This is a genomic window from Leptospira ellinghausenii, assembly GCF_003114815.1.
GTDB classification, from domain to species: Bacteria; Spirochaetota; Leptospiria; order Leptospirales; family Leptospiraceae; genus Leptospira_A; species Leptospira_A ellinghausenii.
Map to the genome: position 1 here is coordinate 173,015 of NZ_BFAZ01000002.1, position 57,671 is coordinate 230,685.

The window sequence follows — 57,671 nt, forward strand, 5'->3', positions numbered from 1 at the left end:
GCCTGAAAAAACGAACAGTAGCAAGGACTCCTACGATTGCATAGAGCGGAAACCATAAATACGGATCTGGATCGTTCAACTGCAAATAAGCAAATAAAAAGAAAATGGGAATACAAATGAGGGAAAATAGTTTCATCACAGTTTCCAAAGTTTTTTGATTGCGGATACAAATCCAAGCGAATTATCCTAAAAGGAGAAAACCTCGTATGAAAATCCAAATCTTATTATCCTTGTCCTTTTTTACAGTATCTCTATCTTCTCTTGCTTGTGATGATGTTGGCAGAAAGATATTAAAAACATTCAATAAAAAATATGAAACAGATGGAAAGGTATTAGGCTCCAAACCAATTTTCATTGGCCCGGATGCTCTTCGCAAACAAGTATCGATTTCACTTACGGAAGTGGTAAAGGTCAAAGAACCTACCGACATTCAGTTCCCTCCATTTGAGAGTCCGTTTATGTTTATTTTGGAAAAAGCAGGGGACCTTATTCTTTTTGACAGAGAAAAGAAAACCAAGCGAGTGTTACATAAATTCCCTGTCATCACGGATAGTGAGGAAGGTCTCCTTGGTTTTACCTTCCATCCCAATTATCCGAATGAACCAAAGGTGTATTCACATACCGTTATCTCTTCTGCAGGGAAGGATATGACTGTGATTGCCGAATGGGTAGTGGAAAATCCAAACTCATATGAATCCATGGTTCTAAAAAACGAACGTGTGTTATTGCAAGTAGAACAACCTTATCCAAACCATAATGGTGGACAAATCGGCTTTGGTCCTGATGGGTATTTGTACATTGGTCTTGGTGATGGAGGATGGAGGGCCGATCCTAAAAACAACGGTCAAAATCCAAACACGTTACTTGGTTCTATCTTACGCATTTCTCCCACGCCCGAATCCGATGGGAAAAAACCGTATTCCATTCCTAAAGATAATCCTTTCGTTGGAAAACAAGGATTCTTGCCTGAAATTTTTGCCTATGGGATTCGCAACCCTTGGAAGATTAGCTTTTCACCTGACGGTCGTTTGATTGCTGCTGATGTAGGACAAGATGCTTTTGAAGAAGTGGATATCATCCTATCTGGAAAAAATTATGGATGGAACCAAACAGAAGGTTTCCATTGTTTTACAGATGGATGTAATCCTTCTTTGTACCAATCTCCATTCTATGAATACGGCCGTGAAGAAGGCCAATCCATTACTGGTGGGTATGTGTATACAGGTTCTTCTATCCCTGAGTTAAAAGGAAAATATGTTTTTGGTGATTTTATCCAAGGAAAAATTTGGGCGATTGATGTACCAAAACCTGGAACCAACCAAAAAATAACAGAAACCATTGCACTTGGAAAGTGGAACCTTCTCATCCCAACCTTTGGCAAAGACAATGATGGTGAAATCTTTGTTGCTGATTACCAATCGGGGACCATTTACAAATTGGGGAAACCGTAACCCTTCGCTAATGGAAGAAAAGATCCATTTGATTGTTTAAATTTTATAAGTTGATCCTTTTATGAAAAAATTGTTAACCCATGTCCCTTTTTATATCCGTTTCCACCTGCTACTTGCTGGACTCGGAATTGTATTTTTAACCATTTACCGCGTCGCTTTTTTTCTGATGTATTCCTATCGGATGAATGATAAATCATTTTGGATCATTCTGAAAGCTTTTGCAAAAGGCGCTCGTTTTGACATTTCTGTATTATGTGTGTTACTAGGATTTAGTTTGGTGTATTCCTCGCTCCATTTTCTAAATCGAAATCGGTGGTATAGGGCAGTTTGGAGAACCATTCCCGTCGTTTTTATTATCTTACTTCTCTTTTTACTCATTGCTGATTTGATTTATTATGAGAATGGGAACAAACATTTGGGGTATGAAGCATTTGCTTATTTAGGTTTCGAAATGTTACCACTTGTGGGATCTGCTTTTTCTCAAAATCCTCTTTTGTTTATACTAGGACTTGTGGTCATTTTTGCAATTGGATTTGGAATTTATAAAATCCAATCCAAATTTCCATACTCGCATGTGAACTTACATTACAAATGGGCTGGTCTACAATTTCTACTTGTGTTGGCTTTACTTGTTCTTGGCATTCGGGGTGGAATCCAAACAAGTCCACTTCGGACAAGTGATGCGATTATCACAAAAGAAACGATTACCAATGATTTGGTTTTAAACCCAGGATTTACTGTGATTACTGATCTCAAAATGACAAAGGTGGACGATCGGCATGCGATGAAATTATCGGATGCAACGACCATTGTGAGAAAGGAAGTTTCGTATCCAGGAGCTGAGTTTGTTTCGGAAGAGTATCCACTCCTTCGCAAAACAAACTTCACTTCTAAAAAACCTTTGCCTCATATTGTTGTCATCGTCCTCGAAGGTTGGACTGGAAAGTTCATTGATATCATTGGATCAGGAAAGGTGGAAGGAAAAGTAGTCACTCCGTATTTTAACCAACTCATCCGCCAAGGGATGTTCTTTAAGCATTTTTTTGCCAGTGGGGGACGAACTACGAATGGACTGATGGCACTTATGGGTGGAATACCCGATAGGCCAGGGCTTACTGCCGTGAGAACACCCCAAATCCTAAACAGGTTTTCAGGTTTAGGGAATATTGCGAAAACCATAGGTTACCAAACACTTTTTGTAACAGGAACTGATTTAAGTTTCAATAATAAGGGTAGTATCATGTACCACTGGGGTTTTGATACACTTGTTGGGAAACAAGAGTTAGAAAAAAATCCAGAATACAAAACAGGGCCATGGAGTTACTTAGATGAATCATCGCTTGATGCTATGCACAAACGTCTGTTAAATGTGAGTCCAGAAAAACCAATTGTTTCTGTGATCCATACAGGTACAACCCATTACCCATACAAAGTCCCAGATGAAAAATACCGTTTGTTTGGAAAAGACACACAAGATAGCGAATACTTAAATGTTCTACATTACGCTGACTTTGCACTTGCTGAATACATGGAGAAGGCAAAAAAAGCTCCTTATTTTAAAGATACTGTTTTCTTTTTTGTATCCGACCATAGCCACCATCGGTTCCTCAATTATTATGAAGATCGAAATGTTCCTCTCCTCATTTATGCTCCTGGGAAAATCAAACCAGAGTTAAGGGAAGATGTCACATCACAACTCGATGTAATCCCAACAATCCTTGGTTTTATGGAAAGAGAGGTTTATTTCAGTGTGATGGGCCGAGATTTGCGGAAGGTAAAAGGATCCTCTGCTTATTTTGCATATGGAAATATCTTTGGTTGGATTGAGGATGATTTATTGTACTACCAATCGGTATCAGGTGGACAAGGGGAAACAAAAACCATCAAAGAACCTTTTGTGGATCTAGGACTTTGTTACAAAGACTTAAGTCTCTGTAACAAACATGCGGAGAAAACAAAAGCCTATTTGAATATGGGAGACGAACTCCTAAAGTCGAATAAATTGTTCCCTTCGGAATCCGTCTTACAAACGATAAAATCTAATACCAAGTATTAGAAATATTACTCAAATCAAAGAATGTCTTTCGTTTGATGATGATCCATAATAAGGATACTAGCGAAAGGCCAATGAGCGGGATCGCAAACATCGCGATATTTGGTATGTTAGAGTAAAGTAGGGTAAGAACAAATGCAAGGATAAAGATTACATTTCGCACCACTTCTGTCCTTCTTGACCAACGTTTCATTTCCATCGTACGATCAATCGAAAACAAACTAAAGATAATGACAGCGGATAAAATACCGAGCATTGTCATATCTTGTTCTAAATTGATTTTTGCTACTTTCCAAATCACAAGTCCCACAGCCATAAGAACTGCTGCTTGTAAAGCCACATATACCATCACACCCATTGGTGGTTTTGGATCATATTTTTCTGTATAGGCTGGTTCTTTAATCTCGTCGTCAGGTGTTTGTAAGTAATTTGGTTTCCATCCAGGAGGTCCAAAGATGGTTTTAAACACATCGCCAATCGACTTACATTTGAAGATTTGAAAGAACATATCTTTAAACACGTGTAAGTTGACAGTTATTGGGTTAAATGAGTTCACTGGTTTTGTTAAACCGTAAATAGGTTCGTCGGTTTCCCATTCAAAGGAACCAAACATACGATCCCAAATGATAAAGATACCACCATGGTTACGATCCAGATATTTCCTTTGTGTTCCGTGGTGGACACGGTGGTTCGATGGGGTTACCATAAACTCTTCTAAAAATCCTAACTTGCCTATGAAACGAGTGTGAACCACAAATTGGTACACTTTTAGGATCCTGTGACTCAGTAAAAACATAGCCCATGGAATACCGAGAAGAGCCATCACAAGGAAATACATGTATTCAAAAATTCGTTGTAATCCATTTCCACGGAAAGCAACTGATAGGTTCATTTCTTGTGTAGAATGGTGGGTGACATGAGTTGCCCAGAAGAGGTTAATTTCATGGCAATGTCTGTGAAACCAATAATAGATAAAATCAGCCAAAACAACTGAAAATGTCCAGGCACCGAGTGCATGCCAATTCACAACAAAACTAGGTGAAAATTGGAATGGACTTGTCAAAGGGAAAAAATGATAACCAAGAGCAGATAAAGAGTAATTCTTTTCAATGATGTCGTAAACATATAAAGCCCCAAGTAGGATGACAACCCCAACAAGTGCAAAGATCACACCTGTGCTAACATCCGCTATAAGAACATTCAATCGGTAAAACTGTTTGCCCTTCATATAAGAAACAAAAATTTCAATCCCGATCAGTGCGACCATGACGATAAAGGCGTATTCCATAAAGGCATCGCTATTCATGCGTGTATTTTCCTCACTAACTACTAGGCTTTTGAATCACGTCCTCTAAGTCAATGTCCATTTCTTTCCAAGAAACTTCCGACTTTGTGACGATTCTGTGAATTTAGACTTGTTCTATAGGGCTTTTTGGAGTAAGACATTTAGAAAGAGTGTAATTTCTTGTCCCGTAAGGTGGCAACGAAAAGATTGGCTAATGGTGAAAGGACCTACACAATGAAAGAGGAAATACCGGTTCTCAAAGGGAAAACCAAAAAAGAACTAGAAGAGATCTGTGTTTCCTTAGGTCTTGAAAAATACCGAGCGGCACAGATTTATACTGGAATTTATAAGAGTCGTTATACGACGATAGACCAATTTACAACCCTCTCTAAAGAAGTAAGGGAAAAGTTAAAACAACATACATCCTATCCCGAAATTGAAATTGGCCGTGATCTGGTTTCCAAAGATGATGGGACACGTAAGTTTACCTTTTACGTGGGCGAAAACAAAGAGATTGAAGCGGTTTGGATCCCTTCCGGGGACGGTGGCCGTAAAACCATTTGTATCTCTTCCCAAATTGGGTGTACCCTCAATTGTAAATTTTGTGCCACTGGTCTTTTGGAATACAAAGGCAATTTACAAACATGGCAAATCCTTGACCAAGTCCTGCAAGTGGAACGACTCGTAGGAGACCGTGCCACAAACATCGTGTTTATGGGGATGGGGGAGCCCATGCACAATTATTTCAGTGTCATGAAGGCCGCCCATATCTTAAGAGATCAAGATGCCTTTGGACTTGGTGCCCTTCGGATCACCATCTCAACTGCTGGTGTGACAACTGGAATCAATCGATTCATTGAGAACAAAGAACCTTTTAATTTTGCAATTTCACTGAACCATCCCAACCCCAATGCACGTTCTTCTATCATGGATGTAAACGACAAACACCCATTGGAAAAACTCGTTGATTCAGCGAAACGTTTCACAAAGGAACTTGATCGTGCCATCACGTTTGAATACGTGATGATCCCAGATGTGAACATGGGTCGTGACAATGCGGAACGACTCGCAAAAATTGCAAGGTCTGTGAACAAATGCAAAATCAATGTAATTCCGTTAAACACAGATTTTACGGGATGGCGAAGGCCAACCGATGATGAAGTCAAAGAATTTGTAATGCATCTCAAAGCTAAAACGACAGCTCCCATCCTCAATCGCCGTAGTCCTGGAAGGGACATCAATGGTGCCTGTGGGATGTTAGCTCTCAAAGGAATTCGAAGTGAAACAACAAAGTAAATGGATATTGGTTTTATGTTTGGTTCTGTTTGGTTCCAATTGCCAAGACATAGTAGAACAAAAATGCCAATTAGCATGTGAAAAATTTGTCACTTGTACAGAAGAGGAACTCAAACTCACTTTGGCACCTGATGTGAAACGCACAGGTAGGATCCAATGTATGGACGGATGTACCACTCATAATAGTGATATCCTCCAATGTTTTGACCAAGAGCCAAATTCTTGTAAAGGTTTCGGACAATGTTTGGTACAAATAGGAACATTTGAATGAAAGAATCACTGTCTCCTTCGGAACGTATCTTTTACCGTATTTTATTGCTGATGGCATCTTTGCCGATTTTGTTTACTTTGCCACTGGATGTCATCGATATCGATAGTGCGCAGTATGCAGGCATCAGTCGTGAACTCGTCCTATCGAATGATTTTTTCACACTCATCGATAATGGAAGGAGGTATTTGGATAAACCCATCCTTACTTTTTGGACCATTGCCACTTCGTTTTTTTTCTTTGGTATTAGTAACATTGCCTTTCGTATCCCAGCGATTTTTCTAAGTTTACTCTCCGTTTATTCGATTTACCGAATCACCATTCTTTCTGGTGGAAAGGAGAGGCAAGGTTACCTTGCATCCATCGCGTATCTGCTAGCACCTGGTGTATATGCGATGGTGGTGGATCCCAAAATCGATGTGTATCTCACTGCATATCTTGTGTTTACTTATCATTCTTATTATTTGGGTAAAAAACAAAACCCAAATTATTTTTACCTGATGTATCTCATGATGTCGATGGGATTTATCACAAAAGGGCCCATCTCCGTTGTCATCCCTGCCATTTCAATTGGAGGGGATATTTTATTCCGAAGGGATTGGAAACTTTTACTCTCTATGAGAATCCCCACGGGGATTTTTGTATTGGCATCACTTCCGGCACTTTGGTGTTTTTTCTTATTCAAAAACTTCAATTCATACGGTCCTGTTTTCTTTTTATGGATCCAATCCTTTGGCCGATTTTATCGCGAAATGTATGATGTGAAGTTTGATCCATTTTATTTTTATAAATCCTTTTCATGGGCTTTCTTCAGTGGCCTTTTGCCGATGGTCATTTACCTCATGTTCCATTCTTACCAGTATACAAAATCGTTAGGTTGGAAAGAGATCCTGCGTAAGATCCGTGCCAATGAATACAAAGAAGTAGATTTTGTGATTCCTTTTTGGGTGTTTCTCTTTTTGTTCCTCATCTCGTTTTCCAGATACCCTCTGCCACAATATACCTATTGGGTATTACCGGGTGCTGCTTTGTACTTTGGGAAAATCATGGAAGAGAGTTTATTTCAGTCCAATGTGGCAAGGTTACGTCCCTCGTTTCTCGTTGCAGGAATTGTGTATTTGGTAGGGTTTTTTCTCTTCCCTGTATTTGTATCCGATGTTGGGATTTTATACTATGTATTCGGTGCGATTGGGATCCTATTCATTTTACTTTCCGCACAACTCATTCCTTTGGAAATCCTACTGACCCTTGTGGGTGCCACTTTGTTTTTTTGTGCGATTAGCTTACAATTTTATCCACTCCTAACCAGTTACCAACCTTCCAGGGAATTTGGAACAAAGATTAAGGAATTAGAACCAAATGAACCAGTTCTCTATACCTTCTGGATGTCCAATTCGAAACGATCCTATGGGTTTTATGCGGAACGAAATTTTAGAAATATCTATGATAAGGAAAAATTGGATAGGTTGTGGGCTGAAAAATCGGAGCGACTCATCGTACTTCCATCTGAAAAGTTACCACAATTGCAAGAGATGGTAGGTTCCGAATACCAAATCATACCTGTTATGGAAAAAGAATCCTTCAAAGTGGCAACACCTACGATCGCATTTCTCAAAAAAGAGACAAGAAACCTGGTCACAAAGAAAATTTCTTTGGTTTGGGTGAAAAAAATGCAGGGGAAATCATTTAAAAACTCGAAAGTATAACTAGGCTAAATTGTGTAAGTCTGGTTTTTAGGGCCCTTCGATGTCAAAATCAGGGCCTTTTTTTTTGTCCCAACCAACCAAAGCTTTCGGTATTTCCCTTTGAATCCTCATTCTGAAAGCATTCAGACTTTCGAATTTAAAGTTTCCTAACATTTGTTCGGTGGCATTTTTCCTATTTATTGAGACTTAGTTTCAACTAAGAAAGTTCAGAAAAAATTTCAGATTATGTCTCTTTTAATGTTTTTTCACAACCAAAACCCTTACATACTTGCTTTTTTTCGGATTTTACCTTTCCTTGTCAGAAGACAGTGTAAACGGATTCAGGAAATCTGCGAATGAATATAAAAATACTCAAGATCTCTGTGCCTATCGTTGCGATAGCTGCGTTAGCATATTTGATTTTTTCACCTAGCCGTTATGTGGGCTATTCACCCGACCAGCCCATCCCCTTCAACCACAAGATACATGCAGGCGATAACAAAATCGATTGTAAGTATTGCCATACAGGCGTTGAAAACTCGGCCCATGCTACAGTTCCACCAAGTTCCACTTGTATGAACTGCCATGGAGCAGGTAACGTAGCGGGCAACCAAGAACATGTTAAGTGGCTCAAAGCACAATACGATAGTAACACTCCAGTTTCCTGGGTGAAGGTCCATGACCAACCAGACTTCGTATACTTCAACCACTCAAGACACGTGCAACGCGGCGTTGATTGTTCCACATGTCATGGCAACATGGCAGAGATGGTAAAGGTAAGACAGTCCAAGTCCCTCAATATGGGATTTTGTGTCGATTGCCATAGAGAGAACAATGCTCCTAACGATTGTTCTACGTGCCACAGATAATCGGGAGACAAGTAATAATTTATGATGAAAGACGATAGTTTCCAAAAAGAAAAAAAGTCACTTTGGCAGTCTTATGAACTTCGCGGTACTTCTCGCGAAAAAGAACTCCAAAAACAAGAGTTCTACAAATCACCAGATCCTTTGATTGCTAAAATCAAAAAAGGTGACTTTGATAGAAAAACATTCCTGAAGTTTATGGGTGCATCAGTTGTGATGACAACTGTAGGTTGTATCCAAAAACCTGCTGAAAAAATTGTTCCTTATGTGAACCTCACGATTAAAAATCCAGACAACAACGAAGTAGAACAATATGACTTCGTAAAACATGGACATTCTTACCACTATGCTTCGGTTTGTGGTGGTTGTTCTGTAGGTTGTGGGGTACTTGTAAAAGCAAAAGATGGTCGTCCTTTAAAACTCGAAGGAAACCCAAGCCATCCAATTTCAGAAGGTGCTTTATGTGCTTCTGGACAAGCTTCTATTTTTGATCTTTATGATGCAGACAGAGCAAAAGAACCACAACAAATTGTGAATGGTTCTGCTAAGTCTAGCGATTGGTTTGTTCTAGATAAAGACGTAAAAGAAAAACTCGCGGCAAACAAAGGTAAGACGGTTGTGGTAACAAAACCACTCACTTCTCCTGCCACAAAAGAATTTGTTTCTGAGTTTTTACGTTCTGTTGGCGGTGGAAAACACTTAGAAGTAGCGTTTGCTTCTTCTGATGATGCCATTACAATCGCTCAAGAAAAATCATATGGAAAGGCAGTTCTTCCAAACTACCACTTTGACAAAGCAAAAGTAATCCTTTCGATTGATAGTGACTTCTTAAACCAAGTCAACTACCACAATGACTTTTCCAAACGAAGAGACTTACAAAAAAATTCTAAGTCATTCAATTCCTTTATCGCTGCAGAAACTCATCCTTCGATGACAGGTTCGAATGCGGACCAAAGAGTTCCATTAAAGCCTGGTGACCAAAGAAAGTTCGCTCTTGTGATTGCAAAGGCACTTTCTGATTTGGGAGTGGGTGGCGCAACTGGTGTGTCTGGAATCAATGTAGACACTACTGCTTCTGAGTTAGGAATTTCCAAAGAAGTTGTGGTTCGCACAGCAAAAGCACTCGCTTCTGCAAAAGGTGAATCCCTTGTGGTGGCTGGTGGTTCGAACACGTTAACCGAAGATGCAGTGGATTTACAAATCGCTGTGAACATGTTGAACAGCATGCTCGGTAACGATGGCAAAACCATCGATGCTGGAAATCCTTTGAAAGAAGGAAAGTCAAACTACGCTGAAAACTTAAAATCTCTCGCAAAAGACTTAAAAGAAAGAAAGGCCGGTGTGGTCATTCTTTTTGGTGTGAACCCAGTTTACGAGGCACCAAATGGAGATGAGTGGAAAAAACTCCTTCATGAAGCCGCACAAGTGGTACAAGTTTCTGACCGTGTGGATGAAACAGCCCTTGCATCGAACTGGCTTGCTCCCGTATCACACTTCCTTGAGTCTTGGGGTGATAACGAATCCGTAGCAGGTATTGTATCGGTACAACAACCAACCATCCGACCGCTTTTCCAATCCAAAGCATTTGAAGATATGCTCATTGGTTGGGCAGGTGGAAAGTTACTTGGATCCGAGTCTCTCTACGAATACCTCAAAACGAAATATTCTAAAAAAACCAACTGGGAAGACTTACTCAGAAAAGGTGTCCTCGTATCTGGAAATCCAAAAGCAGACAAGGGTGGTCGTTCTTTTAGAGGAACCATTGCACCTCTTTCGCCTTCCAAGTCTGGTTTAACTGTGTCTATCTACGAAAGCACAGCTCTCGGAACTGGAGAAAGAGCAAACAACTCCCAACTACAAGAACTTCCAGACCCAGTATCCAAAGTGACTTGGGACAATTATGTTGCGATCAGCCCACAATACTCTCGTTCGTCGGGAATTAAACTCAATGACGTAGTGACTGTGACTGTAAATGGAAAGTCCTTCGAACTTCCAGCTCTTGTCCAACCAGGTCTTCACCCAGAAGCAGTGGGAATTGCTCTTGGTTACGGAAGAACAAACGTGGGTGAGATCGGAAACGGTGTTGGTAAAAATGCAAGTATCCTTGCCACAGAAGTAAACGGATCTTTTGTTTACTCTGGTTTATCCATCACACTTTCCCCAACAGGTAAAAAATACAAACTCGCTACCACTCAGGACCACCATATGATGAGCCCTGGTGTGATGATGGGTGTGGAATGGAAAGAGAGACCTCTTATCATCTCCGCAAAACTACAAGACTATACTAAAAATCCAAGTGCAGGAATCCCTGAGCCTGAGATCCCAAAAATCTTAGTGGATGGGAAACTACAAAGAGCACAAGGAGCAAACGCTCCGTCCGACCAACCGGGAAGCCAATTTGCATACCCAGGATACAAATGGGGTATGGCAGTTGATTTAACTTCCTGTTCTGGTTGTGGTGCTTGTGTGGTTGCATGTAACATTGAAAACAACGTGCCTATGGTAGGACGTGATGAAGTGCGTATGGGTCGTGAGATGCATTGGCTTCGGATTGACCGTTACTACATCGGTGATCCTGAAAAACCAGAATCACTCGAAATTGCACACCAACCACTGATGTGCCAACATTGTGATAACGCTCCTTGTGAGACAGTTTGTCCAGTGGCTGCAACCGTTCACAGTTCGGAAGGAACCAACGATATGGTTTACAACCGCTGTGTGGGAACTCGTTACTGCTCGAACAACTGCCCTTACAAAGTGCGTCGTTTTAACTGGTTAGAACATTGGAATGAACACAGCTTACTCGGTGAGGCAACTCCTACCTTTAAGGCTCGCCCTCCAAGAAACTTGGGCTTAAACCCAGATGTAACCGTTCGTTCTCGCGGGGTCATGGAAAAATGTAATTTCTGTGCGTCTCGAGTCGCTGAGAAAAAAATCGCAGCGAAAAACGAAGGACGAACTCTGAAAGATGGGGAAGTGAAAGCCGCTTGTGAACAAACATGTGCCTCTGGTGCCATTGTGTTCGGAAACGTAAATGATCCTGAATCAAAAGTAGCGAAGCTCTTGAAAGACCCTAGGTCTTACAAACTTCTGGAATACCTAAACATCGGACCTGCCGTCAGTTATTTGACCCGAGTTCGAAACGAAGTTTAACAGGGAGAACACAAAGGGAATGTCATTAACACAAGCAGTTAGAGATAAATTAGATATCCCCGACCTGGTAACAGGCGGGAAATCGCTTAAAGATGTAACCGTTGATATCGCAAAACCAAACGAAGATTTCCCAACCAAACTTTGGTGGAATACCTTCCTTTTGGTTTTGACGATCACCCTGATCGACGTAGCCATTATCGGTTATTTGTTTTACGAAGGTCTTTACCTCCTCGGGATCAACAACCCAGTAGGTTGGGGATTTTTCGTCGTCAACTTCGTATTCTGGATTGGTATCGGTCACGCAGGAACACTGATTTCTGCGGTATTATACCTCTTCCGCCAAGGTTGGAGAACAGGGATTAACCGTGCCGCAGAAGCGATGACGATCTTTGCCGTACTTGTTGCGGCATCGAACCTCATCCTCCACGTAGGTCGTCCATGGCTCGGATTTTGGCTCTTCCCATATCCAAATGAAAGAGGACCACTTTGGGTGAACTTCCGTTCCCCTCTGATCTGGGACACGTTTGCGGTATCCACCTACCTTTCCATTTCGATGGTATTCTGGTATTTGGGTCTTATTCCTGACCTTGCGACCCTAAGAGATCGTGCCACAGAAACTTGGAGAAAGAACTTATACAACATCCTAGCCTTTGGTTGGGTTGGATCGGCGAGAGCTTGGTCACACTTGGAAATCGTTTCCATGATCCTTGCGGCTCTTTCCACTCCACTCGTTCTTTCGGTGCACACCATCGTATCCTTCGACTTTGCTGTTTCCATCCTTCCAGGTTGGCACACGACCATTTTCCCTCCATACTTCGTTGCCGGTGCGATTTTCTCCGGATTTGCGATGGTGGTAACCCTTATGGTCATTGCTCGTGAAGTGTTTAACTTAAAGAACTACATCACGATGAAACACTTGGACAACATGAACAAAATCATGATGGTTACAGGTCTTATCGTAGGACTTGCATATGGAACAGAGTTTTTCATCGCTTGGTATTCTGGTAACGAATACGAAGGATTTGCATTCTGGAACAGAGCGTTCGGACCATACGGTTGGGCTTACTTCATTATGATTTCCTGTAACGTTCTTTCACCACAAGTGTTCTGGTTCCGCAAACTTCGTTACAACATCCCTGTGATGTTTGTTGCCTCCCTTGTGGTAAACGTAGGTATGTGGTTTGAACGTTTTGTGATCATGATGACCCTGAACCGCGACTTTTTACCATCCAGCTGGGCAATGTATACACCGACTCTTTTCGACTACGCGATGTTAATCGGAACGTTCGGTATCTTCTTTACTCTCTTCCTTCTCTGGTGTCGAATTATGCCAGTGATCGCGATTGCAGAAGTAAAAACAGTGATGCCACAAAAAGAAGGAGCACACCACTAGTATGTATCTTCCAAAATTAGAACAGTTTCATAAATACAAAGAAATGGATGAAGGAGTTCTCGGAATTTTCGACACTCCCGAAGCCATAATGCATGCTGCTGAGAAAACAAAAGCGAAGGATTACATCGGTTTTGATTGTATCCTTCCTTATCCGGTTCACGGAATTGATGAAGCCATGGGAACTCCTAGATCAGGACTCCCTTGGGTTACTTTCTTTGCTGGGATTTTTGGATGCACGATTGGAATTTTATTCCAGTATCTTACTCATGCACATGACTGGCCTCTCAATATCTCGGGAAAATCTCTCAATGCATGGTTTGCTTATGTGCCAATCATCTTTGAATTAACAGTATTTTCCGCAGGGATTTATACAGTAGCTGCTTTATGTTTTTTAAGCGGTATTCCCAAAGCGACACGTCGGATCCTTCACCCGGATTTGACGTCTCATAAATTTGGCCTTTGGATTCCAAAGTCTGCCAAAGGATACAACGAATCCGATGTCGTATCGTTTGTCAAAAGCCTTGGTGGATCCGAAGTCATCGTTGTGAAACCGGAGAACCAAAAATGAAACAAAACATCTTTCGAGTTTTCGCACTTGTGGCGTTAGTTTTTGTCGCAAATTGTGATTATAAAACTCCCGTTTATGAATACTTTCCGAATATGTATGACTCTCCTGCAAGAGAATCACAAGAAGCGGATTCCTTTGCTTCGAATGGTTCTGCTTCTAGGATTCCACCAAAAGGTGCAATCCCAGTAGGATACTATCCGTATCCTTTTGCAGCAGAAGCAACTCCTGATACCCTTCCAGGTCCAGACAAAGGATTAAAAAATCCAATTGGAAAGGCGAGTTTAGGGGATTTGATGATCGGGGAAAAACGCTACCAAACGTATTGCACTCCTTGTCATGGGGTGCAAGGTCTTGGAAATGGAGCCGTTGTAGGACCAGCACCGAAGTTCCAACAACCACCTCCTTCTGTTGTTTCTGATAAAATCCGCGGTTGGTCCGATGGACAAATTTACCACATCATCACGATGGGTCGAGGTCTCATGGGAAGTTATGCTTACCAAATCGAACCAGAAGACAGATGGAAGCTCATCGCTTACATCCGCAAACTTCAAGAATTTGAAGTGAAAAATAAAAAGGCGAACTAGGGGAAATTATGAGCTCTACAAAAGCAGCGAAACTAGACGAAACATTATTGCAGTTCAAACTGCCAGGGTCCCTTCGTAATGCCCTCATTGCCATGATCGGAATTGGAGTGGTGAGTTTTCTCATCGCTTTTTTCGGGTTTGGTCATGAGACGTCTCGTCATATGGACGAAGCTGGTCATTTCCACCATACGAATTTAGGCTACCATATCTTACTCATTGGTGCTTACTTTGTGATTGGACTTTCCATCACAGGGATTTTCTTCACAGCGATACAACACTTAACAGGCTCACAGTGGTCGGTGACTGTTCGTAGGATTTTCGAAACGTACGGACTTTTTGCACCCGTTGCTGGACTTCTCTTAGTGGGAGTGATCTTTGGAATGCATGATCTGTATGAGTGGGCAGATGCTACGGTTCGTGAAAACGACCACCTCATCCACCACAAAGCGGGATACTTAAATCCAACAGCATTTATCATCCGCTGTGTGCTTTTCATTGGTGTATGGTCAGTATTTGCTTACATCTTTCACGGAAAGTCTGTAGGCCAAGACAAAGATAAGGTAGTGGATACAACGAAGACTCTTGCCAAGATTTCGGGAGGATTTATCCTCTTCTTTGCACTGTCTTGGTGCCTCATGTCCTTTGACCTTCTCATGTCACTTTCGCCGCATTGGTTCTCTACCATGTTTGGCGTGTATGCCTTTGCTGGTGCGTTCCAAACATCTCTTGCATCGTATTTGATCGTCATTGCGATTCTCAAGAAAAATGGATACCTCGGGGAAGCGGTGAATGAAAACCATTACCATGACATTTCAAAGTTTTTACTTGGTATGACAACTTTCTGGGCGTATGTGGGATTCTCACAATTTATGCTCATTTGGTATGCAAACATCCCAGAAGAAACCTTCTTCTATGAAATGCGTATGACAGGTGGTTGGGGATACACAACATTACTTCTTCCATTTGTGAAGTTTGTGATTCCTTTCCTTCTCTTACTCAATCGTCCTAACAAACGAAACATTGATTTCCTTTGGAAATTAGCTGCATGGATACTAACAGTTCAATTTTTTGAACTCTTCTGGTTGGTGTTCCCTGCAAACTTTGAAAAATTCTCAATCCTTCACTTTGTTTTAGCGTTTGGTGGAACAGTGGGAGTGGTTGGTCTTTTTGGTTTCTTTGTCTTCAAAAAGTTCGAAAAACATAGTTTAGTTCCGGTCGGTGACCCTCGTTTAGATGAGTGCCTTCACCACCACCAATAGGAGAATTGTTTTGAAACTGAAATTAGTAGCATTCTTGATCGTTGGGATGAGCGTAACCGCTTGTTCCAAAAACGCAGAGGTAACTTGGCATAAAAATTGTGATGCTAAAACCAACAAAGCAAGTTTGGATTTTACTGTTCCTTTGTATTCAGAACCAGATTCGAATTCTAAGGTGGTAGAGTTTGTTCCCGTAGGAACTGTTGTAAAAGTATTTGAAGCTCGTAACCATAACGTATGGGCACCAAAGTATTTTATCAAAGTTCAAACAGCAAAAAACGAAGGTTATATGAGCCCTAGATGTTTTGTTGTGGGACAAGATCCGGCAAACAGTGTTTGGAGATATTCCAAGGGACTCGTAACAGATTCAAAACCTTTTTACGATCCAAGTGACAAAGCTCATTACCCAAGAGGGACTGAGTATGGAAATTTGAAGGACCTTCCAAAGGAAAAAATTCCTCTTTCTGAACTCACAAAAGGTTTGGAAGAAGAAACTTACATAAACAAAAACATGTTGAAACAAAACTAAGTTTTAACAAAGCATTTGTTTGTTGGAAACTATCCTCCAAACATTCTGTTGAATGAAAAAAGACCCAAGGGAAACCAAGGGTCTTTTTTTTGAGGGTTGCGAAGATTCTTTTATTTCTTTAGTACGATTATCTCGTAGGCAACTATCGCCAAGATCACGAATTTTTCCCAAATGAAATAAAAGGCACCGAGAGGTTGGATCACATTCCAATTTTCGATCAAAAAATACATCGAAACACCGCAATAAGTAAGATTGCCAAAGATCACACCGAGAAGAAACGGTTTCCAGTGTTTTGGTTTTTGCATAAAACAGGTATTGGAATAAAAAAACAAAATGCCGGCAAGGATTCCTAATTTGTATAACACTTCTGTGGGCATCCCAAAATAAGGTTGAAAGGGCAGAACCACACCAAATAACACGAGTAAGGATATAGATGCACCAAAGGCATCCAATAAAAAAATCGTATAAGGTTGGAATTTTTGGAATAATTTTTGTATCATCAACTCAGTCCTACATTGTTTTACTCCTTATTTTCGAAAACGGGCGAGGTTCCATTGTTTCCTATAATCTGCAGTTTTGAAAAAGGAGTTTGATCCCCATTCAATAATTTTGAATTTTATTTGTAATCAATTTAATCAGGAAAATACCAGCTTTCGATTCTTGGAATTTCTGAGATTCTCCATAATCGTTTGCTATTTCAAATTCGATTCTAAAACGAGGGTGAACTATCTTTCGAAAATTATTCCAAAATTTGAAATTTAATGATTTACAATCACAAAATATCTTAGATACTAAGACATTAAGTTAATAAGATAATCAGTTAGTTAACTAATGGATTTTTTATGGAAATAGAAATTTTTAAAAAAACTACACGTCAGTATTTCGAAACAGCCCTTTTTATGCATGAATCGATCGCAACGCATGTTGGGCTTTCAGGCACAGATCATAAATTTTTAGGATACCTACTAGAAAATGGAGAGATGACTGCGGGGGAACTGGCAAAATTATCTGGGCTTACTACTGGGGCGATCACTGGAGTCATTGATCGATTGGAGAAGAGTAAACTCGTAAAAAGGAAATTTTTAGAAACGGATAGACGGAAGGTTTTCATTGTTCCAAATTTGGAGAAGGCAAACCAACTGTTTTCACCAATTTTTAAAAAATTACAAAAAGAAACGGACCAATTGATTTCTAGTTTTTCAAGTCTTGAGATAGAAGTCGTCCATCGTTATTTCGAATCTGCGATCAAGATAATGGATAAAGTTTCAAAAAATTTAAAGGATACGAATTTGAAATGAATATGATAGTAGAAAATTGTTTTGTGTTTGCAACAACGTTTGGACTTTCGGATGTAACCAATTTTGTTTCCCACCATTCTTTATCAATTGCTAAGTATACTTTATTATTAAATCTACTAATCTATTTTTTAATGAATGGAGCTCAAATTTTTGAAACGATTGTTTTTGTACCACGTTGGGCTAATGGAACTGTTCCTGATTTGGGTTTACTAAATACAGAGTATAAGTCTGCAGATTTAAAATACTTTTGGATTTTGTTTCATTCATTACATGAAATTATCTTCTTAGTATCACTTATATTTTGTTACCAAATAGATGGGATTGGTAACAATTTGTTCCTACTTTTTATCCTCCATATAGGAGTTAGAGCTTGGACTATCATTTATTTCGCAAATAAAATCATTTGGTTCCAATCTATGGCAAATACAATCGATAAACATTCAATCAAAGTATTCAGTGATATTAAGAAATGGGTGATTTGGAATTATATACGTGTTACTATTTATATTGGAATTTCGATTTTAATGGTACCACTAACCATTAAAATTCTAAATTTGAATGGTTAAGGAATATAAATGATTGGAATGATTTGATTTCTTCAACCGTTATGTGATGGTCATAACAGTTGATCCAAGTTAATTCGATAAAATAAACATCGAATCGATAAGCAATTGTTTTAATACTTAGTATATGTTTGCCTAGAATTCTGTATTGATGGTTCTAGAAATTCCAGAATAGGTCTTTTACTTTTGGGTTACGTAAGGCAAGGCCTACCCAAAGGAGAATTCCTATATAAACGGGAAATAAAGTGTGGCTAAAAAGTGGATTTTCCACACGAACGTGGATGGCAACAGCACCACCTAAATATCCAGTGAGTAAGAGAGCTCCGAGTGCGGCAGTTTGCGGTATGGCATACATAACAGTGATCACCAATAGAATGACGCCGATCGTCATTGCACTTTGGGCAGGTAGTCCCAGTTCTTCCATACTTTTTAACACTGGATCAATCTTAGCTAATTTTCCGCCTGCATCGAAGAGTAAAAATGCGATTACTAGGCCACTTAAAATTCGTCCCACCCAAAGGTAGGTTGGGGATTGGTTAATTTCGTTCATAACATCACCTGCTTGAAAAACGTTCTTGCAATAAAAACATATCAAGTGATATGTTGTCAATAAAATTTCGATGCATAACCAACTGAATTGATTGAACGTGGAGTGGCCTCGATTTCGGGGCAAATTGGTCTTCTCTTTTTTGTTTGTGTTTGTTTTATAGGAGATGAAGGATCAAGTGTAGGATGGGGAAACAAGAGGAAACTCGTAAACTGATCATTGAGTCTGCATTTGCACTGATTTACCAAAACGGATTTCAAGGTGTGGGGGTTCGTGAAATTGCACTTTCAGCAAATTTAACTATCGGTGCCTTTTTTTACCACTTTCCTACAAAGAATCACGTAGGTTATGCCATCATTGATGAGTTTTTATCCAAAGGAATTTTGGATCGTTGGATATTGCCTTTGGAACAATATGAAAATCCAGTCGAAGGAATCATTCATACATATAAAAAAACTTTTGACGAATGGCCAGATGAATTTGTTTCGAGAGGTTGTCCGTTGAATAATTTAGGGCAAGAAATGTCTTCGATTGATCCTGAGTTCCAAAAAAAAGCGAAGGAACTTTTGTCCAATTGGATTCAGAGCACAAAAACTTACTTGGAAATTGCCCTAAAGAAAAAAATCCTAAAACCAAAAACAGATACACTTAAACTCGCTGAGTTCATTGTAACCTTCCAAGAAGCTACTTTCGCAATGGGTAAAGTAATGAATGATCGCAAAGTCTACGAGTCCTTATATCTTTCGTTTCGTGACCATCTACAATCGCATTGCCGTTGACATTCCACTAAATGAGGTTATACTCATTAACATGGGACAAAAACGCACCATTGCTACCTCCGCCTCAGAAGAACGATTGGAAAAACTTTTAGAAGAACGATTAACGGAAGGTTCCAATCATGAAATCATTGATAAACGAATTTGGGATTTATTTGGTGAAACTTGGTGTGTGATGTTTACAGACCTATCTGGTTTTTCTAGAGGAGTCGCAAAATTTGGAATCATCCATTTTTTACAAACCATCTATGAATCACAAAGAATCCTCATTCCTGTCTTAGATGAGTATGATGGAATCCTTATGAAGGATGAAGGGGATAGCCTTATGGTACTCTTTCGTAATACCAATAAAGCGATCCAATGTGCCATCCATATGCAAAAAGCATGCAAACGATATAATGAAGGAAGGAGTGCAGAAGAACAGATCCTTCTCTGTGTGGGTCTTGGTTACGGAAAAATATTAAAAATTGGGGATACTGATGTGTTTGGTGCCGAAGTAAATGCTGCATCCAAACTAGGCGAGGATACAGCCAAAGCTTGGGAGATCCTTGTGACAAATGCTGTGAAAGAAAATGCTGATGAAACCACAGATTTTGATTTTGAACCGATTAAAGAAATCCCACCTGGTTCAGATGGTGCCTTCAAACTTCTTTATACACTTGATGAACCGAAATGGGTAGTTTTGTAAAACCGTTCATTCCATAAATTCGTAAATGGAACGAATTTCGCCATTAGATTCGATGTAATTGTATAATTCTTGGAATTCTTTGTGCCCACAGAGAGTTGCCGAATCGCCAATGAGAATCAAATGGAACTTAGCGCGGGTTAGAGCTACATTTAACCGTTTTGGGTTCATTAAAAAGCCAATTTCACCATCTGGGTTCGAACGTACCAAACTGAGGATCACTATCTCAGACTCTCTTCCTTGAAACGAATCAATGGTTTGAGTGTACCACCTTCCATTTGCCCTTTGGATGAGACGTTCCACCTGTCCTCTGTAAGGTGAGATAATGATTGTGGATTCATTGGGTAAACCCTTTTCCATAAGTGTTTCTATGAGTGTTATTTCTGTTTCATTGATGAAACTCAGTTCCTCACCTTCTGTTTCTTCTATGGTATCACTTCCTGCAGTATCAATCCATAGAATGGCAGAATCGGATCCAAAAATCTCTTTCATCACTTCTATGTTTTGGAACTGCAGGTCTGGATGTGTAAAAACCTGGTTCCCATAATAAGACTGGTTGGGAAAGCCAAGGATTTCAGGTTTCATCCGAAATTGTTTTTCTAAAAAGATCGTTCGTTCTCCTGAATCATGTTCGATTGCTTTTTCCAAAAAACTATCGAAGGATTCGTGTTCTGGTAAGGAGTAGTTCACACCTAATTGTTTTGGGTCTCCGAAAAAAAATGTTTTTTTCCCAGAGAAGAGTGCCATATAACAACCTGGATCCACACCTTGGGTTGCTTCATCTACAAATACAAAATCAAATTCTCTTCCTTTTTTGAACTCACTTCCAAAACCTGCAAAGGTTGAGACAATGAGCTCACTTGCATCCAGTAACCTCGTTCGAATATTTGTTTCCGCATCACGAATGGTTTTCAATAAAAACTTTGCTTCTTTGCGCAATTGGTTTCGTTCTTCTCTTTCTTCTTTGCCAAACTTACGTTTCCATGAATTGATTTTTTTCTGGATTACTTTCAGTTCTGTCGTCCAGTTTTGGATTTGTTTTTGGTCGGGATGGGTTTCGATGAGGTGGTCAATATGGTAAGGGAGAACATTCTCCTTGATCTTCGTGGAGTTACCCAACCGGACCACACGAATTCCATTTTGGTTGGCAAGTTCTACGATATAATCACAAGCAAAATTGGTCGGACAAAGAGTAAGAATTGATTGTTTTCTGTTTTTTATTTCCAAGACCGCCTGCATGAGTAAGGTGGTTTTTCCTGTTCCTGGTGGTCCAAAAACCATTCCATAATCAGAAATAAAAAATATTCTTTCCAGTGGAGAGTATTCCTTTGTTTGTTTGGGTGGAATTGGTTTGTCACCTAAACTATAACCTAAAATCCATTTTAGTTTTTTGTAAGATGAGGTATCTTTTTCTTCTTTGACCTTTTTAAAAATTTCATTATACAAATCGTATGTAGATTCAGGGAACCATTTGCGAATTTGATATTCTTCTCCTTCCCATTCATAATCACCACGGACTTGGATGATAAGTTTTGATTCATTCCATTGGTATATGTTTCCATAAATGGATTCTGTTTGGTTTTGTAATAGGACTGGAACACCAGGTTTGATCCAAAGTTTTGTTTTGTTTGAAAGATTTACTTGGAATTCTGCTCTCCACGTATTCCCGACGACAAACTTAAGATCAACAAATGTTGCGACTTTAATTGTTTGGGATTCCGAATCCTTTTCTATAAAAAGCTTTCGTTCTTCCTCACGTTCCTTCGTTAAAATTTGTTCTACGAAATTTAATTCTTCTTCAAGTGAACCAAACGACTGTTTTATGGCTCTTCCCATTCAATGTTCTCCAAGGTAGTAAAAAAACCATTCCGAAGGAGTGGTGCAAAATCGATAAAATCAGCTGCTTTTAGGTATAAAGAATCTTCAATGGAATAAGCTTGGATTAAATTATTGGCTGCCTCATCCACTTTCCCTAAACGGCAATGGGCTCTTGCCAAAATGATGAGAGTTTCAGGATCAATTTCCTTACAATATTCGATATGGGTGCGTATGGAAGACAGGGCATTTTCTGGATCCTCAGCATCCAAATAACATAACGCAAGTAAGTCGTAATGAAGGAATTCTTCTGGTTCCACCATTTTTAGCGATTTTTTCAAAGAGGCAAGGGCAGAGTTGAAGTCTCCTCTTGAAAAATACAAAGAGCCAAGTTCTGCCCAGATGTCTTTTCTATCAATTCCACGGCCATTACTCAGATGTTCCTGGGACAAAGCCTGTTTTAAAACTTCGATCGCTTCTTCGGATCGTTCCATATCCTTGAGGAGAGAAGCAAGTAGGAGATAGTTTTCTAAGTAAGATGGGAACTGGAGTATACTTTTTTGGAGTAATACTTTCGCAGATTTAAATTTTTTTAATTTAATGAGATAACGGGAGTAAACGGTAATACTTAAAGGATGAGATGGATAGTTTTGGATGATGTCTTGGAAAACAGTTTCAGTTTCTTTTGGATTACCAACCGAATACAAACACCATGCTTTTTTCGCTTTGATTTTAATGAGTGCAGATTCGTCTTTTGTATAGGCTTCACTCTCTGCATACAAATTGAAAGCCCGCGTAAAATCCTTTTCCTCTTCCAATTGTTTTGCTTCACGGATCAGAGAAAAAAAGGGATTCATCAAAATTTTTTACTTCAGGAAATCACGGATTCGTCGATGGGTAGAATAGGGAGTAAAGATTGTAAAAGGAGGTCCACTCATGGTTCCATCTACACCTATTAATCCAATTATCAATTTGCCAAAGGAGATTTTCCAGGCACAAAACCAATTCACAGAAAAACTGATGAAATTGGCTGTGGAAGAAAAATTGGGTCCTGTGGCAAATAGCGAACGGTTACTCGACATCTATTGTTAAGTTGTTTTCAGAAACATTAGTCCACTCGGGTTTCTGGATTGAATACAGGGCGTTTTCGTTCCATAAACCCACTAATGGCACTTCTGAAATCTTTGGAATCGAGCATACTGGCATTCCAGACTGCTACGTAGTCCAAACCTTCTTCTATGGTTTTGCCAATTCCATGGTTGAGCACTTGTTTGACACCACGGATGACAATCGTAGGGTTTTCTGAAATTTCTTCCGCGGTTTTTAATCCTTCTACGAGCAAACTATCGAAATCTTTAGTTACTTTAGTCACAAGTCCCATTTGGAAGGCTTCCGTCGCTGTAATGTCTTTTCCCGTCAGGGCAAGTTCTCTTGTGTGAGCATTTCCAATGAGGTGGGGAAGCCTTTGTAAAGAACCCATATCCGCAACGATAGCGACTTTTGATTCCCGTAACGAAAATACAGCATCTTCAGACGCATAACGAATGTCACATGCAGAAACTAAGTCTAGTCCACCACCAATACAATGTTTTTGAACAAGTGCAATTGATGGTTTTTTTGAATTATAAACTGCATTAATTCCTTTTTGCATGGTAAGGATGAGTTGGTAGAGTTTTTCCCTACCATCAGCAAGTTCACCTTGTACAACTGGTTTGAAATCTTGGAAAAACTCTTCCAAGTCAAGTCCCGTGGAGAAAGATTTTCCTTTTGCTGCGATGACAAAACAATGAATCTTCGGATCTGCATCAATCTCTGCCACCATATCGGGCAGGTCACGCCAGAAAGGCCAATTCATAGCATTTCTTTTTTCTGGTCGGTTGAGCCAAAGAATCGCAATATTTTTTCTTCTTTCAATTGAAAAAAAGGGAGATGGGTTCATACGTTTGTTTCTTCCTTTAACCAAAGTTTTTTGGAAACCATCAGATACACTCCAAAGAGGATAAGACCAATGGCAATGTATTGTGACTGGGAAAATCCATGCCAGTAATAACCGGTTAAGAATGTTGGGTTTCCATTTGCATCAGGAATGTTTACAAGAGTTGGTGGGTCAAAAAAAGGAATCACCGCTTTGTTCACCCGCAAAAATTCGATGATGAGTCTTGCAAACCCATGAATGATGAGAAACTGTGCACCAATGCTCCATTTGCGAAAGTTTTGGTAACGTGCCCAAAATTGAAAATAGGAGAAATAACCAAAGGCCAATATGGATTCCATCACAGGTGTATTCCAAACGGGTACACCAGAAGGATGAGCTCCATGGAATTCAAATACAAAAAATGGAATCCTTTCATCAGTGGCAAATCCGTAACAACCATCACCACTCACAAAACACCCAAGTCTACCAATCGCATAACCCATGCTAATTGCAGGAATCACTGCATCATAATATGCTCCGATATCAAGTTTATAATAACGGAAGTATAAGGTGATAAAGAGCCAGCCAAAAAGAAGGCCACCAAAAAAGACAAGACCACCACCACTAAAAAGAGAAGACCATAATCCCGGGTGACCTGGGAATCCGTTCCAGTGGGTGAGAGGATAAGAATACTTTCCATCATAACCAGGAACATCGATGAACACTTGGTCCCAAATTTCAAAGATAAAGAAAATTTTTGCACCCACTAGGGTGCCTAAAATCCCAAGAAAGATCAACCAATCAGAGTGGTTTGGATCTAATTTTTTTCGTTCTAGTTCCTTTGGGAGAAGATAGGAACCAACAAGAAAAGCTAACATCATAAGAAGGCTGAAAGTGGACAGACCCTCCCAGCCAAAGGGATTGGGAATCGGAATTCGATCTAACATAGGGGAAAGGGTAAATTCTACGCCCACAGGGGAAAGGAGAATTTAAATCGGGACAAACGAGAAAAAAGGAATGAAAAATAGCTTGACTCTAGATAGTTCAATATTAAACTATATAATATTGATTTAAGGAGAATTCACTATGTTCGATTTATTATTTTCTACATCAGGGGACATCATCCCACTCATCTTACGCATCACAGCCTTTGTTGTGATTTTCCCACACGGTGCCCAAAAACTACTCGGTTGGTTTGGTGGGTATGGTTTCAAAGGAACTTACGGATTTTTTACAGGAACAATGAAGTTTCCTGGAATCCTCGCAGTTCTCATCATCCTTGGTGAGTCGGTTGGATCTGTGCTTTTACTTGTGGGATTTTTAACAAAATTTGCTGCATTGTCAATTACCATCATCATGATCGGTGCTGCATTCATCGCTCACAGACATAACGGATTTTTCATCAATTGGAATGGAAACCAAAAAGGGGAAGGGTATGAATTCCATATCTTAGCTGCGGGCCTTCTCATTGCTTTAGTTGTTGGTGGAGCAGGAGTCTATTCCGTAGATTTTAACTTAATCGGTAAGTTCTAAAACCAATTTGTCTAAAAAGAAAATTTTCAACTAATCTTTGTTTGGAAAATAGATTCTAAACAAGGTTAGTTGGATCTAATCAAATAAGTGCTTACAAGGCTTACTAAAAAACTTTCTAATCCTCTTTCACATTCTCTTCACTTAGACAAATCTCCCATCAGAAGACAGGATCTATAACTTTCTTTGGTTTATCTGGAAAGGCATCAATCTAGGTTGATGTATTCTTCTGGGTCGAGTGGAGCATCGAGACCAATGCGCACTTCATAATGGACATGGGCTCCTGTTGCTTTTCCTGTTTGTCCCACAAGGGCAATTTTATCCCCTCGTTTGACTCGGTCACCTGGGTTGACTAAAATGAGAGAACAGTGACCATACAAAGTGAAAAATCCATTTTCATGGTTGATGCGTACTGATTTTCCAAGACCCCCAACAGCTGTGTCCACAGCAATGATCCCAGGCCCCGTTGCATAAATGGGAGTTCCTTCCCCTGCTGCAAAGTCAATGCCTGAGTGGTATTCTCCCACGGGTAAAATGCCAAATGGATCACTTCGGTAACCGAAAGTTGATGTCACAACACCCACTCCTGGTTTCAGTGGCCGGCCTCTCGGCATGGAATAAAAGATACTTTCTCGCATGGATAGGTAATCGATGGCATTTTGAAAATTGGGGACAAGGTTTCCTAGTCTGACACCAAACTGAGTGTAGGTAGTGACTACCTGTTGGAAAAGAAGTAAGTTGGAATCGAGCTCACTTGCGTCTTTACGAAATTCTTCTTTTAAGAGATAATCTTGGGTGATCATTTCCTTTTCTGGGATTTCTTCCCAAGCAAGTAGGTTGAGAGATTCTGTCATGGACTCCAATTCTTCTACGGATTCGCGGAGATCCCTGGAAAGTAGGTCATAAAATAAAAACGAAACGAGTTGGGTTTCTGTTTTTTTCTCTAAGGAGAGATTTCGTTCAAAGAAAAAGGAAAAATAAAGAAGTAGACCAAAGGATAAAAGGACAAGGGAAACTGAGAGTCCAAAAAGGAACCCAAGCATTCCTACTGATATTTCGATTTGGGCGAGGGGTTTTTCATCATTGGGGATGAGGACAAAACTCACCTTTTCACGGCTTCGGGAAATCCACTTTTGTAAGCGTTTTCGCCACCGTAAATGTGCAATTTGGAGCCTTTCGTAGGCGGTTGTGACGTAAGTTTCTGCCAATGTTCGTTATCCAGCCAATTTTTTCCTTGCCCATGCCATTTTTCAGGGGAAAGTGGATGAATCCAATATGTTTAAATTTCTCACTTCTCTTTTCAGAAAGAAAGCCGACTCTGTCGATTCCTTTTTGATGTACCCCGAGGGAAAGAGATACTATCGAGAAACTCACTCCATACGCAGGGCCAATATCGATGAAGATGCCATCAAAATCATCAATCGATTGAACAAGTTTCGTTACAAGGCCTACTTAGTCGGTGGAGGAGTCAGAGATCTGCTGATGGGCAAACGCCCAAAAGATTTTGACATCGTCACAAGTGCGACACCAAACCAAATCAAAAGGATCTTCAATAACTGCCGGATCATCGGTAAACGATTTAAAATTGTACACATCATTTTTAAAGGTAAAATTATTGAAGTTTCTACGTTCCGTTCACTACCGGAACATCGTTTGGAAAAACACAAAGCAGAAAACGATTATCTCATCAAGCGGGACAATTCCTTCGGTACAGCAAAGGAAGACGCGGCAAGACGCGACTTTACCATCAATTCATTGTTTTACGATCCTAAAAACGATTCCATTTTGGATTACGTAGGTGGATTTGAAGACATCCAAAAGAAAATCGTTAGGGTCATTGGTGATCCTGATATTTCATTCAAAGAAGATCCTGTTCGTATGTTACGAGCAGTGAAGTTTTCCGTTTTGCTCGGACTAGATATCGAGAAAAAAACCAAACTTGCAATTAAAAAGAACCGTTTGGAACTCGAAAAATCATCCACAGCAAGGCTTCTCGAAGAGTACAACAAAATGTTCCGTACTTGGAAAACATCCATCATTTTTGAAGGACTTGCAGAAAACCACCTACTCGATGTTTTGTTTAAAGAACCAGCGGATAAACTGAAAAAAACCGATCCAGAATGGCGTGAACATTTTATGGACACACCACTTGGAAAACGACTAGCTGTGACTGACAAACTTCTCTCAGCAAGAGAAGAGATGACACCAGCGATTTTTTATTCGTTAATTTTTTACGATATCGTAAAAGATCTTTATGAAAACGATCGTGGTCACTTAGCGCATAACATCAAAGAAAGTTTACAACCTGTTTTTGAAAGAATGGGAATTCCTAAACGGGAACAAGACAATTTGGTAAAAATTTTCATTAGCCAACCTCGTTTTCACGTCACTGATGATGAAAAAGAAAGGCAAAATTCTTTCTTCAAAAAGAAGGATTATTTTTACGATGCGTTTATGGTGTACAAAATTGTTGCGATTTCGGAAAACAACGAAGCTGCCGTACAAACTGCATTTTTCTGGGAAATTTCACTCAGACAGAGACCAAAACCAGATAGCCATCAGTTTGGCCAACAGAACCGTAAAAAAGAAGGCAATAAAAAACGCCCACCACGCAAAAAACACCGTGATCGCAGAGGGAACGGAAACCAGAACCAAACCAATCAGGAAGGAAATTCGAGTGGATCTGAAGATTCAAAAGGATTTGTTTCTGAGAATAAAAACGAAGAATCAAATCCAGAAAATTTTTAACCTATAAATTTTCAAATCACTGATTAAAGTTTTAGTGTTTCCATCGTCTGATACGATTAGATGGAAACACTTAGTTCTCTAGCAAGGGTCATACTTCTTGAGGATGATCCGACTATTTCACTTTTTTACAATGGTATCCTTCAGAAACAAGGAATGGAAGTTACTTGTTTTTCTGATATTAAACCAGCCATAGACTTTTTAACTGAAAATCATCTACAAAATCAAAATATTGTCATTACTGATTTACAACTTCCCGGTGGGAATGGTTTGGATTTCGTTAGAGAAATTCGAAAAGTAAATAAACATATTCCGATTTTGGTAATCACTTCAACTGAGGATCCAAAACAAATCATAGAAGTCATGAAGGAGCATGTTCAAGAATACCTGATAAAACCAGTTATTCCAAGTGAATTGCTTTCTCGTATCAAATACCAACTTTCAAACAAAGAAGATTCGTATGTGTATTCAGATTATGAAAGAGAAAAAATTATATCGCTTGAAAAATTATTAGAATGGTATAGCTACAAAAACACTCGTATCAAAAAAGGAGATCTAAATACTAACGAACTTCATAAAAATCTTTTTTATGGACTTAGAACAAGTTTAGCACAAGGAGCTGGTTTTGGAGTTTTGTCTCAATTGATAGATATCATAAAAGCAATGCCAAAAGCGGATAATGGTGGGGTTATTTTAGATTTAGATATCTTGAATATCTTAGAAGAAAATGCAATTTACTCGAAGAAGGTTTTAGATCGATTTGCTGAAATTGAAGATGTAATTTTTGATAGAGTTGAAATCGATGAAGTGTCACCTTTAAAATTGTACAATGAAATGTTGAAGTTAAAGGAAGAAGTTAATCCGCTTTTGCTTCTAAAAGACCAAGTTTTACTAATCCCTGAATATAATGCTTCGAAACTTAGTTCAAAATTGATCAAATGGAATCAACTATATTTTAAAAAAATAATCTATGAACTTTTATTGAATGCAATGAGGTTTTCTAAACATTCAAGTAGAATATTTTTTCTATTAAATTTCGATTCAGATGGAATTTACCTTTCTACAATAAATTCCTATGCGGAAGAAGAATTCTCGAAGAAGGGAATTTCTAATGATTATTTAGAACTAATCTTTGAGCCTTTTTTTAGAATTACAAAGAATATTTATGAAAAACATGGTTCCTTAGATTTTGGGATCGGACTAAGCTTTGTAAAACAGACTGTAGAAAAGTTTGGTGGAACCATTACGGCGCTGAATTTGGTAGACCATACAAACGAAACCAAGGAAACCAAAATAGAGTTCAAAATATTCCTCCCTTATTCTTCCTCTTTGAAGTGAAGGAAACCTTTGGTTTTGGGACGGTAGGTTTTTCCTTCTCTTAGGAATTTTGTTCCAGGTTTTCCTTTTTCAAATCTACCAATCATCGTCACTGGAATGGATTCAATTTGGTTTGGTAGGATGTCTGGTGATAAAAACAAAAGTTCCAATTCTTCCCCGGAACCAAGGCAAAAATCCACTCCTAGCTTTTCTACAGCAAACGGGTGTAAGGGGACAGATTCCACTTGGATCGTGAGTTTTCCTTTGGATGCAAGTGCCAACCTTTCTGCATCTTGGATGAGTCCATCTGTGATGTCCATACAGGCGTGGATTCGGTATTTTGAAAGTGGTTTATGTAGGATCTGTTTTGATTTTGGCAAAAGGTGTTTTTCAATAGCTGGTTTAAAATCTTTCCCCTTCCAATTCTTTTTTAAAGAATGATACCCGAGAAGGCTTTGGCCTAAATCCCCAGTGACATATAGGTAATCACCTGGTTTCCCACCCGATCGAAGCCACGGTTTTTTGACTATGCCAACCACTGTCAGTGCCAATTGGGTTGTGGGTGAGGAAAAGGTATCGCCACCAGCGAGTTTCATTCCATATTGGTGGAGGGAGTATCTCAGAGCTTTGGCAAACCTTCTGACCCAATCTTGTTTCTGCGAGGTGGGGGATAGGCCCAGGTTTAAAAAACACTCTTTCGGAACTCCACCCGATGCTGTGATGTCAGAGACATTCACTTCTACTAGTTTTCCTGCTAGGATTTCGGGGTTTGACCATTCATGGAGGAAATGGGTTCCTTCGGATAAGGAATCCGTCGTGACGAGACGGTTTGGCGCCAAATAATAACAATCGTCCTCAGGTGGAGGAGTTGTTCCAAAAAGGGTTCGGATGATATCTGATTCTTTCAAAGCTTCGTTTCCAATAAATTTGTTTGACCCACTGTGAAAACCGAAAATCCTGACATAAAAGAGGAAAATCTCGTACTTATGGAACTATTGTCTAAAGCCCACAAGACCCCTTCTATCGCAAAAGAAGCCGTACAAAAACAGTGGTTTGTTGTGGACGCAACTGATAAGACTCTCGGAAGATTGGCAAGTCAAGTCGCTTCCCGACTTCGCGGAAAACACAAATCTACATTCACACCGAACCAAGATTGTGGAGATAACATCATCATCGTTAATGCTTCTAAAGTGGCTGTAACAGGTCGCAAAAGAGAACAAAAAATTTACTACCACCACTCCCGTTACCCAGGTGGTATGACTGCGATCGCTTTCCACAAACTCATCCAAGAGAACCCAGAAAGAGTGATCATGGAAGCAGTGAAAGGAATGTTACCTAAATCAAAATTAGGTGACCAAATGTTAAAAAATTGCCGTGTGTTCGCAGGCAATGACCACAACCTAGGAGCTCAAAAGCCCCTAAAACTGGAGTTGAAATAATATGGCGCAAAAAGCAGTTTGGGCAGTTGGCCGACGCAAAACATCTGTTGCACGAGCAAAAATCGCTTCTGGAACTGGAAAAATCACAGTAAACCATAAAGATGTAAAAGATTACATCAAAAACGGAGAACACTTAGTTCGCCGTGCACTTGAGCCTCTTTTAGTTTTAGATGCTCGTGATAAATATGATATCGCACTCAATGTATCTGGTGGTGGAGTGATTGGACAAGTAGGAGCAATTCGTCACGCAGTGGCTCGTGCTCTAGTTGCTTTCAATGAATCACTCAAACCTACTTTGAAAAAAGAAGGTTTCCTCACTCGTGATAGCCGTATGGTAGAACGTAAAAAATACGGTCTCCACAAAGCACGTCGAGGAACTCAGTTCTCAAAACGTTAATCGGAAATTCCCTCTTTTTTTTTCCGATAGAGAAGCCTCCTTTGGGAGGCTTTTTTTTTCGCTTAGGACAACAAATCCACCCATGAACCAAATCATCTTTTACCTTGCCTTCGCTTTTGGAACCTTTGCCAGCAGTTGTTTTTTATATTCGATTGTGATTTTTACACAGACGTTAACGGTTGTAAAAGGGTATTCAGGGATTGTTTTTTTCTTTTTGTTTTTACCCTTTCCTCTTTTCTTTTTGTATACGGGATACTTGCTCGATCATTATTCCAAGAAGTGGGTAGTTGTTGGATTTCAGTTTTTTTTATTTTTAGCAACGTTTTTGTTAGGTGGAGTTACTCAAATTTTTGAGATCTATCCACTTTTGTTATTACCCTTGGCCTTTCTCAATGGAATTGGGATGACAACGGTTTTGCCAGGCAGGATGGCACTTCTCCGAGAAGTGATGGAATCACACAGGCTTGTATTCCACACAATCGCTGGGAATTTACTTTTGATATTTTCCTTTGGGATGAGTCCCCTTGTCGTGGGTTGGATACGGGAATTCCAATCTTACTCAATACTATTTCTCTTTTTGGCTTTTTTGCATGTTTTGTCCATGTTTGCCTTTACCTTATTACAGTTAAATGAGAAGGAAAAAAAATCCCATTCCTCGTTAGGTAAATCTGAGAAATCGATCGCAAAAACCGAAATTCCCTCTTTGGTCGAAAATTTACGAGCCGTCTTAGGATTTTTGCATTCGGACCCTGTTTCCAGACAGGTGATGTGGATTGCCGTGTTTAGTATGTTAGCCTTGGGTCCCATCCAAGTGGTCCTTCCGCAATATGTAAAACTAGAATTGGGACTGGGAGAGTTAGCACGAGGATCTGTGTTAATGTTTCTTGGACCTGGATTATTTTTAGGTGGGATTTTCACCATCCTCTACCACCATTTAGAACGAAAGGGGTTGGTCCTACTCATTGTATTCGGTTTGTCTTCTTTTTTCTTTTTAGGATTTGTACCTTTTTATGAGGCAAAGGCCACTTCCATCTTTCTTTTTTGTTTTGGAGTTTCAGGTGGAATCCTTTCGAGTCTGATGCCTGCCATATTACAAAAACGTGCAGAGGACGGACTACGTGGTAGGATCTTATCTCTCTACACAGTTTGTTTCCAATTCACACCTGCTGTTTCTGGATTTTTTGCTGCTTTTTTAAATGATACAGTGGGAAGCCTTTGGACATTTACAGGACTTGGTCTAGGATTCCTTGTGATCTCCCTCTTTTCTTTCCTTCGTTACAAAGATTTAAGGCAAAGTTAAGTTCTAAATTCCTTGCCCTAGGAGGCAAATCCGATTTCCGTGTAAGTGTATGAAGTCGAAAACCGTCCAAGAAATCGCAAGGTTGTACACGAACTATTTCCAAGAGAAAGGACATACCATTGTTCCTTCCTCTAGTCTCATTCCCAAAGGGGATCCCACACTTTTATTCACAACCGCAGGTATGGTACAGTTCAAACCTCTTTTTACTGGGGCAGTGGAGCTCCCATACACAAGAGCTGCTTCCATTCAAAAATGTGTCCGCACCACTGATTTGGAAGTTGTCGGGAAAACGGAACGGCATTGTACTTTTTTTGAAATGTTAGGAAATTTTTCCTTCGGTGATTATTTCAAAAAGGAAGCCATCGAATACGCGTTAGATTTTTCACTGAACCATCTGGAAATTCCCAAAGATAAAATTTGGGTGACCATTTACCTAGATGATGATGAAGCCAAAAAAATCTGGATGGATGCCGGGATACCAGAAGAACGAATTGTACGCCTTGGTAAAAAAGATAATTTTTGGGGACCTGCAGGAGACAGTGGAGCTTGTGGTCCTTGTTCCGAATTGTATTTGGACAGAGGACCAGAAAAAGGTGGTCCCAATTGCGGCAATAACCCCAATTGTAAACCAGGTTGTGACTGTGACCGTTATTTAGAATATTGGAATTTAGTTTTTAACCAATTCAACCAAACGGTCTCGGGAGAACTTCTCCCTCTCAAACAAACTGGAATTGATACAGGATCTGGTCTCGAACGAGTGGCCATGTTATTACAAGAAGTGGACTCGGTTTATGACACGGATGAATTAAAAACCATCATCCAAAAAATAGAAATACTATCGGGTTTTCAGTATAATGAATCCACCAAACAATCGTTTCGTGTGATTACTGACCATTCCCGTTCTGTCTTTTTTTCACTTGGGGATGGGATTTACCCTGACCGCACAGGACGTGGGTATGTCATCCGCCGTCTCATCAGACGTGCATCACTTTTTGCAAGAAAACTCGGAATCCATGAGCCGTTTTTATACAAACTAGTTGGCACTCTAAAAGATTTGTATACGGTCCGCTATCCAGAATTAAAAGACAAAGTAAAAGACATTGAATCCATCTTAAAAAAAGAAGAAGAACTTTTCCTACATACACTCGAAGTGGGACTCGAAGAATTAGAATCTTTACTTTCCCATCTAACGGCAAACAAACAAACACTTGTTACGGGAAAGGAAGGATTCCGATTGTATTCCACATACGGGTTCCCTCGTGAGATGACAAAGGAACTTGTGGAGGACCGTGGGTTTAGTTTCGATGACAAAGGTTTTGAAGAAGAACTAGAAAAAGACAGAGATTTATCTCGTGCGAGTTGGAAAGGGAAAAAAATCCAATACCTGACTGGACTTTCCGCCTCCAACGAATTAAAAACAGAATTTTTAGGGTATACGGAATCCAAATCAATAAGTAATGTTTTGTATCTTTTTGTGGATGGGAAGTCAGTTCCCTCCGCCAAACAAGGGGAAGAGGTTGTCATCGTTCTCGATAAAACTCCTTTTTATGCAGAAGGTGGTGGTCAGATTGGTGACACAGGTTACTTCAAAAAAGATGGTTTCCAATTCCAAGTCCAAGACACCCAAAAAGAAAATGATACCTTCCTGCATATGGGTATGGTATTGAAGGGAAGTATCTCTGTTGGGGATGTGGTTGAAGCGGAGATCCATTCGGAACGTAGGCAAAACCTTGCCAACCACCACTCCGGTACACACTTGTTAAACGGGGCACTTCGTAGGATTCTAGGTAACCATGTGACCCAAAAAGGTTCCATTGTATCAGCAGATTACTTAAGGTTTGATTTTTCTCATCCAAAAGCATTATCTCCTGAAGAGATCATTCAAATTGAATCGGATGTAAACGAAGCTGTGAGTGCCAATATCCCTGTCAAAACAGAAGTATTGGACTTAAACCAAGCCAAAGAATCAGGTGCTCTTTCCATGTTTGATGAAAAGTATGGAAACCTTGTGCGTGTGGTTTCGATGGGAGAAAAATCAAAAGAATTCTGTGGTGGAACCCATGTAACGAACACCAAAGAAATTGGTTTTTTTGCCATTGTAAAAGAAGGGAGCCCTGGTGCGGGAAATAGACGGATTGAGGCCATTTGTGGGGAATCAGTTGTGTCTTATTTTTTACAACAGTTCCAAACATTGGCCTCCAAAATCGAAACACATAACCTCTCCGCCAAAGAGGCATTTGGTGATTTAAAAGAGTTTGGAATTTCAAAAGAAGTTCCATCTCCAGAAGGTTTACAATCCATCTTCTTAAAAGATGGAAAAACAGCCGTGGCAAGTCTTCGTAAACTCAGAGAAACTTTGGAATCGGAACTCGAAGAAAAATCGTCCTCGCTGTTTAAGGCGAAAAAGAAATTAGAACAACAAAAGTTCCAAATGAACCCAGAACTTGTGGATGGTCTCTTACAAAAGGCACACAAGTTTACCAAAGGAAAAGTGGTCACAGAAGTATTTCCTTCTGTCGATGCAAAAGCCCTGAAAGATTTGGCAGACTCACTCAAGGCAAAAGAACCAGAGATTCTTTGTTTGTTTGGAACCACAGAAGGAGAGTCAAGTACTCTCGTTTTTATGTGTAATAAGGTACTCAATGACAAAGGCATCCACTGTGGTGATATGTTAAAGGAAACCTTGGTGATGTTAGATGGAAAAGGGGGAGGACGTCCTGATATGGCACAAGGTGGTGGTAAAAAACCAGAATCTGTTGCCAAGTCCTTAGAATTTGCCCTTTCCCTTGCCAAAACAAAATTATCGTAAATTAGGAAACAGAATAGGAGAATCAAAATGGCACAAGACCCTTCCTTTGACATTGTATCAAAACTCGATCGCCCTGAATTACAAAATGCAGTCTCCCAAGCGATGACCGAGATCCAAACTCGTTTTGATTTTAAGGGATCCAATTCCGAAATCAAAATCACAGACGACCAATTGGTTTTGACATCTGAAAACGAAATCAAATTGAAACAGGTGATTGATGTCCTTACGACCAAAATGGCTAAACGAGGCATCAGCCTAAAAGCCTTCGATTTTGATTCCAAAGTGGAATCTGCCACAGGGCAAACGGTTCGGATGAAGGTGAAAATCCAAAACGGTTTGGACAAAGAACAAACAAAACAAATCACAACCCTCATCAAAGACCAAAAATTAAAAGTCCAAGCGACCATCCAAGGGGATTCGGTGCGCGTAGTTGGTAAAAAAAAGGACGATTTGCAAGAGGTGATGGCAGCCATCCGCAATGCGAATTTCAATTTTGATGCCAATTTTACGAACTTCAAAGGATAAATTCTAATAGAAAAGAAAGCCGGATTGGCTTCCAAAATTTTTCTGTCTATGTCTCGAAACCGTCCGATATTTCCCGTATGGACCCTAAAAAATCCGTATGGGGATGGACCTTGCCTAGAAAGGATTTCCTCCCGTATTTATTTGTATTTTCTGGAGTATTTTTACTGTTATCCCTTTTTTCCTTCCAAGAAGGAGAGGATGGGTCACTGTTTAATTGGTTTGGAAGGCTTGGGCATTACATTGCTCTTACCCTTTTTTACCTACTCGGAAAAACTTCCTTTTTACTCGCTGGGTTTGTATTACTCTTAGGTGTCCTTTCACTTCGTAACCCCGACTTTGATGCCTTAAGTAAGGCTTTATTTTTTCCCATTTTCCTCATTGCCACAACAGTGAGTTTGAACCTTCTCGAAACTCCCATGGGACATGTGGGTGATAGTGGTGGCATCCTTGGCCAATTTTTTTCTTGGATCTTTTCCTATCTATTTGGGGAAACAGGTAGAGTGCTTGTTGTTTTTTTTCTGTATTTGTACTTTGCTGTGATTTGGTTAGAAGATGGGGCTTGGTCTTATACGTTTTCTACCATCCATTCCGTTTCTGAAAAACTCTACCACCTAATGGGTGGAAGACGAGAGTTGCCACATTTTAAACTTCCTTCCTTTATGGAATCGGTGGTCTCAACACGCCGTGCCCCCGTAGAGGAAGTGAGACAAAGGGATTGGTTTCAGGTCCAAACAGAAGAGGAATCAAAAGATGACCTCGCTCGTCATTTTTGGAATGTGGTGGCAAATGAAACGGCTAAGGAATCTCGTTTTCAGAATGAATTTCCTCCTTCCTCTCGCTATCGGGAAGAGGAAAAAAACTCATTCCAAAATTCATACCGACACCAATCCAAAGAAAAACCAAAATCACAGGTTGTAGTATTCCAAAATGCCAAACAGTTTGAAGGATTTTTTGATGCGTCAGGAAATGTCTTTCGTTTCCAGAAACAAAGGACAACACAAGTTTCCGGATCAAATGGTTCCATCAATTCAAAACCAAAATTACAAGTAGTCGATAAACGTGAATTCAGTGAAGGAGAAGAGGTTGGTTCTTCTCTTACAGATAATTCAGATGCCATTCGTGAATCCAAAATCCTCTTTCAGTTCCCAGAGGCAAAATGGAAACCAAAATTGGACAAGGAAGTTTCACTCGAAGGATTAGAACTCCCAAAATTAGAACCAATGAGACATGGATTCGGGGACCAGTTTCCTCAGATGGGTACCAGTCCTTTCGCAAAGAACGAGGCCCATGAATCGATGGAAGGTAGTGGACACTGGGACGAGACAGACCCATTGGAAGAGGAAGAGGAAGAAGAAGCAAACGATGAACTTTCTTCCCAAGAGAATGATACACCAACTCTGACCATTCCGATTCCTGAATCCGTTCGACTTTCCCTTGTCGAAGAAACGGGTTTTGAAACAGAAAATTGGGATGAAACAATGGATGCGGATGCATCATTCTCTGATTCGGATGATGGAGAATTAGAAGAAGAAACTTTAGAAACCTTGGTTGTCGAGGAGTCTTCTTCACACGTTCGTTCGAATTTGAGTGCAGGCAATTTTGGTAAGAAAAAACAACCACCAAAGGAAACAAAAACCGAACAAGAACTGATGTTTGGTTCCATGGTGCCAAAACCAAAATTGAAAAAAGGGAAATATTATATTTCTCCAAGACTCCTTGCGTCTCACCAAGTCCCTGTGGCCAATATCTTAAAAAATGATTCGGAACTTGACCTCATCGCCAAAAAAATAGAGGAGTCAACAGGCCACTTTGGAATTGAATCAAAAGTCATAACCAAAGAACGAGGGCCCATCATCACTCGTTACGAAATCACGATTCCCAATGGAATCAAACTCAACCGAATTGTGTCTTTGTCAGATGAGATCAGGGCATACCTCGAAGTGAAAAACATTCGGATTGTAGCACCTATCCCAGGTAAGGCGTCCATTGGAATCGAGGTTCCCAACCGAATCAGGGAAGATGTGTTTTTATCAGAAATTTTAAAAGACACGATCCTCCAACAAAAAGCAAAAGACCTTTCCATTTGTATTGGAAAGGATATTTCGGGCAAACTTGTGATGATTGATATCGCAAAACTCCCTCACTTACTTGTCGCAGGAACCACAGGTTCTGGTAAATCAGTGAGTATCAATGCGATGATCACAAGCCTTATCTGCACTCGTTCCCCAGAAGAAGTTCGGTTCATCATGATCGATCCAAAGATGGTAGAGATGACACTTTATGAAGGAATCCCTCACCTTCTTATGCCAGTGATCACCGATCCGAAAAAGGCTACGAAGGCACTTTCCTGGGCGATCCAAGAAATGGAGAGTCGTTACCAAATGATCTCCCAATTGAAAAGCAGGGACTTCAAAAGTTTCAATGAGAAGGTAGAGGAATATGCTCACGCCAAAGGTTTCCAAAAACTCCCTTACATTGTGATTTTCATTGATGAGCTTGCGGACCTCATGATGGTTTCAGGAAAGGATTTGGAAGAACAGATCCAACGAATTTCCCAAAAAGCTAGAGCAGTCGGAATCCACTTGGTGATGGCGACCCAAAGGCCATCTGTGGATGTGATCACAGGGGTCATCAAAGCAAACTGCCCAGCCAGGGTTGCTTTCCAAGTCGCACAAAAAACAGATTCACGCACCATCCTCGATACGAGTGGGGCGGAAACCCTCCTTGGAAAAGGGGACTTTTTGTACCGTTCCCCTACATCGAGTGACCTCATGCGGATCCAAGCTCCTTACATTGAAGAGAAAGAAATTGATTCCATCGTGGAAGAAGCCAAAAAACAAGGGGCTCCTGCGTATGTGGAAATGAACTGGGAAGATGAAACGAATATTGAAATGGCCTCAGACGAGGACGAGGAATTATTCGAAGAAGCATGGAACATTGTTGTGACAGAAAAAAAAGCCAGTGCAAGTTACTTGCAACGAAGGATGCGAATCGGTTACAACAAAGCGGCAAGGCTAATGGAACTCATGGAAATGCGGGGGTATGTTTCTCCGCAAATCGGGGCAAAACCTCGGGAAATTTTACGTTCAGCGTAAATCATCGACAAGAGAAGTTTGTCTGAAAAACTGGGAATCTATGAAAGTATGGATCGGATTTTTGTTACTTGTTTTGGGAGTTTCTTTGGAGGCCCAAACAAGTCCGGCTCACAATTGGCATTCACCTTCCGAAGTTGTCAAAAAGATCAAAAAAAACTTCAGCGAAATCAATTCGTATTCCGCTGATTTTCTCATCAAAACGGAAGACAACAAAAAAGAAAAACAAATGCGCGGGAAATGTTTCTACAAACGTCCTGGAAAAATTCGTTATAATTTTGCGGAACCTGATGGAGACGAAATTGTTTCCGATGGAAAAACACTCCATATCTTTATCAAACGGTTAGGTGCTGTGGGTAAACAAGACCTAACGATGGATCGTAAAAATTCTTCTGGACCCATCTTTACCACAAACAGTCCTGATGGTCTGAACCGCCTCTTTCGTAAATACCATTATAAATTTGATACCATTGAACAACCACGTTCTGTGGGTGATGCCACTAAGTACTTTGTTCTCGATTTAGACCAAAGGGAAAAAATTGGTGGGTTCGAAAAGATGAAACTTTTTGTGGATTCAGAATCTTACCTCATCAAAAAAGCAGTTGCGACTGATGGTCGTGGTAAAGTAACAACGATTTCATTTTCTAACATTAATTTTTCGGAAGAAATCCAAGATGGTGTTTTCAATTTTCATATGAGCGGGAACGCGAAGATTGTTAACAACCCACTTGTCTCTGAGAACTAAACCTAAGAGGAGTTCATTTTGAATACAAAACGAGTTGGTCAAATCCTAAGAGAAGCAAGAGAAGACAAAAAACTTTCTGTGAAAGATGTCGCAAAAGAAACAAACATTGCGGCCAAATACATCATTGCATTAGAAACAGAAGATTATTCTCAGTTCCCAGCAGAAACGTTTGCTCTTGGTTTTTTAAAAAACTATGCAAGTTACTTAAAACTAGATACTGCCATGTTACTTAATTTGTACCGCGGGGAACAAATTGAAGAATCACAAGCACCTCTCGAAGAACTCACTCGACCTACAACCACTCCGTTTAGTTTAGATCGTAATAAAATCATAAGCCTTGTTTCTCTCTTTTTGTTTGTGATCTCAGCTTATATCATCTACATCAGTTTTGAAGACTCCGGTTCTGTGTCCATGGATGAAGACAACACCGAGGTAAGCCAAAGTGTAGAACCTACGAGTAGTTCTGATATTCCTTCTGGCATCAACTTTGTAAGCCAAAGTGTTCCTGAAAATGCAAGTGTACCGTTTATCCTCACAGAAGATCGTGGTGTGAGTTTTAGTGTGAACAACCAACAGTGTAAGATGTTCATAAGAGGTGTTTCCAATGGAAAAGCAAATCTAGGATTTAATATTTTCCCTGAAAAGAATGTTTATTTTTTCCAGACAGCAGAGGGAGAAGAAACCATCCTTTCCTATAAGATTGAAGAGTTATCTTCCCTTCGCCGTGACATACGAGTGGTGACACAAGCAGTCACTGAAAAATCAGCAAAAGTCCTTGTGACCTTAAAAGAAGAAAGAGAAGGGATTGCTGTAAAGTCTCCTGTGGGTGATGTTCCAATCCAAGTGACATTATTTTTCTCGAAACCAAGTTACGTTGAATTCGTGTTAGATGGCCAGATGGGTGAACGTGGTCTTGTTTCTGCGGGAGAAGTTAAACACTTGGAAGCTCGCGACAGGCTCGAGATTAAGGTAGGTGATGGTGGTGCAGTGGAGATGGTACAAAACGGAAAAGAACGAGTTGTGCTTGGGAAACCGGGAAAACTTGTAAAAAAAATCTTTATCCGCAAACCAAATCCTTACGACTCTACTCAGTCCATCATTGGAGAATTAGGCGAATAATGCCGAAGGCCAAAGACAAAACCGATGAGACACCAAAGTCGTTTTTTATTACGACTCTTGGTTGTCCGAAAAACACTGTCGACTCCATGGCAATGCACCAGTCCTTACTCAAAGAGGGACTCCTTCCAGCTGCAGACCCGGAAGCCAGTGATTTTCACTTAGTAAATACATGTACGTTTATCCAAGATGCCACTAAGGAAACCATCCAAACCATACTTGATTCCATTGATATTAAGAAAAAGAACAAACAGAAGTTAGTGGTTGTGGGCTGTTTTGCTGAACGGGCGGGAAAAGAAATTTCCGCTGACCTTCCCGAAGTGGATTTACATTTCGGAACAGGTAAGTATGACAAAGCTGGTGAAATCTTACGTTCTCATTTCCCTCTCGATTTTAAAGACTTAACTGAATTCAATGAAGACCTTCTGGAAAGACTCAAAACTTCGAAAGGCATCGAAAATTATTCGAAACCCTATTCCTATGTAAAAATTTCTGACGGTTGTAACCGAGGTTGCCATTTTTGTATCATTCCCAATTTGCGTGGGAAGTACAGAGACACAGAAATTACAGATGTCCTCGAACAAACACGTCTTGCTGTAAGAGCAGGTTCCAAAGAGATCTGCCTAGTATCCCAAGACACAGTTTTTTATGGAAAGGATACAGACAAACTCATGGATTTGGTTCGGTCTGTGGCAGCTGTGGAAGGCCTTGAGATCTTACGGCTTCTCTATTTATATCCCGATAAAAAAACAGAAAAGTTACTCGATTTGTACAGAGAAATTCCTAAAATTGCCCCGTATTTGGAAAGCCCCTTACAACATGTTTCCAAATCGGTTTTAAAAGCAATGAATCGTACTGGTGATTATGAATTCTTCAAATCTTTATTCCAAAAAGCAAGGGACATCCGACCTGATTTAGAAATCCGCACTTCGTTTATTTTAGGTTTTCCTGGGGAAACCATGGAAGACGTGGAAGAAATCATTCGCTTTGTGGAAGATGTAAAACCAGAAAAGGTAAATCTCTTTCCTTATTCTCCCCAAGACGGAACGAAAGGTGCCACCATGGATGGACAACTGAAAAACAAAGAAATTGCCCGCCGAGTGAACCTTGTGCGGGAAGCCTACCTTGGTACATTAAAGAGCATCCACCAAAACCGGATTGGAAAAATTTACCCTTGCGTCGTAGATGAAGTGTTAGACGAGGGAGCGATTGTACGTCGCCTCCAAGATGCACCGGAAATTGATGAAGTGGTGTATGTGGATGCGTCCAATTTAAAAGTAGGACAGTTTGGTAAGGTAAGAGTGGATTCTTTTTATGAACTCGATATGTCAGGGACTTGGGTGGTTTAGTGGAAGATTGGAAAACTATTGCCAATATACCAAATTTACTAACCGTACTCCGTGTACTGGCATTGCCATTTTTTATCTTTGCCTTATTCCAAAAGGAATGGGAATACCAAATTTTTGCCTTTGTCATTTTTGCTTTGGCTTCTCTGACTGATTTAGTGGATGGGTATCTCGCGAGAAAATGGAACCAACAAACGGAATTTGGAAAATTCCTGGATCCGCTCGCAGATAAATTTTTAGTCATTGGATGTTTTATTACTTTTTTATTCATCCATGAACCCATCGAAGTTTGGATGGTTGTCCTCATTGTTGGGCGAGATATGCTCATCACCTTCCTTCGTTACATTGCGGTTCGTTCGGGAAATAGCCTTCGTACGACCATGATGGGAAAGGTAAAAACAGCATTCCAAATGGGTGCCATCCTCATCATCCTTGTGGTATTTATGCTCATCTCTGGAAAACGCCGTGCTATGATCAATGAAACCTATGCAATGGGAAAACTCGCTGGGTATTCTACGTTTGAAGTGGCGTCCCAGCATGCGAATGAGTTTTATACATTGGTTAAAACCTCTGAAAGTATCAGTTGGAAAGATATTTTTGATTCCATTGCTTCCTTTGTTCCTTATTTTGGAATGTTATTCACCACGTTTATTACTGTGATTTCAGGACTACGGTATATCTTTACCAATTATCAATTGTTAACCTTTTCCAATCTCAAAAGGATATTTTATGACCGCTCTCACAATTAAGGAAATCCTTGGTCAAGTGGTGTCCGGGCACCACTTGGTGGATACTCACGCCGAGTACTTTTTAAATGAAGTGATGGATGGCAAAGTGACAGAACCAGTCCTTGCTTCCTTTCTCACTGCTATGAAAATGAAAGGTGAAACAACGGACGAATTGTACGGATTTGTTCGAGCCATGCGAAATCATGCGATCAAACCTAAAACCAATTTTGGTTTTGATTTTTTAGACACTTGTGGGACTGGAGGAGATGGAAAAGGAACACTGAATGTTTCCACTCTTTCTGCTCTCACTCTAGCAAGCCTTGGCCACAAAGTGGCAAAACATGGGAATCGATCCGTTTCTTCCCTTTCTGGAAGTTCGGATATCCTTTCCAAACTTGGGTACCCCTTAGAACAAACCCACGAAATATGTGAAGCAGAGTTCGTACGCACTGGGTTTGTGTTTTTGTTTGCACCTTCCTGGCACCCAGCTATGAAATATGCAGGTCCCGTAAGGTCGGCACTGGGTTTTCGCACATTTTTCAATTTGATTGGACCACTTTCCAATCCTTTTTCCCCAACACACCAGATTGTGGGAGTGTATGACCGTTCTTTGTGTTTGCCAATGGTGGAAATTTTGGAAAAATTAGGGGCAAAAGGAGCCCTCGTTTGCCATTCTAGGGATGGGCTCGATGAGTTTTCCATTTTTGAAGCCACTGACTTTGCTTATTTTGATGGAAAGACCACAAAAGAACTCAGTTTTGATCCGAAGGAACTCCGTTTGGAAGCAAGTGAACTGGATCGGAATACAGTGTTCTCTTCTTCCAAGGAAGGGGCAGAGTCACTGTTTCGAGCTGTCCTAGACCCACAAGCGCCAACGGGTGGAACGGCAATGGTCGCACTAAACGCCGGAGTGTCTTTATTTTTACTCGGTGAAGTGAAAGACATTCCTACTGGTTACCAAATTGCCAAAGATGCATTATTATCGAAAAAAGTTCTCCGATTCACTCGTGAAACATTGAATTTAACATAAGGCCTGTAAACATTGGATAAATAGCTATGCTCAATTTAGAATTTTTCACATCCCAAATCCTAATCCTTGCCCAAGAAGAAGGAGCTAAGTCTTCTCTTCAGTCCCTCATAATCATTCCGATCATGCTTGTCGCAATGTACTTTCTTGTGATCCTTCCCAACAAAAAGGAAGAGAAAAAAAGAAAAGAAATGATCACGAACCTGCAAAAAGGGGATACTGTTGTGACAAGTAGCGGCCTTCACGGTAAAATCGTAGAGTTCAAAGACAATAATGAAACAGTTGTTTTGAATGTGGCAGCGAACACAAATGTAACATTTGATACTAGCGCCATCCTCAAGAAAAAAGCATAAGATGAAATCATTCTTCTCCTTACTACTGCTTCTAGTTTTTACAACATCCCTCTTATCACAAGAGGGTTTGGATTTTTTGGACAAGGTGAATGATAAACCTAAAACTACCACAAAACCCAAGGAAGATTCAGTCCAAACGACAACTAAAAAACAATCAACCGTTGTAACACAGACTGGAACCACAACAGGGAAGAAGAAAAAATCCAAAAAGAAATCAAAACAAAACCAACTGGCTACAGAAACAATTCCACAAAATAACAATTTGGTGGCGAACCAAAATAGTAATCCCGTGGTTGTGGAAAAAACTTTGAATCCAGTGGAAAAACAACCATTGGTGACCGAAGAGGAAGAAGTTGTAACCAATGCAAATTGGTTAGATCCTCAAGTCTCTGTGGAACCATCAGGCCTGCCTGGTTTTGCCTCTGACTTAAAAATAGCAAATAATGATGTTTCGAATGTTAGTTCTGAATCAAGTGTAAATAAAGATCCAGGAAAATCGTTCTTTAACTTTTCTGATTTTTTTGCAAAATACAAAAAAGCAATGATGATACTTGGGATCATTATCCTATTTGCTTTTTATAGACTTAGATCCGCACGTCCAGGCTCTAGCAGCCGTTCATATAGAAGATAAATTTTTTTAGGAGCAAACCAACTTGCAATCGTATCGACTCTTACTTCTACCGTTTTTCATATTAGTGGTATCCTTTACCATTTTATACCCAAACTTTGCCGACCGTACTTTAAAAGTGGTTGTGAGAGAGGATGTGTATTCACTCCCTGAAGCAGAGCAAAAAACACTAGTTAGTGGACTTTTTGATCGTTGGGAAAAAGATTATGGAAAAAGTTCTGGTTGGACCATCGAACCAAAAGGAACACTCCCTCCTAAAGAAAATCCTTTTTATACGGTAAAGGGACGTTTTATCACTTCTGCTAAAATTAACCAAATTTCTCAAGAGAACCAAAGTCTTGTGAATGAATCCAAAAACAAATTGGAACCTACCTGGATTGAAAATATGATCCGTGGCGGAAAATCTTTGTCCATCAAACTTGGTCTCGACTTACAAGGTGGAATGAGAGTTGTTCTAAAAGGTGATTTTGAGGATTACACATCAAAATTACGTGATTTGTATGCAAAAGAAATTGCTGAATTAAATCTTACTTTGAACAACCAATCGGCAAAACCGGAAGAGAAAGAAAAAGCAAAAAATCGACTTTCTGAAATTGAATCTAGTTTTGATTTATCTCCAATGCGTAAGATCGTTGAGTTAGAAAAAGCAAAGATGATCATTGATAATCGCCTAACTACACAAAACTTAACAGAACCACAAGTTAGGATCCAAAAAGAACAAGATGCGATCGAAGTTTCCTTACCTGGTGTTTCTAACTCTGCTGCGATTTTAGAAATTTTACAAAATACGGAAACTGTTGAATACCGCTTAGAAGAACCAAATCCATTTACATTCAAATCTCAAATTGCTGAAAACGAGAGACGAATGATGGACCTTGGACAAAGAGAAAAAACTGACATTTATGTATTCCAAGAACTTGTAAAAAACAAAGCAGGTAAAAAAGCCCAAGATGAATTTTTGGCCGAACTAGAAAGAAAATACAATATTCCAAAAGATTACAAAGTGTATGCGATGTGGGCTCGTGGGAATTCTGCTAAGTCAACTTTACTGCCTAGAAGTTTTGTAGTTTTGGAACGTAAAATTGCTCTCTCTGGTAATGATATGACCAATGCACAACCTTCATATAATTCCAATTCGTATGGATGGATGGTGAGTTTTACCTTAACGCCGAATGGAGCTGAGAAATTTTTTGACCTAACATCTGAAAACCGAGGCCGTAACCTAGCAATTGTTTGGGGTGATAAAGTGATCTCCAATCCAGTGATCAATGATCCTATTGCGGGGGGGCGTGCCGAAATTTCTGGAAGTTTTTCGGAACAAGAAGCCATTCGATTGGCAAACGTGATTTCAGAAGGGGCTTTACCGATTCCACTTTCCGTTTTGGAAATGCGTTTTATTGGACCAACCCTTGGGATTGAATCCATTGAAGTGGGTGTAAAAGCTGTTGCGATTGGATTTTTCTTAGTGATGGTTTATATGATCTTCTATTACCGCTTGGGTGGGTTTATTGCTGATCTTTCCTTACTCGTGAATGTCATCATCCTTGCGGCTCTGTTAACGCTAATGGATTTTACACTTACCCTTCCTGGGATTGCGGGGATCATCTTAACAGCTGGTATGGCAGTCGATGCAAACGTTATCATTTATGAGAGGATACGAGAAGAAATCGAAGAGGGACGGGCATTGTCCATTGCTGTCACGAGGGGTTTTGAGAATGCCTTCTGGACCATTATGGATGCAAACGTCACAACCTTAATTGCAGGGATTTTAATGATCCGACTTGGAAATGGACCTATCAAAGGTTTTGCGATCACACTATGTTGGGGTATCGTAACAACACTTTTCACATCCTTATTTTTATCTCGTTTGTTTATGGAACTTTCTGTGAACCGAATGGGAATCCATCATTTGAACTTAAGACCTTTTTTCTTTGGAAAAAAAGAGGGTAAACATGCGTAATATCAATTTCACGAAGTACAAATACTTCACTCTTAGTTTTTCTTTCTTAGCAATTGTATTCGGTTTTGTTGTGACATTTTCGAAATACGGTGGGTTTGCACATTCCCTCGATTTTAATGGGGGACTTCGTACGGTTGTTGAACTTCCAAAAGACAAAACAAGAACCGATATCGAAACTTACTTTCAATCCAAACAAATTGAAGCTGTGGTGATTTTACTCGAAAAGGAAAAGAATATTTACCAATTGGATATTGGCCTCGGATCACTCCCTACCATCGAGACACTTTACAAAGAAATCCCTGAGGACAAACGAGAATCTTCCACATCAGCGATTGACAGGTTTGTGCAACTTTTACGATTTGAGTTTAACCTTCCAAAGGAAAAAGTCCTATCTGCTGACCAAGTTGGCGCTGTGGTGGGTGGTGAGTTAACTGAAGTTGGAATCACATTACTCTTAACTACACTTGCCATCATCCTATTGTATTTGAGCATTCGATCGCAGTTTAAATTTGCCCTTGCATCTGCCATTGCCCTTGTTCATGATATTTTGATGACACTTGCTCTCATTGGATTTTTACAAATCAAACCAAGTGTTCCCATCATTGCAGCACTGCTCACATTACTTGGTTACTCCATTAATGATAAAATTGTGGTGTTTGACAGAATTCGAGAAAATGCACATGGAAAAGATAATTTAGCTCTTTCCAATATCATCAATGTGTCAATTGCACAAACACTTGGTAGAACGATCAATACATCGTTTACAACAATGATTTCTGTTGTCGCTATCATTGTGGGTGGAGCAGCAGAATTGTATGACTTTGCGTTTGTATTACTATTTGGTGTAATCGTTGGAACTTATTCCTCCATTTACATTGCAGCTCCCATTTCTGAGATTTATGACAGGCTCAGGAAGAAAAAATTCGCGTAACCCAAATTAGATGGATGTAGGGAAAAAGAAGGAACTTTATTCTCTACATTCCTTACTCGGGTTTCTTGCCATGGGCAAAACGGGTGGAAACCCTCCTGTATCAGCAGTTCTTACCAATGGAAAGGGAGATGTGTTAGAAAAAGCACATACCAAAGAATTTGGCGGAAACCACGCGGAACGGGAACTTTTCTCACTTTTTGCAAAAAAACATTCCCAATCCCAAACTGGACCCATCCCAATCCATTCTGATTCCATACTATCCGTTAGCCTTGAGCCTTGTACTCATTTTGGAAAAACACCACCTTGTCGAGATTTGGTGTTGGAATACCAACCTAAAGAATTACTTGTGGGCTGGAAGGACCCAAATCCACTCATAACTTCTGGAGATTGGTCTACCTATCAAAAAAAGGGGATTCAAGTTCGATTGGATCCTGTTCTTGCGAATACATCTTTACCATATTTACAAGGGTTTCTCAAACGAATGAAAACTGGATCACCTTGGGTTTGGATCAAAGTTGCTACTTCGAAAGAAGGAAATTATACAAGTTCTGATTATCAAAAAGAAAGAGTGAGCGGAGAAGACTCTGACTTATATCTGCAAATGTTACGTGGGAAATTTGATGCTGTAGCTGTGGGTCCCAATACAACTAAAGTTGACGAACCATCGTTACACTTTCGAATCACTGACTCAATGATTGAGAAAGCTGGAATTCTCAATCGTGTTACAGATCTTATTCCTTTTTTTGACGCAGCTAGTCATTTGTTTTCTGCACTATCCCAGTGGGGAAAAGAATCTGTTGCGACTCACCAATTAGAAGAAGAAAAATACCAACCCTACCGAGTATTTGTCTTAGACACAAAAACCCTTCCCAGTGAGTCGTTCTGGAAAAAACAAGAAGAACTGACCGAACGGTATGGAAAAAAACTTTGTCTTTTTTTTCTCCTGAACAATGAGAATGGTGTTGGTGTTCAAAATGGTTTACCAGATCAAATCAAATTTAAAATTGAAACCCTTTCTCTCCATCCTGTATTTCCAATCAAAAAAACCGATGGGAATTTGTTTTTACAAACCTTGGGTAAAATTGGTATTAATACAGTGTTATGTGAGGCTGGAAGTTTTTTCCCAAATTTTTTAGAGAAAGAACTCATAGAGGAAGATTGTATTTTGGAAATACGAAATTTGGAAAAATCAATTCCCGATGGAATTCCGTTTTTGTATCATAATGAACCCATTCATTCTGAATTTTCGGTTGGTTCCAATTCTATTTTCATTCGGAAACAAAAAAGGAGAATTTAAACTATGTTTACAGGCCTTGTTGAAACTCTTGGAAAAGTCATTCAAATTGAACCCATTGATTCTGGGATCCAATTTACTATTGTTACAGAATGGGATAATCCTGATTTAAAATTAGGTGATTCCATTGCCATCAATGGTGCTTGTATGACAGTTACCAAATTTTCTGATTTGGGGAATATTTTCCAATTTTATGCTTCTTTTAAGTCTTTGGAACTAACCAATTTATCAAGGTTAGGTGAAGGTTCTGTTGTCAATCTAGAACGGGCTATGGCCATGGGACAAAGGTTTGGTGGTCATATGGTACAAGGCCATGTGGATGGAGTCGCAAAAATAATCAGCCGAAATCAAATTGAAAACGAAGTGGAAGAGTTTTGGGTGGAAATTCCAGAAGACCTACGCCGGTTTTTTGTGAAAAAAGGATCCGTCACATTGGATGGAATTAGCCTAACTGTTGTAGATGTTGTGGATGGCAAAATCCAACTCATCCTCATTCCAGAAACCATGCAAAAAACAAATGCGAAGTTTTGGAAAGAAGACGGAAAACTCAATGTGGAAGTGGATGTACTTGCCAAATACATCGAAAATTATTTGGCAAAAAGAGGGGAATCGTAAGGAAATTAATTTCTTTTTAATAAATCGTCGATGTCGGAATCATCAGAATCCCCATCGACATATCTCGTTTGAAAATCAGAAGTACTCAGAATCTCAAAAAACATATCGAGTTTTGCGAGTTTGAAGACGTTTTGGATCATGGGTTTCATTCCAACGAGGAGGAGTTTTCCTTTTTTGTTTTTTAAGGAATTGAGACTTTTGATGAGAGATCCAATACCAGAAGAATCAATGTAGTCTAGCCGGCTCATTTCAATCGAAACAAGACTTGGACTGGATTCGATGAGTTTGTTAAAAATCGATTCAAATTCTTCCGTTGACTCGATATCAAACTTACCTGCAATTTCTATCGTTTTGATCTTCCCTGTGGTGTTTAATTTTAGCTCCAAAGCTCCCTCCGATCGAAACATTTAGACAAAAGAAATAGGAAAAATCAATGAATTTCTTTGGGAATCTTCTTTAATTCGGAACGGCTTTCAGAGTTTTAGTATATAGAGGCCTTTCCCCATGATACGTCCGATCGAAGAAGCAATCGAAGAAATCCGCCAAGGCAAAATGATCATCCTCGTCGACTCTGAAGACAGGGAAAATGAAGGAGATTTGGTCTGCGCCTCCCAATTTGCAGACAAAGACAAAATCAACTTTATGGCAACCCATGGACGGGGACTCATTTGTGTCCCAATGGAGAGAGAAAGGTTACAGAGCCTGGGTCTTGGCAAGATGGTCGACGATTTATCCCTCGGTGATAAACATGGAACGGCCTTTACTGTTTCTGTTGATGCCAAACAGGGAACAACAACAGGAATCTCTGCACATGACAGAGCAAAAACAGTTGAAGTATTACTTGATCCAAAAACCAAACCTGATGATTTGATGCGCCCTGGACATTTATTTCCCTTACAGGCTGTGACCGGTGGTGTATTACGTAGAGCTGGTCATACAGAAGCTGCAGTCGACTTGTCTAAGTTAGCTGGTCTTTATCCAAGTGGTGTTATTTGTGAAATCATGAATGATGATGGATCGATGGCAAGAATTCCCGATTTGGAAAAATTTGCCAAAACACATGGTCTGAATATTTATACCATTGAAGACCTCATTCGATACCGTCGTCATAAAGAAAAACTCATCCACTTAGAAGTGGAGGCAAATTTGCCTACTGAGTTTGGTGATTTTAAAATCAAAGCATATTCCACTCAGATTGATGATAAAATTCATATGGCACTTGTGAAAGGTGAAATCAATCCTGATAAACCAGTGCTCGTAAGAGTGCATAGTGAGTGTTTGACAGGAGATATTTTTTCATCTCAACGTTGTGATTGTGGACCTCAACTTCATAATGCCCTACGTATGATTGAAAAAGAAGGAACTGGTGTCTTACTTTACATGAGACAAGAAGGTCGTGGGATTGGAATCATCAATAAACTAAAGGCGTATTCCTTACAAGAAGGTGGCCTTGATACAGTAGAAGCCAATGAAAAATTAGGTTTTGCTCCTGACCTCAGGGAATATGGAATTGGAGCACAAATCCTCCGAGACATCGGGGTAAAGCAGATGAAACTCATCACGAATAACCCTCGTAAGATTGTGGGACTGGAAGGATACAATTTGCACGTTACGGAAAGAGTTCCAATCGAAATTGATCCAGTTGAAGAAAATTCTCGTTACTTGCAGACAAAAAAGACCAAGTTAGGTCATTTACTCAACCTCCACGGTTGAATTAGTCTTGTGATTCGTTAGGTTGGCTTGTCTCCTTTATGGGGAAAGCCTTGTCCTAACCCAATTTTCCTTTTCTTTTGCAAATAAAATCCGGTCGTGTAATCTCCCAACCCTTCCTTGCCAAAATTCTATTTTGGTAGGGGAGACAGAATAACCACCCCAAAACTCTGGCATCGGAATTTCCTTACCTTCCCATTCTTTGGAAAGTGAGGCAAACTTTTCTTCTAAAAATTCTCTAGAAGGGACCACCGAACTTTGGTTTGATGTATGTGCTCCAATTTGGGATTCTCTAGGGCGAATTTGAAAGTAGCCTTGCGATTCTTCTTTGGATATTTTCGTTGCAATCCCTTCAATTCGAACTTGTCGTTCTAGTTTTGGCCAAAAAAAATTTAATGCCACTCGATTGTTTTCGCTGATGTTTTTTCCTTTATACGAATGGTAGTTAGTGAAAAATTGAAATTCATTACGGATAAGTCCTTTGAGAAGTACAATTCGTACGCTTGGTTGTCCATCTTTGTCTACCGTGGCTAGACTCATGGCATTTGGTTCAAGTTCTCCTTCTTCTTTTGCTTCCGAAAACCAGAGGGAAAAAAGTGCCAAAGGATCAGTTCCTGCCGTTTTTTCTGAAAGAACAGAACGTTTGTACGTTTGGCGCATATGTGCTAGGTCATTCATTGGTTCCATAAATCTGAAAATCCTTCCCATTCATAATTGTGCATGATGAGTTTGCATAAAAAAGTAAAAAAGAGTCCAATCGAAAAATAGAGTCCCATGGGAACTTTTGTTCCTTTGAGTGGTTCTCCTTTTTTTCGAAGTACCAAACTAAAAGTAACAGCAAGTAGATACGATGTATTCAGATACACCATCCAAAAGGGATTACCAGCAATAGCTGCAAAAACAGGTGAAAAGAGCACATCCCCAAGACCTGTCCCACCACGAAACACTAGATAGATGAGGAGATAAAAAACGAAAAAACCCAAGTACACATACAAATGTTCTAAGCCAATGGATTCACCAAACAAAAGAGAATTGGATAAGAATCCAAAACCTAACAGGAAGGGAAGGTTCTCATAATCGAGGGATAATTTTTTTGCATCCGTCATCAAGGAAATCAGAAGGTGGCCAAATAAAAATAGGAGGCAAATCGTACCGATGAGGGAATCAGAAATAGAAAACACAACAACGGCAATGATTCCAAATAAAAATTCAGATAATGGGTAGAGTTTGGGAACGTTTATCTGACAATGATCACATTTTCCTTTTGTTAAAAACCAACCAAGAATGGGAACCAAATAGAGTTTTGTTATGGGAGTTTTGCAGTGGGGACAGTGGCTTGGTTTTGTAAAAATTACTTGCCAACGTTTGAAACCATGGAATTCTTTTCTTCCTTTTTCATAACAGTAATATATGATCCGATCAGCCAGTGTGGTATAAAAACTGGCAAGTGCACCACCAAACAAAAACAAGAGGGTATATGTGGACAGGTTCCAAAGAAAAAACCAATTTGTAACTTCGAAAAAGTCCACAGATGATACCGAATTCAGTAAAAGAATTATGATTCTTTTGCCAATTCTTGTAAGGCCTTCATTCCCCGTTTGAGTGTTTCCCATTCGGTGGCAAAAGAAAGTCTGACAAAATTTTTGGATTCACAAAAGATAAACCCTGGAACAAGGATTAAGTTTTTTTTCACGGCACGTTTGATGAATTCTTCATCTTCACAAGGAACTTGGAAAAAGGAATAAAAGGCTCCTCCCGATTTTTGGATGGGGTAGTGGTCTTTTAATGATTCATACACAAAGTCACGTTTTTCTTTATAATCTTGGATGTAGGTAGTCATGTCTGTTTTTAATGCTTCGATTCCTGCCCACTGTGTGATGGAAGGGGCACAAACGACGGTATACTGTTGTAAGGTGGTAAGTGCCCTTATCACTTTTTCTTCTGCAAGGATAGTGGCAAGCCGTAGGCCAGTCATATTATATGTTTTGGAAAAGCCAGTGAGGGTGATGGTTTTTTCATACTCACTTCCGACGGAGAAAAACTTACCATCATAATCGAAGAGTTCATAAATCTCATCGCTGATGAGATATGCACCTGTGACTTCCGCTAAATTGGCAAGAGCACGGAGTTGTTCTTTGGATAATACCTTTCCTGTTGGGTTAGAGGGATTCGAAAAAATGATGAGTTTGAATTTTCGGTTTTTTAGGGCTTCTAAATCGTTTTGTGTGAAGTCCTCCGAAAGAGGGACAACCTTTCCTCCGTAAAATTTAAGCATAGCAGGATACATTAAAAAATAAGGAGAGATTACTAGGCACTCATCGCCTTCGTTCACAAGGGCATTGAATAATAAAAAGAGCGCCGAAGAAATCCCCGAAGTCACAAGGATTCTGTCCTCATGGGCATACTTCATATGGTTTTGGGTTCTATATTTTTCGGCCATGGCCGTTTTTAATTCTGGAATCCCAGCTGTGAGAGTGTAAGATGTTTTTCCTTCAATAGCGGCTTTGTTCATCGCTTCAATGATGTTAGGTGGGCAAGGAAAGTGAGGTTGCCCGATACTCAAATTGATCGGGTTTTGGATGCTCCTTGCAAGTTCGAAGGCTTTTCGGATGGGGGAGGAGTCGATCCCATTCATTCTATTGGCAAATTCCATGGAATCATCATGGTTTTTTGGGGATGTACGGGTCAATAGAATTTGGTTTACACCCTGGAATTGAGTAGAAATCTGAAGGATATGGAATTTGTAACCATCGCCGATGTGAAAGTGCCGGTTCTACCGCACTCCGAAAAATTTCCCGTTTTCCCTTCTAGCCTAGTTGAAACTGACTCGGTGAAACAAACCTTACAAAAAATCCTTTACCCCATGCTCGAAAGAATGCCGGTCCTCCTCGTCGGAGATGCTGGGGTTGGAAAAAACGCTTTAATCTATTATATCAATTCCCTTAGGAAACAACCAACACTTCGGTTCAGTTTTAATGAGGACACACTCCCTGAAGATTTGATTGGTTCGTATCGTATCCTTCTCGATGGGAAGGGTTTTACTTGGTCAAACGGTCCATTGACGAATGCACTTTCCGAGGGTTTAAGTTTTGTGGCCGATGAGATGAACCTATGTGCACCTAACATCATCAAACGATTTTCCTCAGTTTATGAATCCAATTACCTTGACTTACTCGAAGGCAGTGGGGAACGAGTCAAAGGCAAAACGGGTTTTTGGTTTATTGGAACGCAAAACCCTAGTGAAGGGTTTGAAGGCCGTAAACCCTTACCGTTTGATATCACCAAACACTTTGCAGTGGTGTATGTGGATCCGTATACTCCCGATGAGATGTTTTTTATTTTAAAAAAACTATATCCCATGTTATCGGAAGAGGTTTTAAAACAAATCATCCGCATCAGTATCGAATCGGAAAAACGAATTAAGTCGGGTGAAGTTGGAAAAGGTGATTTAGAAAAATACCATTTTAATTTACGAACCTTACAAAAGTATTGTAACCGCTTAGTGTTATTTGGTGCAAAAGACAAAACGGTTTCTGTTCGCGAAGCCTTATATCTATTTGAAGAACCGTTTCGCAAAAAAGAAGACCGTGACAAACAAAGAGAACTCATTGAATCGGAGTTTGGTGGTGCTGTAAAACTCGTTCCTACCAAAGGGTATGTTCAGGGATCTACCATCTTCTGGAATGACAAAGAAATCAAAACTTGGGAAGAATCAAAAACGATCTCCCTACTTTCCAAATACCCAACTCCAGAACCCATCCTTCATTTCCTTGACCAAGTGTTTACTGCCATACAAGCAAAAGAAAATATCCTCATTGAATACAGGGAAGACCAAGACCCACAAGAATTTTTACCTTTGTTTACAGAACTCACAGGCATCCAAATTGAATCTGTGATGTTATCCAAAGGGATGCATACGTCCGATGTGGTGGGTGCCTTAAAACCAACAGAAGAAGGAAATATTGAAAGTGTCACTTGGGTTGACGGACCGCTAACGCGGGCTATCCGAAAGGGTCATATCATCCTCATCTCTGGTTTAGAATCGGCTGGTGCTGAACTTGTGGAAAAAATGAATATGTTAACGGATGATGCAAGGTCTCTCACTCTGCCACCTGAGTCTGGAGAATACCTTCCTGTCAAACTGACAGAAACCTCTGTGGTTTTTGGGATGAAGTCCTTTCGTGCTTCTAAGTCTGTGACAACGATCTCTCGTGCCTTCCGTAACCGTTTTACACCGATTTTATTTCCTGAGCTGGAAGATGCAAAAGTCTTAGAAGAAATTTTGGAATTCTTTTTACCAGAAGGGGTGTTACCTAGATCCCTTGCTCGATTTCACCTCAAAGCAAAGGAACTTTCGGAAAAACGTACCATTGGTTCAGCAAACCTTATGCCTTACCGATTTGGGATCGCAAACCTTCTCAAGTGGAAAAACCATATCTATCGTTACAACCAAACAGATGTAAAAGACATTGCCATTCGAGGTGGAAAAATTTATTACACCAATCAAATTGCGGACCCGAAAGAACGAAAGGAATTAGAACGCCTGTTAGAGGGATTTCTATCTGGTGTGGAAGTGGTCTCAACACTTTTCGAGGAAATCGAAGAGAAAAAAAAAACATTTACCGTTGAATCAGGATTAAATCGAAAAAATTGGTGGGATCCTGAACTACACAAACGGGATCCACTCACGGGAGTTGCCAAAAAATTAAATTCTGGTGAAGAAACCAAACGCGGAATTGAAATCAATACCCCCGAAACGGGTGGTGGTACAAAAGAAGGACCTGATGCTTGGTATGGCCAAGACACACAAGGAAACCAAGGCCAAGGAGAACCACAAGGTGGAGGTGGAGCTTGGGGTTACCGCACGGAAGAACTCTATAAACAATTCTTAAAAAAACGCCGTCTGCTTTGGGACTACTCGATCATGGTGGGTCTCGAAGAATTTAAGTCAGTGTTTGGAAAAGAACTCGAAGAAGTCGAACTCAACTTAGAACAACTCTTTGATCCAGAAATTGACATTCATCGTATGTACAAAAACGAAGGGTCACGAGTGGATGCAAGGAAGTACATCTCTTACAAAAGTGGAAGGGGTGATACTAAAATCTTCGATAAAACCACCATTGAAAAAAATGATGAAAAACTCAAAGGAGTAGAGGTCACCTTCCTTGTTTCCAAGTGCCGAAGGATCTTTAACTTTGAGTATTCGATTGCGATGTTATCGGCCCTACTTGTGAGTTTGCATATCCTAAATGAACATGATATCAAAACAAGTGTTCATACTTTTTGTGATATCAAAAACTCAAAAGACACCGTGGATATTTTTAACCTCAAATCCGCAGAAGAAGACTATACTCCTGAGAAGGAAGAAGAAGTATTCAGTGCCCTTTGTAAAAATTGGCAAGGTGATAGCATTCCTGAATTCCAAGTCCTTTCCAATTGTGAGCGTTACTTTTCACCAGATGCCCAAACCAAAATCATTGTGATCCTTTCTGACTTTCGGGGGCAAAGAGCAAAGACCTACATTGAGGACGAACTGGCTTCTTTTGATACGAGAAAAATGAAAGAAGCTGTACTGAAAAACGAAGAGAAAAATTATGTATTTTTAGGGGTAGGACTTGGTTCACGTTACATTGCAGAACATGTGTTCCACGACTCGCTTCAGATCACGGCTGACAATTTTTATTCGATGCCAAATCTCATTGGGGCAGAAATTGCAAGGCTAGTCCAAATCCACCATTCTTTAAGACAATAATCCATATGGGCAAAACCAAAAAAGACGATAAACCACGCGGAACCGATCCTTTAATCAACAAAAAGGCAAAGTTCAATTTCGAACTCTTAGATTCGTTCGAAGCTGGTGTTGTACTCACAGGATCAGAGGTAAAATCTCTTAGAGAAAAAAAGGGAAATCTTACCGATTGTTTTGCCAAGGTAAGGAATGGGGAAGTATTCTTAGAAAACTTTCAAATTCCCCCCTACAAGAACGGGGGTTATGCGAACCACCCTGAGATTCGCCCACGAAAACTCCTCCTCAAAGCAAAAGAAATTGAAAAGATAGACCGTTCCATGAAAGAGAAG

Annotated in this window: 54 protein-coding genes (2 of these 54 running past the window's edge); 40 read left to right on the forward strand and 14 right to left on the reverse strand. The window is 40.0% G+C overall.

Going from position 1 to position 57,671, the window contains the following annotated elements:
- On the reverse strand, positions 1-136 hold the beginning of the coding sequence (locus DI076_RS01375; RefSeq protein WP_108958251.1) for a transmembrane 220 family protein. It extends 167 nt beyond the left edge of the window; the window shows 136 of its 303 coding nt (coding positions 1-136); its start codon is at positions 134-136; the stop codon falls past the left edge of the window.
- Between the two features lie 70 nt (positions 137-206).
- Between DI076_RS01375 and DI076_RS01380 the strand changes: the two genes are divergently transcribed.
- Positions 207-1,451: a PQQ-dependent sugar dehydrogenase gene (locus tag DI076_RS01380; RefSeq protein WP_108958404.1), complete on the forward strand. Its 1,245-nt coding sequence runs from the start codon at positions 207-209 to the stop codon at positions 1,449-1,451.
- A 61-nt stretch (positions 1,452-1,512) separates the two neighbouring features.
- A complete protein-coding gene (locus DI076_RS01385; protein ID WP_108958252.1) occupies positions 1,513-3,507 on the forward strand; it encodes an LTA synthase family protein in 1,995 nt (664 codons plus the stop codon).
- Here DI076_RS01385 and DI076_RS01390 read toward each other — a convergent pair.
- Entirely contained in the window at positions 3,491-4,810 is a 1,320-nt protein-coding gene (locus DI076_RS01390; RefSeq protein ID WP_108958253.1) for a sterol desaturase family protein, read from the reverse strand. The genes DI076_RS01385 and DI076_RS01390 overlap by 17 nt on opposite strands.
- Positions 4,811-5,023: 213 nt before the next feature.
- Here DI076_RS01390 and rlmN point away from each other — a divergent pair, with 213 nt between their 5' ends.
- From rlmN to DI076_RS01440, 10 genes are all read left to right on the forward strand, one after another.
- Positions 5,024-6,085, forward strand: coding sequence for a 23S rRNA (adenine(2503)-C(2))-methyltransferase RlmN (rlmN, locus tag DI076_RS01395; protein ID WP_108958405.1), 1,062 nt, complete (start codon positions 5,024-5,026; stop codon positions 6,083-6,085).
- Positions 6,069-6,356 (forward strand): Cys-rich protein, encoded by a 288-nt coding sequence (locus DI076_RS01400; protein WP_108958254.1) that lies wholly within the window; start codon positions 6,069-6,071, stop codon positions 6,354-6,356. Before rlmN ends, DI076_RS01400 begins: the two co-directional genes overlap by 17 nt.
- On the forward strand, positions 6,353-8,059 hold the full coding sequence (locus DI076_RS01405) for an ArnT family glycosyltransferase (RefSeq protein WP_108958255.1): 1,707 nt from the start codon (positions 6,353-6,355) through the stop codon (positions 8,057-8,059). Before DI076_RS01400 ends, DI076_RS01405 begins: the two co-directional genes overlap by 4 nt.
- 335 nt (positions 8,060-8,394) lie before the next feature.
- The gene (locus DI076_RS01410; protein WP_100726560.1) at positions 8,395-8,907 is read left to right on the forward strand and encodes a cytochrome c3 family protein; all 513 of its coding nucleotides are present in this window, start codon (positions 8,395-8,397) and stop codon (positions 8,905-8,907) included.
- A 24-nt stretch (positions 8,908-8,931) separates the two neighbouring features.
- The gene (locus DI076_RS01415) at positions 8,932-12,057 is read left to right on the forward strand and encodes a TAT-variant-translocated molybdopterin oxidoreductase (RefSeq protein ID WP_174705000.1); all 3,126 of its coding nucleotides are present in this window, start codon (positions 8,932-8,934) and stop codon (positions 12,055-12,057) included.
- A 19-nt stretch (positions 12,058-12,076) separates the two neighbouring features.
- A complete protein-coding gene (gene nrfD / locus DI076_RS01420; RefSeq protein ID WP_015678751.1) occupies positions 12,077-13,450 on the forward strand; it encodes an NrfD/PsrC family molybdoenzyme membrane anchor subunit in 1,374 nt (457 codons plus the stop codon).
- A gap of 1 nt (position 13,451) precedes the next feature.
- A complete protein-coding gene (locus tag DI076_RS01425) occupies positions 13,452-14,018 on the forward strand; it encodes a DUF3341 domain-containing protein (protein WP_108958257.1) in 567 nt (188 codons plus the stop codon).
- On the forward strand, positions 14,015-14,602 hold the full coding sequence (locus DI076_RS01430; RefSeq protein ID WP_108958258.1) for a c-type cytochrome: 588 nt from the start codon (positions 14,015-14,017) through the stop codon (positions 14,600-14,602). Before DI076_RS01425 ends, DI076_RS01430 begins: the two co-directional genes overlap by 4 nt.
- Before the next feature lie 8 nt (positions 14,603-14,610).
- Complete coding sequence (locus DI076_RS01435; RefSeq protein ID WP_108958259.1) at positions 14,611-15,861, forward strand: hypothetical protein; 1,251 nt, start codon at positions 14,611-14,613, stop codon at positions 15,859-15,861.
- Between the two features lie 10 nt (positions 15,862-15,871).
- Positions 15,872-16,387, forward strand: coding sequence for an Lsa16 family lipoprotein adhesin (locus tag DI076_RS01440; RefSeq protein ID WP_108958260.1), 516 nt, complete (start codon positions 15,872-15,874; stop codon positions 16,385-16,387).
- Between the two features lie 110 nt (positions 16,388-16,497).
- Here the strand turns inward: DI076_RS01440 and DI076_RS01445 are convergent, their stop codons facing one another.
- On the reverse strand, positions 16,498-16,887 hold the full coding sequence (locus tag DI076_RS01445; RefSeq protein ID WP_108958261.1) for a hypothetical protein: 390 nt from the start codon (positions 16,885-16,887) through the stop codon (positions 16,498-16,500).
- Between the two features lie 342 nt (positions 16,888-17,229).
- On the opposite strand from DI076_RS01445, the gene DI076_RS01450 reads away from it, so the two are divergent.
- Positions 17,230-17,685 carry a MarR family winged helix-turn-helix transcriptional regulator gene (locus DI076_RS01450; RefSeq protein ID WP_108958262.1) on the forward strand — a complete coding sequence of 152 codons (456 nt, stop codon included), beginning with the start codon at positions 17,230-17,232 and terminating at the stop codon, positions 17,683-17,685.
- Positions 17,682-18,251, forward strand: coding sequence for a hypothetical protein (locus DI076_RS01455; RefSeq protein ID WP_108958263.1), 570 nt, complete (start codon positions 17,682-17,684; stop codon positions 18,249-18,251). The genes DI076_RS01450 and DI076_RS01455 overlap by 4 nt, the downstream gene beginning before the upstream one ends.
- 154 nt (positions 18,252-18,405) lie before the next feature.
- Here DI076_RS01455 and DI076_RS01460 read toward each other — a convergent pair whose 3' ends face one another.
- Positions 18,406-18,798 (reverse strand): DoxX family protein, encoded by a 393-nt coding sequence (locus DI076_RS01460; protein ID WP_100728874.1) that lies wholly within the window; start codon positions 18,796-18,798, stop codon positions 18,406-18,408.
- 182 nt (positions 18,799-18,980) lie between these two features.
- On the opposite strand from DI076_RS01460, the gene DI076_RS01465 reads away from it, so the two are divergent.
- Together DI076_RS01465 and DI076_RS01470 are read left to right on the forward strand one after the other, a co-directional pair.
- Positions 18,981-19,574 carry a TetR/AcrR family transcriptional regulator gene (locus DI076_RS01465; protein WP_108958264.1) on the forward strand — a complete coding sequence of 198 codons (594 nt, stop codon included), beginning with the start codon at positions 18,981-18,983 and terminating at the stop codon, positions 19,572-19,574.
- A gap of 31 nt (positions 19,575-19,605) precedes the next feature.
- The gene (locus DI076_RS01470; RefSeq protein WP_108958265.1) at positions 19,606-20,259 is read left to right on the forward strand and encodes an adenylate/guanylate cyclase domain-containing protein; all 654 of its coding nucleotides are present in this window, start codon (positions 19,606-19,608) and stop codon (positions 20,257-20,259) included.
- Positions 20,260-20,265: 6 nt separating this feature from the next.
- Here DI076_RS01470 and DI076_RS01475 read toward each other — a convergent pair whose 3' ends face one another.
- Positions 20,266-22,092 carry an AAA domain-containing protein gene (locus DI076_RS01475; protein ID WP_108958266.1) on the reverse strand — a complete coding sequence of 609 codons (1,827 nt, stop codon included), beginning with the start codon at positions 22,090-22,092 and terminating at the stop codon, positions 20,266-20,268.
- Positions 22,077-22,928: a tetratricopeptide repeat protein gene (locus DI076_RS01480; RefSeq protein ID WP_108958267.1), complete on the reverse strand. Its 852-nt coding sequence runs from the start codon at positions 22,926-22,928 to the stop codon at positions 22,077-22,079. Before DI076_RS01480 ends, DI076_RS01475 begins: the two co-directional genes overlap by 16 nt.
- Before the next feature lie 79 nt (positions 22,929-23,007).
- Here DI076_RS01480 and DI076_RS20125 point away from each other — a divergent pair, with 79 nt between their 5' ends.
- The gene (locus tag DI076_RS20125) at positions 23,008-23,163 is read left to right on the forward strand and encodes a hypothetical protein (protein ID WP_167396490.1); all 156 of its coding nucleotides are present in this window, start codon (positions 23,008-23,010) and stop codon (positions 23,161-23,163) included.
- A gap of 16 nt (positions 23,164-23,179) precedes the next feature.
- Here DI076_RS20125 and DI076_RS01485 read toward each other — a convergent pair whose 3' ends face one another.
- Both DI076_RS01485 and DI076_RS01490 read right to left on the reverse strand, forming a co-directional pair.
- On the reverse strand, positions 23,180-24,010 hold the full coding sequence (locus DI076_RS01485) for a crotonase/enoyl-CoA hydratase family protein (RefSeq protein ID WP_108958268.1): 831 nt from the start codon (positions 24,008-24,010) through the stop codon (positions 23,180-23,182).
- On the reverse strand, positions 24,007-24,933 hold the full coding sequence (locus DI076_RS01490) for a prolipoprotein diacylglyceryl transferase (RefSeq protein ID WP_108958269.1): 927 nt from the start codon (positions 24,931-24,933) through the stop codon (positions 24,007-24,009). Before DI076_RS01490 ends, DI076_RS01485 begins: the two co-directional genes overlap by 4 nt.
- Positions 24,934-25,072: 139 nt before the next feature.
- Here DI076_RS01490 and DI076_RS01495 point away from each other — a divergent pair, with 139 nt between their 5' ends.
- Positions 25,073-25,519, forward strand: coding sequence for a DoxX family protein (locus tag DI076_RS01495; RefSeq protein WP_108958270.1), 447 nt, complete (start codon positions 25,073-25,075; stop codon positions 25,517-25,519).
- A gap of 203 nt (positions 25,520-25,722) precedes the next feature.
- Here the strand turns inward: DI076_RS01495 and DI076_RS01500 are convergent, their stop codons facing one another.
- On the reverse strand, positions 25,723-26,724 hold the full coding sequence (locus DI076_RS01500) for a M23 family metallopeptidase (protein ID WP_108958271.1): 1,002 nt from the start codon (positions 26,722-26,724) through the stop codon (positions 25,723-25,725).
- Positions 26,725-26,791: 67 nt separating this feature from the next.
- Here DI076_RS01500 and pcnB point away from each other — a divergent pair, with 67 nt between their 5' ends.
- On the forward strand, positions 26,792-28,264 hold the full coding sequence (gene pcnB / locus DI076_RS01505; protein WP_108958272.1) for a polynucleotide adenylyltransferase PcnB: 1,473 nt from the start codon (positions 26,792-26,794) through the stop codon (positions 28,262-28,264).
- 60 nt (positions 28,265-28,324) lie between these two features.
- On the forward strand, positions 28,325-29,599 hold the full coding sequence (locus tag DI076_RS01510) for a response regulator (protein ID WP_108958273.1): 1,275 nt from the start codon (positions 28,325-28,327) through the stop codon (positions 29,597-29,599).
- Here the strand turns inward: DI076_RS01510 and thiL are convergent.
- Positions 29,578-30,486 (reverse strand): thiamine-phosphate kinase, encoded by a 909-nt coding sequence (thiL, locus tag DI076_RS01515; protein WP_108958274.1) that lies wholly within the window; start codon positions 30,484-30,486, stop codon positions 29,578-29,580. The genes DI076_RS01510 and thiL overlap by 22 nt on opposite strands.
- A gap of 78 nt (positions 30,487-30,564) precedes the next feature.
- On the opposite strand from thiL, the gene rplM reads away from it, so the two are divergent.
- The 17 genes from rplM (at position 30,565) to DI076_RS01600 (ending at position 49,883) form a co-directional block, all read left to right on the forward strand.
- Positions 30,565-31,017 carry a 50S ribosomal protein L13 gene (rplM, locus tag DI076_RS01520; protein ID WP_015675928.1) on the forward strand — a complete coding sequence of 151 codons (453 nt, stop codon included), beginning with the start codon at positions 30,565-30,567 and terminating at the stop codon, positions 31,015-31,017.
- A 1-nt stretch (position 31,018) separates the two neighbouring features.
- Positions 31,019-31,414, forward strand: coding sequence for a 30S ribosomal protein S9 (gene rpsI / locus DI076_RS01525; RefSeq protein ID WP_108958275.1), 396 nt, complete (start codon positions 31,019-31,021; stop codon positions 31,412-31,414).
- Between the two features lie 82 nt (positions 31,415-31,496).
- A complete protein-coding gene (locus tag DI076_RS01530) occupies positions 31,497-32,714 on the forward strand; it encodes an MFS transporter (protein WP_108958276.1) in 1,218 nt (405 codons plus the stop codon).
- A gap of 49 nt (positions 32,715-32,763) precedes the next feature.
- The gene (gene alaS, locus DI076_RS01535) at positions 32,764-35,523 is read left to right on the forward strand and encodes an alanine--tRNA ligase (RefSeq protein ID WP_108958277.1); all 2,760 of its coding nucleotides are present in this window, start codon (positions 32,764-32,766) and stop codon (positions 35,521-35,523) included.
- Between the two features lie 27 nt (positions 35,524-35,550).
- Complete coding sequence (locus tag DI076_RS01540) at positions 35,551-36,048, forward strand: YajQ family cyclic di-GMP-binding protein (protein WP_108958278.1); 498 nt, start codon at positions 35,551-35,553, stop codon at positions 36,046-36,048.
- Between the two features lie 77 nt (positions 36,049-36,125).
- Positions 36,126-39,143 carry a DNA translocase FtsK gene (locus DI076_RS01545; protein WP_108958279.1) on the forward strand — a complete coding sequence of 1,006 codons (3,018 nt, stop codon included), beginning with the start codon at positions 36,126-36,128 and terminating at the stop codon, positions 39,141-39,143.
- A gap of 40 nt (positions 39,144-39,183) precedes the next feature.
- A complete protein-coding gene (locus tag DI076_RS01550; RefSeq protein ID WP_108958280.1) occupies positions 39,184-39,885 on the forward strand; it encodes a LolA family protein in 702 nt (233 codons plus the stop codon).
- A gap of 18 nt (positions 39,886-39,903) precedes the next feature.
- Entirely contained in the window at positions 39,904-41,004 is a 1,101-nt protein-coding gene (locus DI076_RS01555) for a helix-turn-helix domain-containing protein (RefSeq protein ID WP_108958281.1), read from the forward strand.
- Positions 41,004-42,350: a MiaB/RimO family radical SAM methylthiotransferase gene (locus tag DI076_RS01560; RefSeq protein ID WP_108958282.1), complete on the forward strand. Its 1,347-nt coding sequence runs from the start codon at positions 41,004-41,006 to the stop codon at positions 42,348-42,350. The genes DI076_RS01555 and DI076_RS01560 overlap by 1 nt, the downstream gene beginning before the upstream one ends.
- Entirely contained in the window at positions 42,350-43,096 is a 747-nt protein-coding gene (gene pgsA, locus DI076_RS01565) for a CDP-diacylglycerol--glycerol-3-phosphate 3-phosphatidyltransferase (RefSeq protein WP_108958406.1), read from the forward strand. The genes DI076_RS01560 and pgsA overlap by 1 nt, the downstream gene beginning before the upstream one ends.
- A complete protein-coding gene (gene trpD / locus DI076_RS01570) occupies positions 43,077-44,105 on the forward strand; it encodes an anthranilate phosphoribosyltransferase (protein WP_108958283.1) in 1,029 nt (342 codons plus the stop codon). Before pgsA ends, trpD begins: the two co-directional genes overlap by 20 nt.
- A 26-nt stretch (positions 44,106-44,131) precedes the next feature.
- Positions 44,132-44,455 (forward strand): preprotein translocase subunit YajC, encoded by a 324-nt coding sequence (gene yajC, locus DI076_RS01575; protein WP_108958284.1) that lies wholly within the window; start codon positions 44,132-44,134, stop codon positions 44,453-44,455.
- Between the two features lies 1 nt (position 44,456).
- Complete coding sequence (locus DI076_RS01580) at positions 44,457-45,086, forward strand: SRP-less Sec system protein (RefSeq protein WP_108958285.1); 630 nt, start codon at positions 44,457-44,459, stop codon at positions 45,084-45,086.
- Between the two features lie 22 nt (positions 45,087-45,108).
- Positions 45,109-47,043, forward strand: a complete 1,935-nt coding sequence (gene secD / locus DI076_RS01585) for a protein translocase subunit SecD (protein ID WP_108958286.1) — start codon at positions 45,109-45,111, stop codon at positions 47,041-47,043.
- On the forward strand, positions 47,036-47,974 hold the full coding sequence (secF, locus tag DI076_RS01590) for a protein translocase subunit SecF (RefSeq protein ID WP_108958287.1): 939 nt from the start codon (positions 47,036-47,038) through the stop codon (positions 47,972-47,974). The genes secD and secF overlap by 8 nt, the downstream gene beginning before the upstream one ends.
- A 10-nt stretch (positions 47,975-47,984) precedes the next feature.
- Positions 47,985-49,271, forward strand: a complete 1,287-nt coding sequence (locus tag DI076_RS01595) for a bifunctional diaminohydroxyphosphoribosylaminopyrimidine deaminase/5-amino-6-(5-phosphoribosylamino)uracil reductase RibD (RefSeq protein WP_108958288.1) — start codon at positions 47,985-47,987, stop codon at positions 49,269-49,271.
- 3 nt (positions 49,272-49,274) lie between these two features.
- Positions 49,275-49,883 (forward strand): riboflavin synthase, encoded by a 609-nt coding sequence (locus tag DI076_RS01600; protein ID WP_108958289.1) that lies wholly within the window; start codon positions 49,275-49,277, stop codon positions 49,881-49,883.
- A 5-nt stretch (positions 49,884-49,888) separates the two neighbouring features.
- Here the strand turns inward: DI076_RS01600 and DI076_RS01605 are convergent, their stop codons facing one another.
- The gene (locus DI076_RS01605; RefSeq protein WP_100716778.1) at positions 49,889-50,269 is read right to left on the reverse strand and encodes an STAS domain-containing protein; all 381 of its coding nucleotides are present in this window, start codon (positions 50,267-50,269) and stop codon (positions 49,889-49,891) included.
- A gap of 118 nt (positions 50,270-50,387) precedes the next feature.
- Between DI076_RS01605 and DI076_RS01610 the strand changes: the two genes are divergently transcribed.
- The gene (locus DI076_RS01610) at positions 50,388-51,596 is read left to right on the forward strand and encodes a bifunctional 3,4-dihydroxy-2-butanone-4-phosphate synthase/GTP cyclohydrolase II (protein ID WP_108958290.1); all 1,209 of its coding nucleotides are present in this window, start codon (positions 50,388-50,390) and stop codon (positions 51,594-51,596) included.
- 36 nt (positions 51,597-51,632) lie between these two features.
- On the opposite strand, the gene pdxH is transcribed toward DI076_RS01610, so the two are convergent.
- From pdxH to DI076_RS01625, 3 genes are read right to left on the reverse strand one after another with little or no spacing between them, the layout of a single operon-like run.
- Positions 51,633-52,271: a pyridoxamine 5'-phosphate oxidase gene (gene pdxH / locus DI076_RS01615; protein WP_108958407.1), complete on the reverse strand. Its 639-nt coding sequence runs from the start codon at positions 52,269-52,271 to the stop codon at positions 51,633-51,635.
- Positions 52,268-53,122 carry a prepilin peptidase gene (locus tag DI076_RS01620; protein WP_245918198.1) on the reverse strand — a complete coding sequence of 285 codons (855 nt, stop codon included), beginning with the start codon at positions 53,120-53,122 and terminating at the stop codon, positions 52,268-52,270. Before DI076_RS01620 ends, pdxH begins: the two co-directional genes overlap by 4 nt.
- Before the next feature lie 26 nt (positions 53,123-53,148).
- Positions 53,149-54,246, reverse strand: a complete 1,098-nt coding sequence (locus tag DI076_RS01625) for a pyridoxal phosphate-dependent aminotransferase (RefSeq protein WP_174705003.1) — start codon at positions 54,244-54,246, stop codon at positions 53,149-53,151.
- Between the two features lie 81 nt (positions 54,247-54,327).
- Here DI076_RS01625 and DI076_RS01630 point away from each other — a divergent pair, with 81 nt between their 5' ends.
- Positions 54,328-57,345, forward strand: a complete 3,018-nt coding sequence (locus tag DI076_RS01630) for an AAA family ATPase (protein WP_108958292.1) — start codon at positions 54,328-54,330, stop codon at positions 57,343-57,345.
- 5 nt (positions 57,346-57,350) lie between these two features.
- On the forward strand, positions 57,351-57,671 hold the 5' portion of the coding sequence (gene smpB / locus DI076_RS01635) for an SsrA-binding protein SmpB (RefSeq protein ID WP_108958293.1). The gene runs 168 nt beyond the window's last position; only the first 321 of its 489 coding nucleotides appear in the window; it begins with the start codon at positions 57,351-57,353; its stop codon lies off the right edge, out of view.

Bases quoted from the DNA above. Each gene is read 5' to 3' on its own strand.
- trpD (WP_108958283.1), top strand. From the start codon at position 43,077: ATGACCGCTCTCACAATTAAGGAAATCCTTGGTCAAGTGGTGTCCGGG.
- DI076_RS01600 (WP_108958289.1), top strand. From the start codon at position 49,275: ATGTTTACAGGCCTTGTTGAAACTCTTGGAAAAGTCATTCAAATTGAA.
- DI076_RS01445 (WP_108958261.1), bottom strand. From the start codon at position 16,887: ATGATACAAAAATTATTCCAAAAATTCCAACCTTATACGATTTTTTTA.
- DI076_RS01425 (WP_108958257.1), top strand. From the start codon at position 13,452: ATGTATCTTCCAAAATTAGAACAGTTTCATAAATACAAAGAAATGGAT.
- nrfD (WP_015678751.1), top strand. From the start codon at position 12,077: ATGTCATTAACACAAGCAGTTAGAGATAAATTAGATATCCCCGACCTG.
- DI076_RS01475 (WP_108958266.1), bottom strand. From the start codon at position 22,092: ATGGGAAGAGCCATAAAACAGTCGTTTGGTTCACTTGAAGAAGAATTA.
- DI076_RS01630 (WP_108958292.1), top strand. From the start codon at position 54,328: ATGGAATTTGTAACCATCGCCGATGTGAAAGTGCCGGTTCTACCGCAC.
- DI076_RS01415 (WP_174705000.1), top strand. From the start codon at position 8,932: ATGAAAGACGATAGTTTCCAAAAAGAAAAAAAGTCACTTTGGCAGTCT.
- pdxH (WP_108958407.1), bottom strand. From the start codon at position 52,271: ATGAATGACCTAGCACATATGCGCCAAACGTACAAACGTTCTGTTCTT.
- rpsI (WP_108958275.1), top strand. From the start codon at position 31,019: ATGGCGCAAAAAGCAGTTTGGGCAGTTGGCCGACGCAAAACATCTGTT.
- DI076_RS01460 (WP_100728874.1), bottom strand. From the start codon at position 18,798: ATGAACGAAATTAACCAATCCCCAACCTACCTTTGGGTGGGACGAATT.
- DI076_RS01580 (WP_108958285.1), top strand. From the start codon at position 44,457: ATGAAATCATTCTTCTCCTTACTACTGCTTCTAGTTTTTACAACATCC.
- DI076_RS01540 (WP_108958278.1), top strand. From the start codon at position 35,551: ATGGCACAAGACCCTTCCTTTGACATTGTATCAAAACTCGATCGCCCT.
- DI076_RS01530 (WP_108958276.1), top strand. From the start codon at position 31,497: ATGAACCAAATCATCTTTTACCTTGCCTTCGCTTTTGGAACCTTTGCC.
- DI076_RS01405 (WP_108958255.1), top strand. From the start codon at position 6,353: ATGAAAGAATCACTGTCTCCTTCGGAACGTATCTTTTACCGTATTTTA.
- DI076_RS01410 (WP_100726560.1), top strand. From the start codon at position 8,395: ATGAATATAAAAATACTCAAGATCTCTGTGCCTATCGTTGCGATAGCT.
- alaS (WP_108958277.1), top strand. From the start codon at position 32,764: ATGAAGTCGAAAACCGTCCAAGAAATCGCAAGGTTGTACACGAACTAT.
- DI076_RS01470 (WP_108958265.1), top strand. From the start codon at position 19,606: ATGGGACAAAAACGCACCATTGCTACCTCCGCCTCAGAAGAACGATTG.
- pcnB (WP_108958272.1), top strand. From the start codon at position 26,792: ATGTTTAAATTTCTCACTTCTCTTTTCAGAAAGAAAGCCGACTCTGTC.
- DI076_RS01560 (WP_108958282.1), top strand. From the start codon at position 41,004: ATGCCGAAGGCCAAAGACAAAACCGATGAGACACCAAAGTCGTTTTTT.
- DI076_RS01545 (WP_108958279.1), top strand. From the start codon at position 36,126: ATGGACCCTAAAAAATCCGTATGGGGATGGACCTTGCCTAGAAAGGAT.
- DI076_RS01455 (WP_108958263.1), top strand. From the start codon at position 17,682: ATGAATATGATAGTAGAAAATTGTTTTGTGTTTGCAACAACGTTTGGA.
- DI076_RS01550 (WP_108958280.1), top strand. From the start codon at position 39,184: ATGAAAGTATGGATCGGATTTTTGTTACTTGTTTTGGGAGTTTCTTTG.
- DI076_RS01480 (WP_108958267.1), bottom strand. From the start codon at position 22,928: ATGAATCCCTTTTTTTCTCTGATCCGTGAAGCAAAACAATTGGAAGAG.
- DI076_RS01430 (WP_108958258.1), top strand. From the start codon at position 14,015: ATGAAACAAAACATCTTTCGAGTTTTCGCACTTGTGGCGTTAGTTTTT.
- DI076_RS01465 (WP_108958264.1), top strand. From the start codon at position 18,981: ATGGGGAAACAAGAGGAAACTCGTAAACTGATCATTGAGTCTGCATTT.
- DI076_RS01435 (WP_108958259.1), top strand. From the start codon at position 14,611: ATGAGCTCTACAAAAGCAGCGAAACTAGACGAAACATTATTGCAGTTC.
- DI076_RS01490 (WP_108958269.1), bottom strand. From the start codon at position 24,933: ATGTTAGATCGAATTCCGATTCCCAATCCCTTTGGCTGGGAGGGTCTG.
- DI076_RS01495 (WP_108958270.1), top strand. From the start codon at position 25,073: ATGTTCGATTTATTATTTTCTACATCAGGGGACATCATCCCACTCATC.
- DI076_RS01450 (WP_108958262.1), top strand. From the start codon at position 17,230: ATGGAAATAGAAATTTTTAAAAAAACTACACGTCAGTATTTCGAAACA.
- DI076_RS01485 (WP_108958268.1), bottom strand. From the start codon at position 24,010: ATGAACCCATCTCCCTTTTTTTCAATTGAAAGAAGAAAAAATATTGCG.
- DI076_RS01385 (WP_108958252.1), top strand. From the start codon at position 1,513: ATGAAAAAATTGTTAACCCATGTCCCTTTTTATATCCGTTTCCACCTG.
- rplM (WP_015675928.1), top strand. From the start codon at position 30,565: ATGGAACTATTGTCTAAAGCCCACAAGACCCCTTCTATCGCAAAAGAA.
- DI076_RS01625 (WP_174705003.1), bottom strand. From the start codon at position 54,246: ATGGAATTTGCCAATAGAATGAATGGGATCGACTCCTCCCCCATCCGA.
- DI076_RS01610 (WP_108958290.1), top strand. From the start codon at position 50,388: ATGATACGTCCGATCGAAGAAGCAATCGAAGAAATCCGCCAAGGCAAA.
- DI076_RS01390 (WP_108958253.1), bottom strand. From the start codon at position 4,810: ATGAATAGCGATGCCTTTATGGAATACGCCTTTATCGTCATGGTCGCA.
- DI076_RS20125 (WP_167396490.1), top strand. From the start codon at position 23,008: ATGGTTCCATCTACACCTATTAATCCAATTATCAATTTGCCAAAGGAG.
- DI076_RS01595 (WP_108958288.1), top strand. From the start codon at position 47,985: ATGGATGTAGGGAAAAAGAAGGAACTTTATTCTCTACATTCCTTACTC.
- secF (WP_108958287.1), top strand. From the start codon at position 47,036: ATGCGTAATATCAATTTCACGAAGTACAAATACTTCACTCTTAGTTTT.
- yajC (WP_108958284.1), top strand. From the start codon at position 44,132: ATGCTCAATTTAGAATTTTTCACATCCCAAATCCTAATCCTTGCCCAA.
- DI076_RS01510 (WP_108958273.1), top strand. From the start codon at position 28,325: ATGGAAACACTTAGTTCTCTAGCAAGGGTCATACTTCTTGAGGATGAT.
- rlmN (WP_108958405.1), top strand. From the start codon at position 5,024: ATGAAAGAGGAAATACCGGTTCTCAAAGGGAAAACCAAAAAAGAACTA.
- DI076_RS01380 (WP_108958404.1), top strand. From the start codon at position 207: ATGAAAATCCAAATCTTATTATCCTTGTCCTTTTTTACAGTATCTCTA.